This is a genomic window from Burkholderia sp. APQ4-4ca, from assembly GCF_057837105.1.
The window spans coordinates 51,157-107,697 of sequence record NZ_JBYQCG010000172.1; the positions used below are offsets into that span (position 1 = coordinate 51,157).

Annotated in this window: 51 protein-coding genes and 3 pseudogenes; 25 read left to right on the top strand and 29 right to left on the bottom strand. The window is 66.8% G+C overall.

Features of this window, described 5'->3' with window-relative positions; translation table 11 throughout:
- Positions 1–985: LysR family transcriptional regulator (locus tag AC3IFE_RS19910; RefSeq protein ID WP_489191680.1), on the top strand; the 985-nt coding region annotated here is incomplete at its 5' end.
- Positions 986–1,050: 65 nt separating this feature from the next.
- Here AC3IFE_RS19910 and AC3IFE_RS19915 read toward each other — a convergent pair.
- The 3 genes from AC3IFE_RS19915 to AC3IFE_RS19925 form a co-directional block, all read right to left on the bottom strand.
- Entirely contained in the window at positions 1,051–1,821 is a 771-nt protein-coding gene (locus tag AC3IFE_RS19915; RefSeq protein WP_089471595.1) for an SDR family NAD(P)-dependent oxidoreductase, read from the bottom strand.
- Positions 1,822–1,876: 55 nt separating this feature from the next.
- Positions 1,877–3,076: an arabinose transporter gene (locus AC3IFE_RS19920; protein ID WP_489191681.1), complete on the bottom strand. Its 1,200-nt coding sequence runs from the start codon at positions 3,074–3,076 to the stop codon at positions 1,877–1,879.
- A gap of 67 nt (positions 3,077–3,143) precedes the next feature.
- Entirely contained in the window at positions 3,144–4,466 is a 1,323-nt protein-coding gene (locus tag AC3IFE_RS19925; RefSeq protein WP_301737169.1) for an amidohydrolase family protein, read from the bottom strand.
- 176 nt (positions 4,467–4,642) lie between these two features.
- On the opposite strand from AC3IFE_RS19925, the gene AC3IFE_RS19930 reads away from it, so the two are divergent.
- The 9 genes from AC3IFE_RS19930 (at position 4,643) to AC3IFE_RS19970 (ending at position 14,777) form a co-directional block, all read left to right on the top strand.
- A complete protein-coding gene (locus AC3IFE_RS19930) occupies positions 4,643–5,557 on the top strand; it encodes a LysR family transcriptional regulator (RefSeq protein ID WP_089471598.1) in 915 nt (304 codons plus the stop codon).
- 458 nt (positions 5,558–6,015) lie between these two features.
- Positions 6,016–6,912, top strand: coding sequence for a 4-hydroxy-tetrahydrodipicolinate synthase (gene dapA, locus AC3IFE_RS19935; protein ID WP_489191682.1), 897 nt, complete (start codon positions 6,016–6,018; stop codon positions 6,910–6,912).
- 13 nt (positions 6,913–6,925) lie between these two features.
- Positions 6,926–8,092 carry an iron-containing alcohol dehydrogenase gene (locus tag AC3IFE_RS19940; protein WP_489191683.1) on the top strand — a complete coding sequence of 389 codons (1,167 nt, stop codon included), beginning with the start codon at positions 6,926–6,928 and terminating at the stop codon, positions 8,090–8,092.
- Positions 8,089–9,366 carry a four-carbon acid sugar kinase family protein gene (locus AC3IFE_RS19945; RefSeq protein WP_489191684.1) on the top strand — a complete coding sequence of 426 codons (1,278 nt, stop codon included), beginning with the start codon at positions 8,089–8,091 and terminating at the stop codon, positions 9,364–9,366. The genes AC3IFE_RS19940 and AC3IFE_RS19945 overlap by 4 nt, the downstream gene beginning before the upstream one ends.
- Before the next feature lie 11 nt (positions 9,367–9,377).
- Positions 9,378–10,403 (top strand): 4-hydroxythreonine-4-phosphate dehydrogenase PdxA, encoded by a 1,026-nt coding sequence (gene pdxA / locus AC3IFE_RS19950; protein ID WP_489191685.1) that lies wholly within the window; start codon positions 9,378–9,380, stop codon positions 10,401–10,403.
- Between the two features lie 110 nt (positions 10,404–10,513).
- On the top strand, positions 10,514–11,932 hold the full coding sequence (locus AC3IFE_RS19955) for a sodium:solute symporter family protein (RefSeq protein ID WP_489191686.1): 1,419 nt from the start codon (positions 10,514–10,516) through the stop codon (positions 11,930–11,932).
- Between the two features lie 23 nt (positions 11,933–11,955).
- Positions 11,956–13,143 (top strand): sialidase family protein, encoded by a 1,188-nt coding sequence (locus AC3IFE_RS19960; RefSeq protein ID WP_489191687.1) that lies wholly within the window; start codon positions 11,956–11,958, stop codon positions 13,141–13,143.
- A 104-nt stretch (positions 13,144–13,247) separates the two neighbouring features.
- Positions 13,248–14,054 carry a DeoR/GlpR family DNA-binding transcription regulator gene (locus AC3IFE_RS19965; RefSeq protein WP_089471605.1) on the top strand — a complete coding sequence of 269 codons (807 nt, stop codon included), beginning with the start codon at positions 13,248–13,250 and terminating at the stop codon, positions 14,052–14,054.
- A 12-nt stretch (positions 14,055–14,066) separates the two neighbouring features.
- Complete coding sequence (locus AC3IFE_RS19970) at positions 14,067–14,777, top strand: SDR family NAD(P)-dependent oxidoreductase (RefSeq protein ID WP_489191688.1); 711 nt, start codon at positions 14,067–14,069, stop codon at positions 14,775–14,777.
- Here the strand turns inward: AC3IFE_RS19970 and AC3IFE_RS19975 are convergent.
- From AC3IFE_RS19975 to rbsK, 7 genes and pseudogenes are all read right to left on the bottom strand, one after another.
- Positions 14,752–15,069: pseudogene (locus tag AC3IFE_RS19975) on the bottom strand (aldo/keto reductase); the annotation flags it as partial. The gene AC3IFE_RS19970 and the pseudogene AC3IFE_RS19975 sit on opposite strands and share 26 nt — an antisense overlap.
- A gap of 284 nt (positions 15,070–15,353) precedes the next feature.
- Entirely contained in the window at positions 15,354–16,196 is an 843-nt protein-coding gene (locus tag AC3IFE_RS19980; protein WP_034204814.1) for a formate/nitrite transporter family protein, read from the bottom strand.
- 328 nt (positions 16,197–16,524) lie between these two features.
- Positions 16,525–17,880 carry a nitrate- and nitrite sensing domain-containing protein gene (locus tag AC3IFE_RS19985; RefSeq protein ID WP_489191689.1) on the bottom strand — a complete coding sequence of 452 codons (1,356 nt, stop codon included), beginning with the start codon at positions 17,878–17,880 and terminating at the stop codon, positions 16,525–16,527.
- Positions 17,881–17,975: 95 nt separating this feature from the next.
- Positions 17,976–18,466, bottom strand: a pseudogene (locus AC3IFE_RS19990) (integrase core domain-containing protein); the annotation flags it as partial.
- A 125-nt stretch (positions 18,467–18,591) separates the two neighbouring features.
- A complete protein-coding gene (locus AC3IFE_RS19995) occupies positions 18,592–19,539 on the bottom strand; it encodes a dihydrodipicolinate synthase family protein (RefSeq protein WP_489191690.1) in 948 nt (315 codons plus the stop codon).
- Positions 19,540–19,582: 43 nt separating this feature from the next.
- The gene (locus AC3IFE_RS20000; RefSeq protein WP_089471609.1) at positions 19,583–20,902 is read right to left on the bottom strand and encodes an MFS transporter; all 1,320 of its coding nucleotides are present in this window, start codon (positions 20,900–20,902) and stop codon (positions 19,583–19,585) included.
- A 67-nt stretch (positions 20,903–20,969) separates the two neighbouring features.
- Complete coding sequence (gene rbsK, locus AC3IFE_RS20005; protein WP_489191691.1) at positions 20,970–21,887, bottom strand: ribokinase; 918 nt, start codon at positions 21,885–21,887, stop codon at positions 20,970–20,972.
- A 242-nt stretch (positions 21,888–22,129) separates the two neighbouring features.
- Between rbsK and AC3IFE_RS20010 the strand changes: the two genes are divergently transcribed.
- Entirely contained in the window at positions 22,130–23,194 is a 1,065-nt protein-coding gene (locus tag AC3IFE_RS20010) for a LacI family DNA-binding transcriptional regulator (protein WP_489191692.1), read from the top strand.
- A 15-nt stretch (positions 23,195–23,209) separates the two neighbouring features.
- Here AC3IFE_RS20010 and AC3IFE_RS20015 read toward each other — a convergent pair whose 3' ends face one another.
- The 4 genes from AC3IFE_RS20015 to AC3IFE_RS20030 form a co-directional block, all read right to left on the bottom strand.
- Complete coding sequence (locus AC3IFE_RS20015; protein WP_489191724.1) at positions 23,210–24,178, bottom strand: lysozyme inhibitor LprI family protein; 969 nt, start codon at positions 24,176–24,178, stop codon at positions 23,210–23,212.
- A gap of 304 nt (positions 24,179–24,482) precedes the next feature.
- Positions 24,483–24,641, bottom strand: a complete 159-nt coding sequence (locus AC3IFE_RS20020; RefSeq protein ID WP_179233578.1) for a hypothetical protein — start codon at positions 24,639–24,641, stop codon at positions 24,483–24,485.
- Between the two features lie 47 nt (positions 24,642–24,688).
- Positions 24,689–25,813, bottom strand: a complete 1,125-nt coding sequence (locus tag AC3IFE_RS20025) for a Fic family protein (RefSeq protein ID WP_489191693.1) — start codon at positions 25,811–25,813, stop codon at positions 24,689–24,691.
- Positions 25,814–25,902: 89 nt separating this feature from the next.
- Entirely contained in the window at positions 25,903–26,799 is an 897-nt protein-coding gene (locus tag AC3IFE_RS20030; protein WP_489191694.1) for a LysR family transcriptional regulator, read from the bottom strand.
- A 128-nt stretch (positions 26,800–26,927) separates the two neighbouring features.
- Here AC3IFE_RS20030 and AC3IFE_RS20035 point away from each other — a divergent pair, with 128 nt between their 5' ends.
- Positions 26,928–27,653, top strand: a complete 726-nt coding sequence (locus tag AC3IFE_RS20035) for a pirin family protein (RefSeq protein ID WP_089471614.1) — start codon at positions 26,928–26,930, stop codon at positions 27,651–27,653.
- A gap of 59 nt (positions 27,654–27,712) precedes the next feature.
- Positions 27,713–28,315, top strand: a complete 603-nt coding sequence (gene wrbA, locus AC3IFE_RS20040) for an NAD(P)H:quinone oxidoreductase (RefSeq protein WP_012337108.1) — start codon at positions 27,713–27,715, stop codon at positions 28,313–28,315.
- A 106-nt stretch (positions 28,316–28,421) separates the two neighbouring features.
- Here wrbA and AC3IFE_RS20045 read toward each other — a convergent pair whose 3' ends face one another.
- The 6 genes from AC3IFE_RS20045 to AC3IFE_RS20070 all read right to left on the bottom strand — a co-directional run bounded on the left by AC3IFE_RS20045 (position 28,422) and on the right by AC3IFE_RS20070 (position 32,638).
- Positions 28,422–28,730, bottom strand: coding sequence for a hypothetical protein (locus AC3IFE_RS20045; protein ID WP_089471616.1), 309 nt, complete (start codon positions 28,728–28,730; stop codon positions 28,422–28,424).
- A gap of 228 nt (positions 28,731–28,958) precedes the next feature.
- Positions 28,959–29,693, bottom strand: coding sequence for an LrgB family protein (locus AC3IFE_RS20050; RefSeq protein ID WP_089471617.1), 735 nt, complete (start codon positions 29,691–29,693; stop codon positions 28,959–28,961).
- The gene (locus tag AC3IFE_RS20055; RefSeq protein WP_489191695.1) at positions 29,690–30,061 is read right to left on the bottom strand and encodes a CidA/LrgA family protein; all 372 of its coding nucleotides are present in this window, start codon (positions 30,059–30,061) and stop codon (positions 29,690–29,692) included. Before AC3IFE_RS20055 ends, AC3IFE_RS20050 begins: the two co-directional genes overlap by 4 nt.
- 268 nt (positions 30,062–30,329) lie before the next feature.
- Positions 30,330–31,364 carry an alpha/beta hydrolase gene (locus AC3IFE_RS20060; protein ID WP_489191696.1) on the bottom strand — a complete coding sequence of 345 codons (1,035 nt, stop codon included), beginning with the start codon at positions 31,362–31,364 and terminating at the stop codon, positions 30,330–30,332.
- Positions 31,365–31,421: 57 nt separating this feature from the next.
- Positions 31,422–31,847, bottom strand: a complete 426-nt coding sequence (locus AC3IFE_RS20065) for an organic hydroperoxide resistance protein (RefSeq protein ID WP_089471620.1) — start codon at positions 31,845–31,847, stop codon at positions 31,422–31,424.
- A gap of 224 nt (positions 31,848–32,071) precedes the next feature.
- Complete coding sequence (locus AC3IFE_RS20070) at positions 32,072–32,638, bottom strand: TetR/AcrR family transcriptional regulator (RefSeq protein ID WP_089471621.1); 567 nt, start codon at positions 32,636–32,638, stop codon at positions 32,072–32,074.
- 289 nt (positions 32,639–32,927) lie between these two features.
- On the opposite strand from AC3IFE_RS20070, the gene AC3IFE_RS20075 reads away from it, so the two are divergent.
- From AC3IFE_RS20075 to AC3IFE_RS20085, 3 genes and pseudogenes are all read left to right on the top strand, one after another.
- The gene (locus tag AC3IFE_RS20075) at positions 32,928–34,781 is read left to right on the top strand and encodes an ABC transporter ATP-binding protein (protein WP_489191697.1); all 1,854 of its coding nucleotides are present in this window, start codon (positions 32,928–32,930) and stop codon (positions 34,779–34,781) included.
- A gap of 123 nt (positions 34,782–34,904) precedes the next feature.
- Positions 34,905–35,417, top strand: coding sequence for a DUF4262 domain-containing protein (locus AC3IFE_RS20080; RefSeq protein WP_089471622.1), 513 nt, complete (start codon positions 34,905–34,907; stop codon positions 35,415–35,417).
- A gap of 134 nt (positions 35,418–35,551) precedes the next feature.
- Positions 35,552–36,349: pseudogene (locus tag AC3IFE_RS20085) on the top strand (porin); the annotation flags it as partial.
- 62 nt (positions 36,350–36,411) lie between these two features.
- Here AC3IFE_RS20085 and AC3IFE_RS20090 read toward each other — a convergent pair.
- The 3 genes from AC3IFE_RS20090 to AC3IFE_RS20100 form a co-directional block, all read right to left on the bottom strand.
- A complete protein-coding gene (locus AC3IFE_RS20090) occupies positions 36,412–36,879 on the bottom strand; it encodes a sodium:proline symporter (protein ID WP_489191698.1) in 468 nt (155 codons plus the stop codon).
- A 60-nt stretch (positions 36,880–36,939) separates the two neighbouring features.
- Entirely contained in the window at positions 36,940–37,605 is a 666-nt protein-coding gene (locus tag AC3IFE_RS20095; protein WP_089471624.1) for a nitroreductase, read from the bottom strand.
- 221 nt (positions 37,606–37,826) lie between these two features.
- Complete coding sequence (locus tag AC3IFE_RS20100) at positions 37,827–38,789, bottom strand: LysR substrate-binding domain-containing protein (protein WP_489191699.1); 963 nt, start codon at positions 38,787–38,789, stop codon at positions 37,827–37,829.
- A gap of 57 nt (positions 38,790–38,846) precedes the next feature.
- Here AC3IFE_RS20100 and AC3IFE_RS20105 point away from each other — a divergent pair, with 57 nt between their 5' ends.
- The 3 genes from AC3IFE_RS20105 to AC3IFE_RS20115 all read left to right on the top strand — a co-directional run bounded on the left by AC3IFE_RS20105 (position 38,847) and on the right by AC3IFE_RS20115 (position 41,779).
- Positions 38,847–39,746 carry a DMT family transporter gene (locus AC3IFE_RS20105; protein WP_089471626.1) on the top strand — a complete coding sequence of 300 codons (900 nt, stop codon included), beginning with the start codon at positions 38,847–38,849 and terminating at the stop codon, positions 39,744–39,746.
- 488 nt (positions 39,747–40,234) lie between these two features.
- The gene (locus tag AC3IFE_RS20110; protein WP_489191700.1) at positions 40,235–41,389 is read left to right on the top strand and encodes a branched-chain amino acid ABC transporter substrate-binding protein; all 1,155 of its coding nucleotides are present in this window, start codon (positions 40,235–40,237) and stop codon (positions 41,387–41,389) included.
- A gap of 87 nt (positions 41,390–41,476) precedes the next feature.
- Positions 41,477–41,779, top strand: coding sequence for an XRE family transcriptional regulator (locus tag AC3IFE_RS20115; protein WP_489191701.1), 303 nt, complete (start codon positions 41,477–41,479; stop codon positions 41,777–41,779).
- A 95-nt stretch (positions 41,780–41,874) separates the two neighbouring features.
- Here AC3IFE_RS20115 and ydiJ read toward each other — a convergent pair whose 3' ends face one another.
- Complete coding sequence (gene ydiJ / locus AC3IFE_RS20120; RefSeq protein WP_489191702.1) at positions 41,875–44,922, bottom strand: D-2-hydroxyglutarate dehydrogenase YdiJ; 3,048 nt, start codon at positions 44,920–44,922, stop codon at positions 41,875–41,877.
- A 150-nt stretch (positions 44,923–45,072) separates the two neighbouring features.
- Here ydiJ and AC3IFE_RS20125 point away from each other — a divergent pair, with 150 nt between their 5' ends.
- A complete protein-coding gene (locus tag AC3IFE_RS20125) occupies positions 45,073–45,963 on the top strand; it encodes a LysR substrate-binding domain-containing protein (RefSeq protein ID WP_489191703.1) in 891 nt (296 codons plus the stop codon).
- A gap of 21 nt (positions 45,964–45,984) precedes the next feature.
- Here AC3IFE_RS20125 and AC3IFE_RS20130 read toward each other — a convergent pair whose 3' ends face one another.
- Positions 45,985–46,833 carry a LysR substrate-binding domain-containing protein gene (locus tag AC3IFE_RS20130; RefSeq protein WP_489191704.1) on the bottom strand — a complete coding sequence of 283 codons (849 nt, stop codon included), beginning with the start codon at positions 46,831–46,833 and terminating at the stop codon, positions 45,985–45,987.
- 111 nt (positions 46,834–46,944) lie between these two features.
- On the opposite strand from AC3IFE_RS20130, the gene AC3IFE_RS20135 reads away from it, so the two are divergent.
- Positions 46,945–47,592 (top strand): LysE family translocator, encoded by a 648-nt coding sequence (locus AC3IFE_RS20135; protein WP_089471745.1) that lies wholly within the window; start codon positions 46,945–46,947, stop codon positions 47,590–47,592.
- 60 nt (positions 47,593–47,652) lie between these two features.
- Here the strand turns inward: AC3IFE_RS20135 and sfnG are convergent, their stop codons facing one another.
- Entirely contained in the window at positions 47,653–48,756 is a 1,104-nt protein-coding gene (gene sfnG, locus AC3IFE_RS20140) for a dimethylsulfone monooxygenase SfnG (protein WP_489191705.1), read from the bottom strand.
- A gap of 37 nt (positions 48,757–48,793) precedes the next feature.
- Entirely contained in the window at positions 48,794–49,354 is a 561-nt protein-coding gene (msuE, locus tag AC3IFE_RS20145) for an FMN reductase (protein ID WP_489191706.1), read from the bottom strand.
- Between the two features lie 452 nt (positions 49,355–49,806).
- On the opposite strand from msuE, the gene AC3IFE_RS20150 reads away from it, so the two are divergent.
- Both AC3IFE_RS20150 and dhaL read left to right on the top strand, forming a co-directional pair.
- A complete protein-coding gene (locus AC3IFE_RS20150; RefSeq protein WP_489191707.1) occupies positions 49,807–50,934 on the top strand; it encodes a sigma-54 interaction domain-containing protein in 1,128 nt (375 codons plus the stop codon).
- Between the two features lie 251 nt (positions 50,935–51,185).
- The gene (dhaL, locus tag AC3IFE_RS20155) at positions 51,186–52,895 is read left to right on the top strand and encodes a dihydroxyacetone kinase subunit DhaL (RefSeq protein WP_489191708.1); all 1,710 of its coding nucleotides are present in this window, start codon (positions 51,186–51,188) and stop codon (positions 52,893–52,895) included.
- A 19-nt stretch (positions 52,896–52,914) separates the two neighbouring features.
- Here dhaL and AC3IFE_RS20160 read toward each other — a convergent pair whose 3' ends face one another.
- Positions 52,915–53,202, bottom strand: a complete 288-nt coding sequence (locus tag AC3IFE_RS20160; RefSeq protein WP_089438098.1) for a DUF1330 domain-containing protein — start codon at positions 53,200–53,202, stop codon at positions 52,915–52,917.
- A 188-nt stretch (positions 53,203–53,390) separates the two neighbouring features.
- Entirely contained in the window at positions 53,391–54,923 is a 1,533-nt protein-coding gene (pdxR, locus tag AC3IFE_RS20165; RefSeq protein WP_489191725.1) for a MocR-like pyridoxine biosynthesis transcription factor PdxR, read from the bottom strand.
- 131 nt (positions 54,924–55,054) lie between these two features.
- Between pdxR and AC3IFE_RS20170 the strand changes: the two genes are divergently transcribed.
- Complete coding sequence (locus tag AC3IFE_RS20170; RefSeq protein ID WP_489191709.1) at positions 55,055–55,792, top strand: NAD-dependent epimerase/dehydratase family protein; 738 nt, start codon at positions 55,055–55,057, stop codon at positions 55,790–55,792.
- Positions 55,789–56,325, top strand: a complete 537-nt coding sequence (locus AC3IFE_RS20175) for a cupin domain-containing protein (RefSeq protein ID WP_489191710.1) — start codon at positions 55,789–55,791, stop codon at positions 56,323–56,325. The genes AC3IFE_RS20170 and AC3IFE_RS20175 overlap by 4 nt, the downstream gene beginning before the upstream one ends.
- The last annotated feature ends 216 nt before the right edge of the window (positions 56,326–56,541 follow it).

Here is a 56,541-nt window from a genome sequence, read left to right on the forward strand (position 1 = left end):
ACCGTTCAATCATGGACAGAAAGATGAAGGAAAATGGACAATGGAAGATTTCGGGATACGCACGCTTGGCGTAGTGAGCGCCGTAGCGGCGCATGGGAGCTTCAGGGGAGCCGCACTTGACCTGGACATGTCCCCCTCATCCGTAAGTCACATGGTCGCCAGCCTTGAAGCCAGGCTGGGCATACGACTGTTCCTTCGGAACACGCGTAGCGTGTCTTTGACCGAGGCAGGCGAGACCTTTCTTGCGAAGGTGCGGCCGGCATTGAAGGAAATTACCGAGGCGGTGGAAGGCGTCCACCAGTTGCGCGATCATCCTGCCGGCTTGATTCGTCTCAATGCCTCGACGTGGGCAGCCGCCCGAATACTGCCCTTCGTTCTTGAGTTCATGGAGCAATACCCGGACGTGCGGATCGACCTCGTTACCGAGGGACGCCTGGTGGATATTGTCGGTGAGGGATTCGATGCCGGATTACGTCTTGCTTCGCTCGTGCCGGAAGACATGATCGCTCTGCCCCTCGAGATTGACGAGGCGTTGGTAATCGTTGGTTCCCCGGACTATCTCAAGAAATACGGCACGCCGAAAACGCCTGGAGATCTGGTTAACCACGCATGTATCCAGGCGCGCCTGCCGAGTGGATCGCTGATGCGCTGGGAGCTTGCCAAAGGCTCCGGGGAAACGTGGATAAAAACGACGGGAAGATTGACGATCGGCACCACGCAACTCGCCGCCAAGGCTGCGGCCGGTGGTGCGGGTCTGGCCTTCGTCGAGGCACGCGAGGCTGAATCATTTCTCGGCAACGGCAGCTTGGTCCGGGTTTTGGAGAAGTGGACGCCGCCATTCGAGGGGCACGCCCTGTACTATCCACGGCAGCGTCTTCCTTCAGCCGCGTTTCGAGCCTTTGCGGACTTCTGTAGGAATAAGGTTTCCGCATCGGCCGGTCATAAGTCACACCGCCATCGCGGCTCGCGTCCGGCCAGGACATGAGGCGTTGCTGGCACGTCGACGGTGCCACGATCGACCGATGCACGCGAGCATCGGTCGGTCGCTCATCATCGCGGAAGTGCGATGCCCGACAGCTCTTCGCATATTCGCAGGAGTGGGTCCTGCAAGGCAGCATCGCGCGCTTGAGGATTCGCTGCCATGCGTTTCATATGATAGAAGTATTCGCCGGTCACATTTGCGCGAGGATCGTCACCAGCGGCAAGCCAGACCTGCGTTCGATGCGCCTGATCCATGTCGTCCGGCGCGCCCGGACCGCCCATCTTCGTGGGAACCCAGCCGGGCTCCAAACTGTTGACGCGGACTTCCGGCCAGCGGCGCGCAACGGCGAACGCCAGCATCGCGTCGTGCAGCTTGCTCTCCGCATAGGCCTCTGAGCCGTTCCAACGACGCTTGCGCCAAAGAATATCGTCGAGATTGGCCTGCGCATGGTGATGCATGCCTGAACTCAAATAAACGAGACGCCGCGGAGGTTCGATCAGCGCAGTGAGTATGTAGGCTGACAGCGTGTTGATCGCGAAGACGTGCGGCAGGCCGTCGCTCGTGACGCGATGCCCTTCACGGTAACCGACCGCGGCGTTATGGATTACGGCGTCGAAGTGACCCAAGGCGTTGACCTGCTCCGCGACGTTTTTGGCGCCAGCAATCGTTTCCACATCACCGACAACGACCGCCTCCGCTTGGGGCAATGCGCGCCGTGTGTCTTCTGCGCGGTTGGCATTGCGCGCGTGCAGCACGACCGCGTGCCCTTGTTGTACCAGCAGTTCGGCGGCCATCAGGCCGAGGCCAGTGGACGAACCGGAAATGAAGACGCGAGACATGTTGTTTCTCCCGAAATGAGCCGCTGGGCGCTGCCCATGCGGCGCTGATTGAAGTTCAAGTTTGCTGGCCGCGAGCAGCGGCCACGAGCAGGACGCCCAGCAGCGCGCAGGCAGCGCCGAACAAATAGACGGCGGCATAACCGAATTGCCCGGCAATCAGGCCGGCGGCTGGCCCTGAAATGCCGTAGGCGATGTCGAGAAAGGCCACGAAGGCGCCCATCGCGCTGCCACGGTTGGCCGGCGGTACGCGCTTGAGCGCTTCGACACCCAAGGCCGGGAAAACCAGCGCGCAACCGAGGCCCGTCACCAGCGCGCCGGCAAGCGCGGTCCATTCATTCGGTCCAAGCCACAACATCGCTTGTCCGATTGCTTCGCCCGCCAGCGACCACGCCGCGACGCGATAGCCACCCATGCGGTCAGGCAGATGCCCCAGCACGACTCGAACAAAGATGAAGCCGATGCCGAATGCCGTCATCACCAGCCCTGCATTGCCCCAGTGGCGTGCCGCGAAGTACAACGAGGCGAACGCCGTGAGACCGGACAGTCCTACACCCTGCAACATCAGTCCAAGCCCTTCCCGCCAAATGCGATTGACCACGCGATAGAACGGCAGTCGCACACCGCCGGGGGACAGATACGCGGTTGAGCGCAATGTGATCAGCGCGGCAAGAACCGGGGCCACGATGCAGGCGATCATCGCGGCCGCCAAGCCATGCCTTTGATACAGCGCCATGCCCACGGGTGCACCGATGGACAGGGCGGCGAACATCGCGATACCGGTCCAGGACATCGACATGCCGGCGCGCTGAGGCCCAACCGACGCGATCGCCCAGGACACGCAACCCGTGACGAACTGGCTTTCACCGAAGCCGGCCATGAGACGGCCGGCCACCACGATGCCCAGGCTAGTGGTGGACGACAAGCCGGGCACGGACGCCACCAGATACAAGCCCCCCGCCAACGCGGAAATGACAGCGCCTTGTAGCGCGGAGCGCTTGCCGCCTTGATGGTCGACCACCCGTCCGGAGTAGCCGCGAGTGAGCACGGTCGCGAGAAACTGAATGCCGATCACCAGGCCCACAACCACGTTGTTGAAGCCAAGGTGGCCGTGAACGAACAGCGGAATCACCGGCAATGGCAGGCCGACTGCCAGGTAACCGCAAAACAGCGCGGCAATGATGCCCGTTGCCGGGCGCGACAGGAGTACAGGCGCGGTGTCGGCCTGCACCGCCCGCTTGTTGGCGAAAGCTTGCATGAAAGCCTCCAGTGAGATGCGCATGAAAATGCGGCAGAACGGCCCGGCGCGCCGGGCCCCTCCGTCGTCAGGCCGTGGTGAAGAGATCCGTGCGATAGCCGCTGGCTTCGATCAGGTAGTCGCGCGAGGCCGTGACATCTGCGTTGAGCTTGGCCAGGTCGACGCCGATCAGTTGGCCTGCACGCTTGCGCAGTTGGCCGGCCACCATCACGGTGTCCACGTCAGCCCGCTCGACAGCCTGCACAACCGTCCCGATTGCGTTGGTCACCGGGAAAACGGCCACCCCGTTGGTACGGACCATGATGATGTCGGCCTGCTTGCCCGGCGTCAGGGTGCCGATCTGGTCTTCGAGCCCGGCCGCGCGAGCGCCATTGACCGTTGCAGCCTTCAGCACCGCTTCGACGGAGATCGGAGCGGGCGCGGCGGCTTCGCCACGGAAACGCCGGTAGCGCATGGCCGAACGCTGTTGTCCGAACAGCGCGTGCATCTCTCCGAACATGTCGCTGCCGAACGCCGTATCGAGGTCGATTCCCAGCGCCGGGGTCAGGCCGTGGTCCACGGCCTGCTGATAGGCGAAGGTTTCGTCGTCGAAGCCGAACAGCGCGTCCGAGCGCGGGTTGACCGTAACGTTCACGCCTGCATCGGCCAGCAGCTTCCATGTCTCCTGCGGCACGCGCGTGCAGTGATTGAAGATGTTGTGCGTGCCCAGCACGCCCGGCTTGGCGAATTCCGGGCCAAGCTTCGCCAGATCACCGATGAACTCGGTCAGGATGCGCATATCCAGCTCGCGTGCGACCTTCCACCAGTCGAGATTGAGCTGGCCGAACAGGCCCACGCGCACGAGGCTGCCTGCGTTGTTCCAATTGTGCGCGAGCCGCTGCAGGTCGCCCGGCAAGTGCGCGGCGGAGGCTTTCTTGTCCATCGCCGCGCCGACCATGTGCAATGCACGGATGCCGGTCGTTTCGAGGGCATCGAGCGCGGCGTCGGTGTGCTCCGGGCTGCGCGAATTGTGGCTGGCATCGATGATCGTGGTGATGCCGGCATCCAGCGAGGCGGCGGCCGTGAGCTTCGTGCTCAGGTACATGTCCCGCGGGCGATAGTGGGCGCCCAGCTGCTCGGCGACCACATCGATGTAGGCGAACAGATCGTCCACGTTCGGCATCATGCGGCGCATCACGCCGAGCCACATGTGATGATGGGCATCGACCAGGCCCGGCATGACGATATGACCCGCGGCGTCGATGACCTGGGCGTCGTCCGCCTGCAAGGCAGCGCCGACCGCGGCGATGCGACCGTCCTGGACCAGGACGTCGCCCACGGCGAGATTGGGAACCTTGGCATCCAGCGTCAGGATGGTGCCGCCTTTGAAAAGAGTGCGCTGCGTCGTCATGGAATGCTCCTTGGAAGTTGCGGTGGACCGGTCGCCACGAGGTCCGCTCGGTGGGTGTCGCCCCAAGGAAAACCGCGGTTCGTAACGTCACGGTTCACACGATAGGTTGCGCGCCATCTTTGATAAAGGTAGATTCGTTCACATTATCTTTGCTAAAAATCAAAGATGGAGGCGTGATGAATTTCGACGGACGATTGCTGTCGGGAATGAGTGTGCTGGCCGCGGTAGTCGAGGCCGGCAGTTTCAGCCGCGCAGGCGAAGTGTTGGGGCTGTCGGCCTCTGGCGTGAGCCGATCGATAGACCGGCTGGAGGAAAGGCTCGGCGTGCGTTTGCTGAACCGCACGACGCGCACGCTGCACCTCACGAGCGAGGGCAAGAGCCTGTATGAACGCGCTGTGCCGCACCTCGAGGGCATCGAGGAGGCGGCCAGCTATGTTTCCGGTGCCGCCATCTCGGTGCGCGGAGCATTGCGGGTCGGCTTGAACCCGATCTTTGCCCGCTATGTCCTGGCGCCGAAACTCCCCCTCCTGCGCGAACGCCATCCGAGTCTCGAGCTGACGATCGTGCAGCAACCGGACGTGGGCGATTTGGTGACCGAGGGCATCGATGTCGCAGTGCGGTTCGGACCGCAGCCGCCGTCAACCATGACGTCACGACTGCTGCTCCAGACGCGCGTACTGACGGTGGCGTCGCCGGAATATCTGGCGCGGCGTGGCCGGCCCAAGCGACCGGAAAAGCTCCTCGATCACGAGTGCATCCAATACATCGATCCGCGTCGTGGCAAACCGTTCTCGTGGGAATTCCATCGCGGTCGGGAAGTACTACCGGTGGATACCCGCGGCCATTTGACTACGACCGATGTGGATTTCATGGTCCAAGCCTGTGTGAACGGCGCCGGCATTGCTCAGGTGCTCGCCCTCAATGTCGCGCATCTGATCGCCGACGGGGCGTTGATCGAATTGTTCCCGGAGTGGCCAGGCGAAACTTACCCGTTGTATGTCACCCGCCCCTCGCGCCGGCTGGCGCCTGCAGCGGTCGAGGCCTTCCTGGATTTCTGCTCAGAAATCTGCGCGAACATGGAGGCAGCTTAAGTCGGTTCGGGCAAGCAGTATTTGCGTAACCGGCTGCGCACTGGCACGTCGACACTCCCCCCACCGTAACCCGCCGTCATGCGGGCCGTCCGCCGGGCCACCGCCGCACCGGCGCTTGCGCGCACTAGATAGCACCCGGCGGCCGAAACTGAACCGTTCGCGCATTTCGGGGCGCCGCGGCGACCAAAAATGATTGAAGTAGTCATATCAGGGTTTTCATTGACTGTTTCGATCATGATATCGGCTAAAATGCACACACAGAGCAATCTAATTGATCGAATCGAGCATTTTAGCCGGCGAACGTACCGGCCGCCCCTATTCGTCATACGAGTTGCGTCGGCTGGAGTACGGAGTGGCGCGGTCGCGACCGCAAGCGCGCGCTCCGAGCCGCTATCGACACGAGACACAACCCACGAGACGGCGATTCCGTCCGCCGTCCCTTCCGCGATGGAGCCTGCATGTCAATTTCGTTCAGGGGAATCGTTCCCGCGCTGATCACGCCGATGACGGCGGACGAGAACGTCGATGAAGACGGTCTGCGTGCGCTGGTCGAGCGGCTGATCGAGGCCGGCGTGCACGGGCTCTTCGTGCTCGGCACCAATGGCGAATTCATCGCGCTGAATGAAGAAGAGAAGCTGCGCATCGCGCGGATCGCGGTCAGCCAGGCGCGTTCGCGCGTCCCGGTCATCGCGGGCACCGGCGCGTATGCAACGCGTGACGTGATCGACCTGAACCGGAAGATGGCCGATACCGGCGTCGGCGCGGTGTCGGTAATCACGCCGTATTTCAACGGTGCGACGCAGCCGGAGCTCTACGCGCACTACAAGAAGATCGCCGACGCGACGCCGCTGCCGGTCATGCTGTACACGATTCCGGCGAAAGCCGGCATCACGCTGACCGTCGATACGGTGCACCGTCTTGCGGAGATTCCGAACATCCGCGGCATCAAGGACAGCGGCGGCGATTTCGACCGCTTGCTGCAACTGATCAACCTGCGGCGCGACGACTTCTCGGTCTTCACGGGCACCGATTCGATGATCCTCTGGACGCTGATCGCCGGCGGCGACGGCGCGGTCGCCGCGACGACCAACGCCGTCCCGGATGTCGTGATGTCGATCTGGAACAAGTTCCACGCCGGCGATATCGCCGGCGCGCGCGCCGCGCAGGAATCGCTGCGCGCGCTGCGCGACGCGTTCGCACTGGGCACGATGCCCGTCGTGCTGAAAACCGCCGCGCAGATGCTCGGGATGCCGGCCGGCCCCGCGCGCGCGCCCGCGCAGCCGCTCGACGACCACGCCCGCGAGCGCCTCGCGCAAGCGCTCTCCGTCTACCGCGACACCGCGCGCGGCCACTGAAACAGGTCCCAGCATGACGACTCACCACTTCCAGACAGTCAAGCACATCGTTCACGGCGCCGGCAGCCTCGCGACGCTTCCCGACAAGCTCGCGCTGCTCGATACGCCGGTCGAGCGTATCGCGCTGATCACGCAACCGTCGATGGAAGCGCTCGGCATCGTCGATCGCGTGATCGAATCGCTCAACGCGAAGGACGTCGACGTGCGCGTCATTCGCGGCGTCGAGCCGGAGCCGACGATCGGCAACGTCGAGACCGTGTTCAACGAGCAGATCGAGCCGTTCGCGCCGCAGGCGATCCTGTCGATCGGCGGCGGCAGCGTGCTCGATGCGGCGAAACTGTTCGCAGTCCGTCTGACCAACGACGAGCCGCTGCGGAACTGGCTCGGCATCGACCTGATCAAGCGCCCCGGCGTGCCGATGATCCTGGTGCCGACGACAGCCGGTACCGGCTCCGAGGTCACGCCGAACGCGATCGTGACGCTGCCGGACGAATCGTTGAAGGTCGGGATCGTCAGCCGTCACCTGCTGCCGCAAATCGTCATTCTCGATGCGGAGCTGACGCTCGGCCTGCCGAAGCCGATCACGGCCGCGACCGGCATGGATGCGTTCGTGCACGCGCTCGAATCGTACATCTCGACGAAGGCGAACCCGATCAGCGACATGTACGCGATGGAGTCGATGCGGCTGATCGGCGCGAACATCGTCGAAGCCTATGAAAACGGCCAGTCGCTGAAGGCGCGCGAAGCGATGATGCTCGGGTCGATGTATGGCGGCCTCGCGCTCACCGCGGCCGGCACCGCGGCCGTGCACGCGCTCGCGTACCCGCTCGGCGGAATGTTCAACGTCACGCACGGCGTCGCGAACGCGATGCTGCTGCCGCACGTGATGGCGTTCAATCTCGACGCGATCGAAGGCCGCTTGTCGAACGTCGCGCGCGCACTCGATCTCGCACCGAACGCCGACACGGACGCGGTCGCGGCCCGCACGCTGATCGACAAGATGGAGGAATGGACCGCCGCCGTCGACATTCCTCAGGATCTGCGCAAGTTCGGCGTGTCCGACGAGCATCTCGATGCGCTCGCGGTCGCCGCGTCGAAGGTCAAGCGCCTGCTCGGCAACAATCCGAAGGCGCTGACGCTCGACGACATGAAGTCCATCTACCGGCGCCTGCTGCCGTGAACGCCCCCGCACAGCCCGCGGCACGGCTCCTGATCGTCGCCGACGACATGTCGGGCGCGGCCGACTGCGCGGTCGCCGGGTTGCGTCACGGCCTGACGGCAATGGTCGTGCTCGACGCCACGCACGCGGCGGCGCCGTCGCACGGCGTCGACATCCTGTCGATCGACGTGGACTCGCGCCGCGCGCCGAAGGACGTGGCCGCCCGGCGCACCGTCGATGCCGTCGCGTCGCTGTCGGGCACCGGCACGCGGGTCTACAAGAAGATGGACTCGACGCTGCGCGGCAACTTCGCGGCGGAAGTCGCCGCGCTGGCCTCACGCGTCGGCATGGCGATCGTGTGCCCAGCCTACCCGGCCTCGGGACGCACGACCATGGACGGCCGCCAATGGGTACGCGGCGTGCCCGTGGAAGCGAGCGAATACTGGCGCAACGAACACATCACGGGCAAGGCCGACCTCGTTGCATTGCTGTCTGCCGAGGATCTGCGTGTCGCCTGCGCGGCAATCGGCACGGTGCGCGGCAACACAGATGCACTCGCCGCGCATCTGCACAACCTGCAATCCGACCGCGTGCAAGCCGTCGTGTGCGACGCGGAATCCGACGGCGACCTGCAGCGCATCGCCCGCGCGTCCGCGGCGCTCGACGATGTGTTCTGGGTCGGCTCGGCCGGGCTGGCGCCCGCCGTCATCGAAGCCCTGGATCTGCCGCGCAGGACGAGCGGCACGGCGATCTGCCGTCCGCCTACGCAACGGCCCGTGCTGACGGTCGTCGGCAGCATGTCGAGCATTTCGCACGCGCAACTGGACTGCCTCAAGTCGAACGCGGGGCCCAATCTCGTTGCACTCGAAGTCGCCGTGTCGGCGCTGGATGACTCGCAAGGCGACGTCACGACCGTGGTAAGCGACGCGCTGCGTCGCGGCCGCCATGTTGTCGTCTCGTTGAGCCAGGCGCAACGCGGCGACGTCGACGACGGGCTGCTGTTCTGCACGCGGCTCGCCGCGCTGCTCGCGCCTGCCGTGCGCCACGCCGGCGCAATCTTCGCGACCGGCGGCGAAACGGCGCGCGCATTGCTCACCGCGGCCGGCGCGAGCGCGCTGCGCGTGGTCGACGAAATCGAAGACGGCATGCCGCTGCTCGAATGCCGGCTGCACGATAGCGCACTGCCCGTCGTGACCAAGGCGGGCGGCTTCGGCCGACCCGAATCGATTTATCACGCCTGGCGCCGGCTTGCGAACACAGGCAACCCGGCCGATACGGCTCAAACCAATTTGTGAAGGGAATCGCCATGGACAACCGTCCCATCATCGGCATCACCATGGGTGACGCGGCCGGCGTCGGACCGGAAATCATCATGAAAAGCCTCGCGCATGCGTCCGTGTACGAGCAGTGCCGGCCCGTGGTCGTCGGCGACGCCGCGCGCCTGCGCGATGCAGGCCGCAGAGCCGGTGTCGACCTCCAGGTGCGCGCGGTCGGCCGTCCGTCCGAAGGCGCGTTCCGTGTGGGCGTCGTCGATTGCATCGACCTCGCGCTGATTCCAGCCGACCTGCCGTATGGAAAGCTGTCGGCGATCGCGGGGGACGCCGCGTACCAATACATCGCGCGCACCGTCGAGCTGACCTCGAAAGGCGAGCTCGACGCGATCTGCACCGCGCCGCTGAACAAGGAAGCGCTGCATGCCGGCGGCCATATCTTCCCCGGCCACACGGAAATGCTCGCGCATCTGACCGGCATCGACGAAGTGTCGATGATGCTGGTCGCACCCAATCTTCGCGTGATCCACGTGACGACGCACATCGGCCTGCTCGACGCGATTCGCAAGATCGAACCGGGCCTCGTGCAACGCACGATCGAACGCGCACACGACACGCTGGTGCGCGCCGGCATCGTGAATCCGCGCATCGGCGTGTGCGGGATCAACCCGCATGCCGGCGAGAACGGCCTGTTCGGCTACGGCGAAGAGGAAGAGAAGATCGTACCGGCGGTCGAAGTCCTGCAGGCGCGCGGCTGGGACGTGGAGGGTCCGCTGCCGGCCGATACGCTGTTCTTCCGCGCGGGCCGCGGCGACTTCGACGTGGTCGTCGCGATGTATCACGACCAGGGACACGGGCCGGTCAAGGTGATGGGCCTCGAAGCCGGCGTGAACGTGACGGTCGGCCTGCCCGTGATCCGCACGTCCGTCGACCACGGCACCGCGTTCGACATCGCGGGCAAGGGCATCGCCGACGAACGCAGCCTGCTCGAAGCGTTCCGCCAGGCCGTGGATCTCGCGACGCGGCGCAACGAGCCGTCGCCGGTCGCCCGCGTCGCGTAAGCGGTCCGCACGCAACGACACGCAGCACCGTCGAGCGATACCGGCCGGCACAGGCCGGATTGCCCGACGCATCGAACGCACATCAACCGAAGGTAACGTGGAGACAAGCGATGGCCACCTTCAGTTATTGGGATACCGCCACCATCATCGGGATGGTGATCGCCTACATCGTCATTACGAGCGTGGTCAGCATCAGGCTGCGCAGCCGCAATTCCGAACAATTCATGGTGGCGGGGCGTTCGATGCCCGCGCTGGTGGTCGCGATCCTGCTGATGTCGGAATTCATCGGCGCGAAATCGACCGTCGGCACGTCGCAGGAGGCATTCTCGGCCGGCATCGCCGCATCGTGGTCGGTGCTCGCGGCCGCCATCGGCTTTCTCCTCTTCGGTCTCTTCATGGCAAAGCGCCTGTATGCATCCGGTGAATTCACCATCTCCGGGTTCATCGCGCAGCGTTACGGGCACGGCGCGAAGCTCGCGGTCTCCGCGATCATGATCTACGCGCTGTTCGTCGTGAACGTCGGCAACTACGTGAGCGGCGCGGCGGCGATTTCGACGGTGATGCGCATCAACCTGCCGACGGCCGCCGTCATCACCGCGATCGTCAGCACCATCTATTTCGTATGGGGCGGCCTCAAGAGCGTCGCATACCTGACGGTCGTGCACAGCGCCGTGAAGCTGCTCGGCATCGCCATTCTGGTCGGCGTCGCGTGGAAGCTGTCGGGCGGCATCGCGCCGATGGCTCGGAGCATGCCCGCACACTACTTCACGTGGACCGGCGCGTTGTCGGGCGGCACGATCGGCGCATGGATCATCGGCACGGCGGGTGCGATCTTCTCGACGCAGTTCATCATCCAGGCGATTTCGGCCACTCGCAGCCCCGAGGGCGCGCGCGCGTCGTCGCTGATCGCCGCGTTCCTGTGCGTGCCCATCGCGCTCGCGCTGGGCTTCATCGGCGTGGCGGCCAAGTATCTGTATCCCGGCGTCAAGAGCCTGTACGCGCTGCCGGTGTTCCTGCAGCACATGAACCCGATCCTGGCCGGCGTCGTCACGACGTCGCTCGTTGCATCGATCTTCGTCAGCGTGTGTACCGTCGCGCTGGCCATCGCATCGCTGATCGTGAAGGATTTCTATGTGCCGCGCTTCAATCCGACGCCCGACGTCGAACTCAGAATGACGCGCTGGATCTCGCTGGTCGTCGGCTTCCTGCCGCTGATCTTCGTGTTGTTCGTCCCGCAGATCCTCGCGCTGTCGTTCTTCAGCCGCGCGCTGCGGCTGTCCGTGTCGATCGTCGCGCTGATCGGGATCTACCTCCCGTTCTTCAGCGGCAAGCGCGGCGCCGTGTGGGCCCTGATCGTCGCCACGATCGCCACCACGCTTTGGTACTTGCTCGGCAACCCGTTCGGCATCGACAACATGTACGTCGCACTCGTGACGCCGGCCATCGTGCTGGTGCTCGGCAAGCTGCTGTTTCATGGCGAGGGCACCGACCTCCACGACAAGCGGCTCGCGCATCGCGAATCGCACTGACGTCGCCCACCCAGAGAGATTTCATGAGCACGAATTTCGTTGAAGCGGCGCGCGCCGCGCCGGATCATTGCGTTCGCACGGCCTATGCCGACGCGGAGCGTCAAGAGGCGTTTCTGCCCACAGCGTGCGTGCAGAACCATGCGGCCAACCTGCACTGCCTCGACAACGGCGACCTGCTGTGCGTATGGTTCGGCGGTACGCAGGAAGGCATTCCCGACGTGTCGATCTACCTGTCGCGGCTTGCGGCCGGAACGAACGAATGGTCGGCGCCGCGCAAGCTGTCGGACGACCCGACCCGCTCCGAACAGAACCCGGTGTTGTTCACCGCACCCGACGGCCGCCTGTGGCTGATCTACACCGCACAGCTGTCCGGCCATCAGAACACCGCGATCGTGCGCCGCCGCGTGTCGACGGACGGCGGCGTCACGTGGGGCCCCGTCGAAACGCTGTTCGACCGGCCGGGGACGTTCGTGCGCCAGCCGATCGTCGCCCTCGACAGCGGCACGTGGATCTGCCCGATCTTCCTGTGCCGCACGGAACCCGGCGAGCGCTGGGTCGGCAACGACGACGTCAGCGCGGTCATGGTGTCCGACGACCAGGGTCGCACGTGGACGCTGCACGAGGTGCCGGACAGCGTCGGGTGCGTGCACATGAACGTTCACGTGCTGCACGACGGGACGCTGCTGGCGCTCTACCGCAGCCGCTGGGCCGACTTCGTCTACGCGAGCCGCTCGACGGACGGCCGCACGTGGAGCGCGCCCGAGCGCACCGACGTGCCGAACAACAATTCGTCGATCCAGTTCACGGTGCTGCAGAACGGCCACCTCGCGCTCGTGTTCAACGAAAGCGACGCGTCGCACAGCAAGGCCCGCCGTGCGTCGCTGTACGACGACATCGAGGATTCCGAGGACAGCGGCGAGCTGCGCGACCAGAAGGCATCCGTGCGCGGCACCGCGTTCTGGGGCGCGCCGCGCGCGCCGATGTCGCTGGCCATCTCGGAGGACGGCGGCAGGACGTGGCGGCGCCGCCGCAACCTCGAAATCGGCGACGGGTACTGCATGACGAACAACTCGGCGGACCAGCGCAACCGCGAATACTCGTATCCGTCGATCGTGCAGTCGCGGAACGGCGCATTGCACATCGCGTTCACGTGGTTCCGCCAGAAGATCAAGTACGTGCGCGTCGACGAAGCGTGGGTTCGCGGCCGATGACGCTCGCCGCGACAACTGGCCGGTCAGTGCGGCAATTCGATAAACTTGTCGATCGAGATGCGCGCGATCGCGCGCCGATGCGATCAGACCAGGAAATCACGCACATGAAAGTGACCAGGCGCCGGGAGGCGATGCTGCAGGCCGTGCTCGGCGGCATGACGGACGTTGCGACGTTGTGCGAGCACTTCGGGATGTCCGAGGCGACGGTGCGCCGCGACCTGCGTGCGCTGGCGAGCGACCGCCGCATCCTGCGCACGTACGGCGGCGCCGCCGCGGTCGGCGGCCATGAGCCGGAACCGTCGCTCGAGGAGCGGCGCGTCAGTTCGCAGGAACAGAAGGAAGCGATCGCGCACGCGGCGAGTTCGTTCGTCGAGGACGGCGACACCGTGTTTCTCGACGGCGGCACCACGACGGCGGCACTCGCGCGTCTTCTCGCCGGCCGGACCGACATACACGTGGTCACCAACAACCTGCTGGTCGTGAGCCCGCTCGTGTCGTCGGGCGTGCCCGTGACGGTGATCGGCGGCGACGTGCGGTCGTCCAGCATGAGCACGCTCGGGCCGCTCGCGCAGATCGCGCTGAGCCGGCTCAGCGTCGACAAGGCATTTCTCGGCGCCGACGGCGTGGTCGCCGAGCTGGGATTGTGCGAGGCGAGCAGCGAGCAGTCGTATCTGAAGGAATGCGTGATGCGGCAGGCCGCCGAGGTGTTCGTGCTCGTGACCGCCGACAAGCTCGGGCGCGCGAGCCAGCAGCACTGGACGCCGCTCGAACGCGACTGGACGCTCGTGACGGATGACGGCGCGCTGCACGAGCAGCTCGAACCGTTTCATGCGCAGGCGCGGATCACGGTTCATGCAGTCAGCACGAACGCGACGACCGCATCCGGCGGTTCACCGCAGGTTCACACGTAACAGGGAGAAATCGTGGCGCAACGGGAGCAATCGGGTTCGGGTTCGGGTTCACGTCATGCCGTCGTCACCGGTGCGTCGTCGGGGATCGGCCGCGCGATCGTCGCGCGTCTTCTCGCCGACGGCTGGCGCGTCACCGGACTGTGCCGGTCGCACGTCGAAACGGCGCACGATTCGCTGACGATCGTGCCGGTCGACGTCACCGACTTTGCGGCGCTCGCGCCCGTGTGCGACGCGCTGGGCGCGGCCGACGCGCTCGTGCATGCGGCCGGCTTCATGCGTACCGCGCCGCTCGGTCAGCTGTCGCACGACGACGGCGCGGCGATGTGGCGGCTGCACGTCGAAGCCGCGACGTTTCTCGCCGATCGCCTGGTGCCGCGGATGCCGGTCGGCGGACGCATCGTGCTGCTGGGCAGCCGCACCGCGAACGGCGCGGCCACGCGCAGCCAGTATGCGGCGACCAAATCCGCGCTCGTCGGTCTCGCGCGATCGTGGGCCGCGGAACTCGCGCCGCACGGCATTACCGTGAATGTCGTCGCACCGGGCGCGACCGACACGCCGTTCCTGCGCGATCCGGCGCGTGCGGCCACACCGCCGAAGCTGCCGCCGATTGGGCGATTCATCACGCCCGACGAAGTCGCCGCGCTGACCGCGTTCCTGCTGAGCGCGGATGCAAGCGCGATCACCGGGCAGCAGATCGTCATGTGCGGCGGCGCATCGCTTTGACGCTTCGCGCTGCCGCGTATCGAATCGCGAGCGCGCGGGGCCCGACATCACCGCTGCTGGATCGACGCGGCGCCCGTAAAAGGCTGCGGCCGCCCGCCTCCTGACCAGCGATCATCCAGCCGGGATAGCTCGGCGGCAACGCACTCACGGCATCCAGACGCGCAAGCTCGTCGCCGGTCGGCACGACGTCCGCCGCGCCGAGATTGTCGTCCAGCTGTTCGACCCGTTTGGCGCCGATGATGACGCTCGTGACATACGGCTTCGCGAGCAACCACGCGAACGCGATCCGGGCATGAGCAAGGTAAGCGCTTACGCCGGCATGCCACGCTCTCGTGCTTGGATCGCAAGCTCTCGAAGGCGTATTAGCCGAATCTTCGCAGCGCCCCTATCACTGCTGCACCGGCGCAACGCGTGCGGACACGAACAGAACGTGGCTCTCGGACTTTGCAGCCGGCGCTTTCACGAGTTTTCCCATGAGCAGTATCTGTGGTCACTGTTAGCAGAAACTTCGAACGCCAACACCCGGTGCGCGTTTCAGCGCCTCGCCGGCGTTCGGTTGCGGCTTGCGCAGCGCGATCAGGCCTTACGCGCGACGACACCCACCGGCGAAGCGGGCGCGCGTTTCGGCGCGGTCTTGTAGTGCGTGCTGTACAGCGCCGCGCCGACGAACACCAGCCCGCCGACCAGGTTGCCGAGTACCGTCGGGATCTCGTTCCACAGCAGATAGTCGACGATCGTGAAATGGGCGCCGAGCATCAGGCCGGACGGGAACAGGAACATGTTCACGACCGAGTGCTCGAAGCCCATGTAGAAGAACACGAGGATCGGCATCCACATCGCGATCACCTTGCCGGGTACGGACGTCGACATCATCGCGGCGACCACGCCGGTCGACACCATCCAGTTGCACATCACGCCGCGCACGAACAGCGTGAGCATGCCGGCGGCGCCGTGCGCCGCATAACCGAGCGTGCGTGCTTCGCCGATGCCGCCGATCTTCTGTCCGATTGCGTTCGGCGCTTCCGAAAAGCCGAATGTGAAGATGATCGCCATGAACAGCGCGACCGTCAGCGCGCCCGCGAAATTGCCGAAGAACACCAGCGTCCAGTTGCGGAACACGCCGCCCCAGGTCGCGCCGGGCCGGCGATCGATCACCGCGAGCGGCGCGAGCGTGAAGACGCCGGTGAGCAGGTCGAAGCCGAGCAGGTACAGCATGCAGAATCCCACCGGAAACAGCAGCGAACCGGCCAGTGCGTTGCCGGTGTTGATCGTGATGCTGACCGCGAAGGCGGCTGCGAGCGCGAGGATCGCGCCCGCCATGTACGCGCGAATCAGCGTATCGCGGGTCGACATCGACAGCTTCGATTCACCGGCGTCGACCATCCTGGTGACGAATTCGTTGGGCGTGAGGTAGGCCATGGTATGCGCTCGTAAAGTTGGACGGGCAAAAAAAACGCGCCAGGCACTCGCTCGACATGCGAGTGCCTGGCGCGGACGCTGTTATCCACGTGATCGGCCGCCACGGTTCGACATGGCGTGATCGTCAGGCCGCCATTAGCCCGACGAGCGAGATGTTCGCAATTTTTATACCAGTGACGGGAATATCGCGATGCAGGCCGGCCGGACGCGAAATGCCGGCAGAGAAGGCCGTAGCCGATCGCAGCAAATCGCACTCGCGCGGTGCAAACTGCACTTCGTGCATGCGCTTCGGGCGCCGCCGCGGTGCGTGAAGCGCGGTGCGTTCCGGTCAGGTCGTGCCGTCGTCGTGCGGTGGTTCCTGCGCGCTTCGCTGCGTACGGCGTCGCGCGGAAGGCTGCGCGTGCTCGTCGACGAATCGCTCGGGCGACGTCAGCGCGTCTTCCGCGATATCGGCAAGCGGCCGGTTGCCGTCCATCGACGCCTTCTGCAGCATCCGATACGCTTCGTCCTCCCGCAGGCCGAAGCGCGTCATCAACGTATTTTTCGCGCGCTGCACGAGCTTTCGTTCGTAGAGCGCGCGACGTGCCGCGTCGAGCTCGACCTCCGCGCCGGCCAGTCGCGCCGATTGCGACTCCAGCAGGGATTTCAGGCTGGCAAGCGTCCCCAGGTCGGAGCCGGAGAGGCGTCCCGGCAGTTCGTGAACCGCCGCGCGCGCCGACAACGGACCGTCGGCGAAGAAGCGGGCGAGCGCCTGGGTATGCGGGGGCGGATTGTTCCGCAACTGCGCCATCAGGCGCTCGGAGTCGCGCAGCGTTCGGTGCGCGTCGTCGATTCGTGCGTTGCACATTTCCTGCACCTGCAGCGTCAGCGCAATCTGAAGGTGCCAGAGATCATCGATGCGGGCACTCGCGGCGTCGAACCATGCTTCGCTCAGGACGGCATCGAGCGCATCGCCGGCGTGCGCCGTGCACAGTACGCGGCGCAGCTTCTCGAGCGCCGCCATGTGCGGCTCCGTCATGCGGGTCTCCCACCATGCGCTTTGCGCCGTGCTTGCGAAGCTCGCGAAGACTTCGAGACTGCGCTCCTGCGCCGCTATCAGATACAGCAGGCGCTGCTGCTGGTCCGCCGAAAACGTGCCCGCCGCGAACATGTGCGCGCCGACGGCGCGCTCCTGCCCCGCTTCCTCCTTGCCCTCGACGACGTGGACGAGGGCAATCAGCATCCGCGACACCGACGGATCCGCCCCACTGTCGGCAAACTGGAAAATCAGTTCCACCAGGCCGCCGATCACGGTACTGAACGCCTGGACGGAATCCGGCGCCGACAGCGCAAGATGGTCGATCTGTTCGCGCAGCACATCCAGCGATTCCAGGTCGAGCAGCACCCAGGCGATCAGCGACAGCAGGCGCGACGTCGAGCCGCGCGCGGGCGTCAACTCCAGATCCAGGCGTTCGCGCAACTGCGCGACGAGCGGCGCCGATTCGCCGCGCGAAGCCGCGCGTTCGGCGACAAAGCGCTTGCCGCTCGACGCCAGATAGATGCTGGCGGCGCCTCGCTCGCGCTGCAACGCATGGATCAGGCGGCCGAGCAGGTCAACCAATTCGATCTGCTCGGCCAAGTGGCGCAGAGCCGCGATTTCCTGATGCTTGGCGAGAAGCGCGAATTGCAGGGCGGTGGCAGGCATGGTGGATACTGACCGTCGACAGGGACTCGGTGCAGTGTAGTGCGGACAATAATCGTTATCTTTTTGACTGACCCGCGGCGGAATTCTGTGACCAATCAGGCAGTGAGCCTCGCGTCGATATTATCGGAATCCAGCCAGACTCGACGGACCGTGGCCGGAGGTTGGTAGTGGTGAGCGCCGTGGGGCCGGCGCCGGTTATAGAAATGACGCCAGCGTTCGATGAGCACCTTGGCCTCGGCGCGGCTGCGGAACCATTCGCGGTTTAGCAATTCGTCTCGCAGTTCGCCGTTGAAGCTTTCGACGAATCCGTTTTGCCAGGGACTGCCAGACGCAATGAAGGCCGGACCGATTGCAGCGTCTCGCAGCCAACGCATGACCTTGGCGGCGGTAAATTCTGCGCCGTAGTCCGACCGAACGAACGCGGGCTTGCCGTACAGCCGCATGAGTCGCGATAGCGTCAAGCTCACGTCTTGCGACCGCAGGCTGGCGCCAACCTCGATCGCCAAGCATTCGCGGGTGTATTCATCGATCGCGCATAGCATCTTCAACCCCGACCCTCCACCAGTTGATCGTGCACGAAGTCATAGCCGCCGAGTCAGGACTTCCAGCGCCTCGCGGGCCCGTCGGGATGGTCATTTTTTTCGGCTGAGCTCCCTCAGGCCGTCGATTACCAGCATCTGCTCGGCGATCAGGCGCGGCGCGCGTGCCCCGTTATAACGCGGCGATCCGCCGACGGAAATGTTCGGTGCCGGCCACGATCTTGTCGAGCACCGCGTCGAGCGCCCAGAAGCGTTCGCGCACGTCGTAGTCGATCGCACGGCATTTGATCGATCCGAACGTGCCGATCCGCTGGTGATACAGCTTCACGAGCGCCGGGTAGCCCAGCGCCTCCGATACTGCCGAGACGACGAGGAACGTCGACAGTTCGTCGGCGAGCGCCGGATTCGACTCGCCTTGCGTGCGCAGCCACCGGTAGAGATCGGGATGGAAGTTCGTGAACACGCCGTTGAAGCCGGCGGACCCGGCCTTCATCGCGTCCCACGCGATCGCGGCGTTTGCGTTCAGGATCTTCAGCGGCGACCCCTCGGCAAGCGCGACGCGCCGCTTCACCGTCTCGAGATCGCAGCTCACGTCCTTGAGCATCACGAACCGGCCCGTGTCGATACACGCTCGCAGTTCGTCATCCGACAGAAGCCGTCGGTAAGGCGCCGGACATTCGTACAGGCCGAGCGGAAGATCCGATGGCAGCCGCGCCAGCAGCCGGTGCAGATGGTCGAGCAACGCGGCGCTGCCCTTGCGTTGCGGATCGAGCCGGTTGGTCACGAGCACGACGCCCTGCGCGCCCGATTCGGCCGCCGCGCACAGTTCGGCAGCCTGCGCGTCGAGATCGTCGCTGATGTGGCCCGACGCGACGACCGGCACGCGCCCCGCCACGCGCTCGACCACGAAACGCGCGAGCGCCGCGCGTTCGGCCAGGCTCAGGAACTGCATCTCGCTCGATTGCGCGACCGCGAACAACGCATCCGAGCCGTGCGCCAGATACCATTCGATGAGCCGCTCGAGCCCGGCGTAGTCGATCGCGCCGGCGTCGTCGAACGGCGTCAGCATCACCGGCACGATCCCCTCGATGGTCACGTTCGATTGCTGCGGATGTTGCATCGGTTTCTCCTTCCTTCAGTGAATGCGAATGCAGGCTGCACGATCACGCCGGCAACGGTCCGGGCGCGGCGTTCGCGGCCTGTTCGGGAATCGGCTTGCGCACGAGCAGCAGATAGGCCATCGCCCCGGCGAACGCGATCGCCGCCGCCGTGAGCAGCGCGGGCACGAACGACCACTTCTGCGCAATGATGCCGGTCAGGATCGGGGCAAGCGCGCCGCCGATGAAGCCGCCGAAATTCTGGATCGCGCCGAGCGACGCGATGCGGCTCGGCGGTGCGGCCGCCGTCGCGAGCGCCCACGAGCACGCCGACGCCGCGTTGGCGAGAAAGATCACGACCGAAATGCATGCGAGCGCAACCGTATTGCTCTGCACGAGCGCGGCCGGAATCGTGAACGCGACCATCCCGAGCATCGCGGCCACCACCGCGTTGCGCCGGCTCACGACCGGCGACCGGCTGCGGCGCGTGACGAAATCCGACAGCCAGCCGGCGACCAGCGAACCGACGAATCCGCACAGGAACGGCACCGAGGCGGCGAACCCGGTGCGGATAAGGCTCATGTGTCGCTCCATCGTCAGGTAGCCCGGCAGCCAGGTGAGATACACCCAGTTCAGGTACACGGAGCCGAAGAAGCCGATCAACATCCCCCACGTCGTGCCGTGCGAGAACAGGCTGCGCCATTCGGCGAAGGTCAGCTTCGGCGCCGCGGCGACGCTTTGCGCATCGGCATCGAGATAATTGCGTTCGGCGGCGGATAGTTGCGCGCGCACCGGATCGCGATACAGCGCGAACCACACGACGGCGACGACGAGGCCGAGCGCCCCGGTCACGACGAACGCCCAGCGCCAGTTGAACGACGCCACGAGAACCGACAGCAGCAGCGGCGCAAGCGCGGTACCGAGCGGCGACGCGGCATTGAAAATGCCGGTCGGCGTGCCGCGCGCACGCAGCGGAAACCAGTTGCTCACCACGCGCGCGGCCGACGGGAATTGCGGCGCCTCGCCGATGCCGAGCACGATGCGTGCGACGATGAACCAGCCGAACGTGGACACGAGGCCGCCCGACGCCTGCGCGAACGACCAGACGATCAGCCCGATGCCGAGCAGCCGGCGCGGGCCGATGCGGTCGACCAGCCCGCCGACCGGAAACTGGCACAGCGCATAGCTCCACGAGAAGGCCGACAGCAGCAGCCCCATCTGCGCGAGCGACAAGCCGAGATCGCCGCGGATCGCCGAACTCGCGACGGCCAGCGTGCCGCGATCGAGATAGTTGACGATCCCGCTCGCCATCAACAGCGCGAGCGCGATGCGTTGACCGCGCCGAATCCGGGGCGGCGCGTGCGGAACAGGTTGGTTGTCGTTCATGTCGATTGTCTCCATGTCACTGATAGGGGCCGGGTTCGGCCGTTCCGTCGCATGCGGAATTCAGGTGTCACCGTCCGACCTCGTCGCGCGTCGGGATCGACGTCTGCGCGCCGTGGCGCGTGACGCTGATCGCGGCCGCACGCTGGCCGAAACCGATTGCATCGTCCATCGACGCGCCGCCGGCCCGCGCGGCTGCAAACCCGCCGACGAACGTGTCGCCCGCCGCCGTCGTATCGACGGCCGCCACCGCGATCGCCCGATGGCGGCCGCTCCCCGCGCTGCCGCGCCAGCAGACGCCGCGCGCGCCGAGCGTGACCAGCACGTTGCCGGCGCCCTTCGCGCACAGCGCATCGGCGGCGCGCACGGCCGACGCGTCGTCGCCGACGGCGATGCCGGTCAGCGACTCGGCCTCGGTTTCGTTGACGACGAGATAGTCGACCCGCGCCAGCAACGCATCGAAGAGCGGTTGCGCGGGTGCGGGATTGAGCAGCACCGGCGTGCGGTGCGCGCTGGCACAGGCAATCGCGCGCGCCACGGTGGCGACCGGCACTTCGAGCTGGCACACGAGCAGCGCGGCCCCGGCGATCGCGTCGCACGCCGCGTCGATCCGGTCGGCATCGACGCATGCATTCGCGCCCGGCACGACGACGATGCTGTTCGCACCGGCGTCGTCGACCGTGATCGTCGCGACCCCGGTCGCCGTGCCGCCGATCCGGTGCAGGTGCGTCACGTCGATGCGCTCCGCCGCGAGCGCCGCGTGCAGGCGCGCACCGAACGCGTCGTCGCCGACGCAGCCGATCATCGCGACCGACGCGCCCAAGCGCGCGGCCGCCACCGCCTGGTTCGCGCCCTTGCCGCCGTGAACGGTCTCGAACGTCGTGCCGAGCAGCGTTTCGCCCGGCACCGGCAGGCGCGGCGCACGCGTGACGAGATCGATGTTGACGCTGCCGACGACGGCGATACGCGGTGACATAAGGCCGCTCATTGCTTTATGTAACCGCTTACATTTTCGGTCGAAAAAATAACCGGACTGGTCATCATCTCGGAAAATTTCACCATACGGATCGCACAAGTGTCTGACATAATAGGGAAGTAGCAACAAGATAGCGCTTACATTTTCGCAGGCTTGGAGGAGAATGCAAGCGGGGACATCACGAATCGAGGGTAAACAATGACGCTTTTGACGGCACACGGCAGCGGCATGGCCGCCCTGCCCGGAGACGGCCGATGAGCACCCCGCGGACCCGCCGCGGCAGCGGCCGCTCGGTGCTCGGCGACGTCGCGAAACTGGCCGGCGTGTCGACCGCGACCGTCTCGCGCGTCTACAACGATCCGGGCAAGGTGTCGGCCGACGTGCAGCAACGCGTACGCGACGCGGCGCGCGCACTGAACTGGATCCCGAATGCGGCCGGCCGCGCGCTGGCGTCCACCCGCACCCATATCACCGGCGCGATCATCCCGACCCTCGACGATCAGGTGTTTGCATCACAGGTCGCCGGCATGCAGACGGTCATGGCCGAGCACGGCATCACGCTGTTCCTCGGCTGCTCGAACTACGACCCCGCGCAGGCGCTCGCGCAGGTGCGCGCGATGCTGTCGCGCGGCGTGGAAGCCGTGTCGCTGGTCGGCGAAGCGTATCCGCCGGAACTGTTCGAACTCCTTGCGATGCATCGCGTGCCGTACGTCGTCACGTATGCGTACCGCGACGACAGCCCGCACTGCTGCATCGGCTTCGACAACCGCGCGGCGTTCGCGCGGCTCACCACGCACCTGCTCGATCTCGGTCATCGCGATTTCGCGATCATCATGCAGCCGTCGACGGACAACGACCGCGTGCAGGCCCGCCTGCGCGGCATTCACGACACGCTTGCCGCGCACGGGCTCGCGGTGCGACCCGTGCATCAGCACGAAGGCGCGGCCACGATCGCGTTCGGGCGGGCGAGCCTGCGCGCGATCGCCGACGGCGACGCGGCGACGCGGCCGACCGCCGTGATCTGCGGCAACGACGCGCTCGCGCTCGGCGCGTTGCTCGAGGCGCAGGCGCTCGGCATCGACGTGCCCGCGCAGCTGTCGATCACCGGCTTCGACGACGTCGCGCTCGCGCGCGAGATCCAGCCGCCGCTGACGACGATGTGGGTCGACACCGACGCAATCGGGCGTCAGGCCGCGCATGCGTTGCTCGACGCGCTCGAGAACGGCGCCACGGGGCCCGGCCATGCGGTCCAGCCCGAGTTGCGCATACGGGAATCGGCGGCGGCGCCGGCGCGCCCGGCGCGCAAGAGCAAGACATAGCGGGGCAGCACCTGCTTACTGCATCACGTCGATCGGCAGCGTCTTGTCGAGATTGTCGTGCCACGCGTTGATCGTCTTCGGCACCGTTTTCTTCCACGCCGGCACGTTCGAGTAGTAACGCATCCGGACGTTGTTCTTCGCATCGAACACGAGTAGCCCGATCCACAGATCGGTGCCGCGACGCATCACGATCGCCGCGTTCGTCGGCGCGATGCCGAGCACCCAGTACGACGTCACGTGTGCGTTGAGGCCGTCGAGATCCTTTTCGTCGGCGCTGGAGTTGACCATGTCGACGAGCGTCTGATAGTCGGCGCCGAGCAGCTTGTGCGCGACCGCGTTCTGCTGCGCGTCGGTGACGACCCGGAGGCTCAGCAGATCGGCCGGCGGTTTGGCCTGGAACTGCGCGGCGGTCACGTAGTCGCCTTCGTACATGACACCCATACCTGCGACGCAATCGAAATCCGCGCCATGTTGCGTGACATGGATGCGGCCGCCCTTGCGATCGAAATCGAGCCGGCACGTGTCCTTGCGATAGGTTCCGCCGTCGCCGTGCAGCACGATGTTGCCGTCGAGCCCACCGTCATGCGCGCCGTTGTTGGCGCTCAGCTCGAAATGCAGGCGCGGCACCGTGCCGGTGAACCTCAGCACACCGCCGAACGACGGGTTGTCGCTGTCGAGATACCACGTCTGCTGCCAGCGATCGGCGGCCAGCGGCGCGCCGTTCAGGCTCGCGAGCCGTTCGCGGTAGCGGTTGCCCAGGCACGACGCATCGCTGCCGCACTGGTCGCGCTGCTTGAGCCACTTCAATTGCGCCGCCTTCAGCGCGGCCGTATCGCCGCCCTTCGCAAGCGCCCGCTTCCACGCCGCCGACAGATCGCCGTCGAGCTTCGACAGCGCGGTGTCCGCACAGATCGTTTTCTCGGTCGGCGACGCGGCCTTCGCGCAGTCGAAGCCGGCCGCATGCGCGACGGGCGGCACCCACATCAGCAGCACGGCCGCCGTGACGGATGACAGGTACGTACTCCGCTTGCCACTTATGCAACGTGCGGCGTGCTCGCGCGCATTCGATCGGTTCTGGGTTTTCGTTGTCATCGGCTTGATCGTCGCTGGGTCGCGCACCCGTAGAAGCTACCTGCACGCGACATTCGAGGTAAAAACGCCCGGCCTGGCATGCGACGCATGGCGCCGCCCGCCGAAGCGTAACCCGATTGCGCGACGCCGATCAATCGACGTTCGATGTCATCGCAACCATCTCGGCGGCCGCGCCACAGCGCACGATACCGTCACGTCAGGCAGCGTTCGTCGCGCGACCGATGGTCCCGATGAACACGATCGCGCGAGCGCCGTCAAACCCGATCGACCCGTCGTCTTCCATCGACGAGAACCCGATGCGCTGCGCGCCGCCCTGCCACACGCGCGTGGCAATCGCGCCCGCTGCATCGGCCATGCACACGACGCGTTTCGCGCGCAGGACGAGCCGAGCCGGCGATGACGTCAGCCGTCGAACGGCACCAGTTCGTAACTCGTGCTCCGGCCGCCGGACGCCGAGCGGCGCAGCATGCCCCGCTCGACGAGCTCGGTGATGTCGCGCAGCGCCGTGTCTTGCGAGCATTTCGCGAGGGCGGCCCACTTGGTGGTCGTCAGCTTCCCTTCGAAGCCGTCGAGCAGGCGATTCATGACCTTGACCTGGCGTGCGTTCATCGCGACGCCCGCGCATCGCTGCCAGAAGCGCGCCTTGATCAGCACCGCATCGAGCGTCGTGTGCGCATGATCGATGGCCCGGCCCAGCGTGTTCAGAAACCACGCGAGCCACTCGGTGACGTCGAGCGAGCCGCGCTGGGTGCGCTCCAGCACGTCGTAATACGCGTTGCGCTCGCGCTGGATCTGCGCGGACAGGCTGTAGAAACGCTGCGGGCTTCGATCGGCGCGCGCCAGGACCAGATCCCCGAGCGCGCGCGCGATACGACCGTTGCCGTCGTCGAATGGGTGGAGCGTGACGAACCACAGATGGGCGAGGCCGGCCCGGATCAGCAACGGCTCGGCCGACGGCGCATTGAGCCACGCGAGAAAGCGCCCGATCTCGTGGGTCAGGCGGAGGGCCGGCGGCGCCTCGAAGTGCACGCGCTGCCGGCCGATCGGGCCGGAGACCACCTGCATCGGCCCGCTCGCATCCGTGCGCCATCCGCCGACCGTGATCCGCGACAGCCCCGAATAGCCGGTCGGGAACAGCGCGGCATGCCACCCAAACAGCCGCGCTTCGGTGACCGGTGCGCCCGAATGGGTCGTCGCATCCAGCACCATGTCGACGACGCCTTCGACGTGGCGATCGACCGGCGCGAGCGCGCCGATGTCGACCCCGAGCCGGCGCGCGATCGACGACCGTACCGATGCGACATTCAGGCTCTCGCCCTCGATCGCGCTGGTCTTGACGACGTCCTCCGTCAGCGCGGCCAGGCTCGCCTCGTCGCGCAACGTCAGGCCGACATCCGCCAGCCGGCCGACCAGCATGCCTTGCGCACGGCTGACGTCGGCGAGCGGCGCGGCGAGGGCCGGAAGGTCGAAGCGCCATGCCGGCCAGTCGGCCGATTCCCAGATAAAGGTGCAATCTCCGCTCATCATGCGGAGATTATCCGCCCGTTCTCCGCATGACTCAACAATTTCCGCAAATTATGCGGAGATTAATCGCCTCATTCACCGCAAACAGCCGGCTACCGCACCCGGCCCGCCGGCTCCCCGAGCCGTTCCGCGAGAAACCCGATGAACGTGCGCAGCGTGACGAAGCCTTCCCGGTGCTGCGGAAACACCGCGTTGAGCGTGATCGGCGGCGGCACGTACGCGTCGAGCACCGGCACGAGCGCACCGCTGTCGAGCGCCGCGCCGACGATGAAGTGCGGCAGCAGCGCGATGCCGAGCCCCGCGATCGCCGCGTCACGCACCACTTCGCCGTTGTTCGCGACGAGCGGCCCCTGCACGTCGAACGTGCGCGCCGCGCCGTCCACGCGGAATTCCCAGCCAACCCGCCGCTCGCGCCCGTACAGCAGGCACGTATGGCCGGCGAGATCGGCCGGCGTCTGCGGCGTGCCGTGCCGCTTCAGGTAGGCGGGGCTCGCGCACGCGATCATCCGCCACGCGCCGAGCGGACGCGCGATCAGCGTCGAATCCTCGAGCGAGCCGATCCGCAGCACGAGATCGAAGCCCTCGCCGATCAGGTCGACGCGCCGATCGGTCAGGTCGAGGTTCAGCCGCACGGCGGGGTGCGCGGACAGGAATTCGGCGATCAGCGGCGACACGTGCGTGATCCCGAACGACAGCGGCGCGCTGATCTTCAGCGAACCATGCAGCTCGGTGCTGCGCACCGACATCGCCTGTTCTGCGTCGGCGATCTCCGCGAGGATCCGCTGTGCACGCGCATAAAACTCCTGCCCCGATTCGGTCACCGCGAGATTGCGGGTATTGCGGTGCAGCAGCCGCACGCCGAGCGATGCCTCCAGCGCCATCGTGCGCCGGCTGACGAACTGCTTGGACAGCATCAGCTGATCGGCCGCCGCCGTGAAACTGCCTGCGTCGACGGTCGCGACGAAGATCCTCAGGTCGTTGAGTTCCATATTGTCCACTCCAGAGCGACAGTCATTATCTCCACAGCGATTTATTTGTCAAATCGATTGACCTAAGATTCATCTCAACGAACGGCCGAGCCCACTTCCGAGGCCCGGCGACTTCAAGGACAAAAATCATGATCGATATCCGTGCAGCAAACCAACGTGGCCGTGCGGAGCATGGCTGGCTCAGCTCCCGTCATACGTTTTCGTTCGCGAATTACTACGATCCGAAGCAAGTCGGCTTCTCCGACCTGCTCGTGATCAACGACGACCGCGTCGCCCCGGGCCGTGGCTTCGGCACGCACCCGCACCGCGACATGGAAATCCTGTCGTACGTGCTCGACGGGGCGCTCGAACACAAGGACTCGATGGGCACCGGTTCGGTGATCGTGCCGGGCGACGTGCAGCTGATGAGCGCGGGTACGGGGGTGCGCCACAGCGAGTTCAACCACTCGCCGGACACGCCGGTCCACTTCCTGCAGATCTGGGTCGGGCCGGCCGAAAAAGGGGCCGAGCCGCGTTATCAGCAGACGAACGTCGCGGCCGAAGACAAGCGCGGCAAGCTCGCCCTCGTCGTGTCGCCGAACGGCGATGCCGGTTCGCTGAAGATCCGGCAGGACACCCGGATTTACGCGGGCCTGTTCGACGGCGACGAAAGCGCGACGCTGGAACTTGATCCGAACCGCTTTGCCTATGTGCACGTGGCGCGCGGCAGCGTGACGGTCAACGGCGTGACGCTCGGCGAAGGCGACGGCGCACGCATCCGCGGCGAACACGCGCTGACGATCGCCGCCGGCAAGGATGCCGAGGTGCTGGTGTTCGATCTGCGTCCGGTCGAAGTGACGGCCGAATGGGCGTGACGCCCGTTCGGGAAACCGGGCCCCGCCGAGCGGGGCCCTTTTAATCGGAGATTCGCAACATGGCCAAGGTTCTGGTTCTTTACTACTCGTCCTACGGGCACGTCGAAACGATGGCGCAGCATATCGTGGAGGGCGCGAAATCGGTGCCCGGCGTCGAGGTCACGCTCAAGCGCGTGCCGGAAACGATCCCCGTCGACCAGGCCCGCGCGATCGGCGTGAAGGTCGACCAGGCCGCGCCGGTCGCCACGGTGGACGAACTCGCCGACTACGATGCGATCATCTTCGGCACGCCGACCCGCTTCGGCAACATGGCCGGCCAGATGCGCACGTTCCTCGACCAGACCGGCGGCCTGTGGATGAAAGGCGCGCTCGTCGGCAAGATCGGCAGCGTGTTCGCGTCGACCGGCACGCAGCACGGCGGCCAGGAAACGACGATCACGTCGTTCCACACGACGCTGCTGCATCACGGGATGGTGATCGTGGGCGTGCCGTATGCGTGCAGCGGGCTCGTCAACATGAACGAAATCACCGGCGGCACGCCGTACGGCGCGACCACGCTCGCGGGCGCGGACGGCAGCCGCCAGCCGAGCGCGAACGAGCTCGACATCGCGCGCTACCAGGGCAAGCACGTGGCGGAACTCGCGAGCAAGCTCGCGTCGTAACGCGGCGGCTTCGCGGGCCTGCGGGCCCGCTGTCCCGCCGTTGCGCGGATAAACGAACGGCGCCGGGTCGACCGGCGCCGTTCGTCCTGTGCCACACGTTAGACCGTTACTGGCCCGACGCCGGCGCGGCCGGCGCCGCCTTCGTCGCGGGCGCCTTCTGCACGGCGTTCTGCGGATAGTTGCTCTGGTCGTTGGTCAACCGGTAGCCGCTGCCGGTGCCGATCGCCTTCAGGTCCGACGCGTGCCGCGCGCGGGCCGCCTTGCGCGCCGCCTTCTTCTGCGCCTTGTCGAGCGGCTTCTGCGTCGGCGCGGACGACGCCGCGTCCTGCGCGTATGCCGCCGGCGCGGCGGTCAACAACAGACCGAACGACGCCGCTACTGCTACTGCCACCGAAACCACGCGAGACTGCTTCATGGCCGATCTCCTTGTCGATTGTTGAGTGTGGGTCGGACACCGGCGTGCACGCGACGGCTTGCGACAACGGCGCCGATGCAACGTTAGCCGATCGGCGCGCAAATGTCCGTGTGCGTTCCTGAATTGTCCTGATAACGTCAACGATACATGTGCGCCGGGGGCGCGGTCGTTTCGGCCTGCCGTGCGCGCCATCAGGGAAACCGCTACCCGGGGCGCGCGGGCCGGCGCTCAGATCCAGCGCGACAGCACCGGCAGCAGGACCGGCACGACGAACGCCGTCAGCACGCCGTTCAACCCCATCCCGAGCCCGGCGAACGCGCCGGCTTCCTCGCTCACCTGGAACGCGCGCGCGGTGCCGATCCCGTGCGACGCGACGCCGAGCGCGAAACCGCGCACGGCCGCCTCGTCGACCCGCAACAGATTGAGGATGCCGCGCGCGCACACCGCGCCGAAGACCCCGGTCGAGATCACGAGCACGGCGGTGAGCGACGGAATGCCGCCGATCTCGGCGGCGACGGCCATCGCGATCGGCGTCGTCGCCGATTTCGGCGCGAGCGATGCGATCGTCTGGTGCGACGCGCCGAACAGCGCGGCGATGCCGACCGCCGACCCGATCGCGGTCAGCGAACCCGCGAGCAGGCCGGCGAGCAGCGGCAGCGCGCTGCGCCGCAGCTTCGACCACTGGCGGTACAGCGGCAGCGCGAGCGCGACCGTCGCGGGGCCGAGCAGGAAGTGGACGAACTGCGCGCCCTCGAAATACGTCGGATACGGCGTATGCGTGAGCGTCAGCAGCACGACGATCATCGCGACCGCGATCAGCACCGGATTCGCGAGCGGGTTGAAACGCGCCCGTGCATAGACGGCTTGCGCGAACAGATACGCGACCAGCGTGATGGTCAGGCCGAGCAGCGGGCTCGCGGCGAGATAGACCCAGATCGCGCCGAGCTTCGGGAAGGCCGTCATCGCGCGCCCTCCGCGGTGCCGCCCGCGCGGCGCTGGCGCCGCAGCAGCGCGCGCGTGACGAGCGCCGTCACCGCGATCGCGAGCGTGGTGCTGACGGCCAGCGCGACGACGACCGCGACCGCGTCGCCGCGCACGCGGTCGGCCGACACCATGATGCCGACGCCGGCCGGCACGAACAGCAGCGACAGGTGACGCAGCAGGTCGAGTGCGGTCGGCTCGATCGCATCGGCCGCCTGCGGACGCAGCATCACGAAGCCGAACAGCAGCAGCATGCCGATCACGGGGCCCGGCACCGGCAGGCCGAACAGATAGGACACGCCTTCCCCGAGACACTGAAAGATCAGCAAGACCGCGAACGCCTGCAACATGAACCGCTTCTCCCGAACGTGGCCGCGCGACCGTGCAACCGCGCGGCCGATGAGCCGGCTGTTTGCGACGCCGGCGTGAACGATACGGCCGATCGTACCAACAATGCCGCCGGCGCGGGCGCGATCGTGCGACGGCGCGAGGGCCGTTCAACCGTTTCAACCGTTTTGCGCGGCACGCTGCCGGGACATGAACGAAATGCCCGCATGCGAAAACGGCGGGCAGATGCCCGCCGTCCTGTCGTTCCGGTTCGAACGACCACCGATCGCGTTACTTCAGCCGCGTCGCGATTTCATTGGCCATCGCCTTCGTCGCGGCCTTCGTCGGCGCATCGTCGGCCAGCGCGTTCAGCAGCCCGAAATCATGGATCGTGCCGTCGTAGCGCGTGGTCGTCGCGTCCACACCGGCCGCGTCGAGCTTGCGGCCGTACGCTTCGCCTTCGTCACGCAGCACGTCGAACTGCGCGACCTGGATCAGCGCGGGCGGCAGCCCCTTCAACTCCGCGACGCTCGCGCGCAGCGGCGATGCGTAGATCTCGTTGCGTTGCGCTTCGTTCTTCGTATAGGCGTCCCAGAACCACTTCATCATCGGCCGCGTCAGGAAATGGCCTTGCTGATACGCGTTGTACGAACCCGTGTTGAAGTTGTGGTCCGTGACCGGCCACATCAGCCCCTGGAAGCGGATCGCGGGACCGCCCTTGTCCTTCGCCATCAGCGCGACGACAGCCGACATGTTCCCGCCGACGCTGTTGCCGACCACCGCGAGGCGGCTGCCGTCGACGCCGATCTCCGCGCCGTGCGCGGCGATCCACTTCGTCGCCGCATACGCCTGGTTGATCGCGACCGGGTAACGCGCTTCCGGCGACGGCGTGTAGTTCACGAACACCGCGACGGCGCCCGACTGCACGACGAGATCGCGCACGAGGCGCTCGTGCGTCGGGAAATCGCCGAGCACCCAGCCGCCGCCGTGGATGAACACGAATACCGGCGGCGTGCCCGTCACGCCTTGCGGGCGCACGATCGTGACCGGCACCGACAGGCCGTCCTGTTCGATCGTGCGGTTCGACACGTCGATGCCGGACAGATCGACCTTCACGCCGTTCTGCGCGTCGACCAGCACCTGGCGCGCTTTGGCGGGGCTCAGCGTTTCGAGGCCCGGGCCCTTCTGGCCGTTCAGCGCGGCGAGGAACGCGCTCGTCTTCGCGTCGGGACCGACGGCGTCGGCGCCCGCGGCAAACGCGGCAGGTGCGGTGGACAGTGCGGCTGCAACGGCGGCGACGAGCAGCAGCGGCTTGACGATCTTCATGGTGCGACTCCTTGGTCGAATCTTCGAATGGCGATGAATGGTTTGCAGTGCGACCGATCAGACGAGCGTGAGCGTGACGTCGATGTTGCCGCGCGTCGCGTTGGAGTACGGGCAGACGACGTGCGCACGGTCGATCAGCGTTTGCGCGACGTCGCGATCGAGGCCCGGCAACGAGATCTTCAGTTCGACTTCGATGCCGAAGCCGTTCGGGATCGCGCCGATGCCGACGCTGCCGTCGATCGCGGCGTCCGCGGGGATCGCGATCTTGTCGCGTGCCGCGACGAACTTCATCGCGCCGATGAAACACGCGCTGTAGCCGGCGGCGAACAGTTGCTCGGGGTTCGCGCCCGCGCCGCCCGCGCCGCCGAGCTCGCGCGGCGTGGTCAGCTTCAGGTCGAGGCCGCTCTCAGGCACCGTCGCACGGCCGTCGCGGCCGCCGGTGGCTTTTGCATGGGCGCGGTACAGCACTTTTTCGATCGACATGACAAACTCCTTTTCAATAAATGAATGAAACGACCTTCGAACCGGGGACTGCGGGCCGGCGGATTCCGCATCGGCGCCGCATCGATTTATCTACTCATAGATAGATAAACATTTCCAAAAAATGCAACAGATGATCCGTCTGCGCCAAAACATCTATCTACTACATGATAGATGAGGAGATTCAATAAAAAGGCGGCGAACCGCCTCACTGCTTGCGCCGGCCGTCAGGACCGTGTTTTCCAGACGGCCTCGACGTCCTCGAGACGCGCTCGAGTGTGAAACAACCGGCTGGCGAGCACGCTGCCCTGGAACGCCGCGTACAACGTGCGCGCCGCGGTTTCGGGCGCGCCGCTGAACTGCAGCGTGCCTTCCTTCGCGCCTTGCGCGAGCAATTCCGCAAGCCAGCTTTCGTTGGCCTTGAAGAACGCCTGCACCGCCTGCCGCACGTTCTCCGGCAGCGTTTCGATGTCGGCCGCGAGCATCCCGCACAGGCAGATCAGGTTGCCGTCGCCGAGCGTGCGGCCGAACATCTTCGTGTACAGGCTCAGCTTCACGTCGGCCGGCAACGCCGGATCGATCGCCCGCACGGCCGCGAGGACTTCGTCGCTGTAGCCCGCCACCGCTTCCAGCACGAGATCGTCCTTCGACGGGAAGTAGTAGTGGATGCTCGACGTCTTCACGCCCACCAGGTCGGACAGGTCTCGATAGCTGAAGCCGTTGTAACCGCGCTGCATCATCAGCGTGATCGCGTGGTCGAGAATCTGTTCGCGGACGGTCGGTTTCGTTTCCATGGACTGAACTTTATCTACTCATAGATAGATAGTCAAGCGGTTTTTTAAGGGCGTGATGATCTTGTCTGCAAGCCCGCTGCGCAAACGCGGCGCCATTCGCCCGGCCAGCGCGACTTACAACCGGCCTGCAGCCCGATCGAATCGATGCGACACTTGACGCCGGCCCAAGCTCATCGCGGCGCAACGTCCAGCGGCTGGACGGATGGGCCGGCACACGATGACCGTATCGCGTCCGGCCCGGCATCATCGGCCCGCCCGCCGCGTCGGGCCGCACAAGGAGAACAAGTCGATGTATTCGTGGTTTGAACGGCGCCTGCCGACTTTCCCGCTCGAAGATCCCGTCACGCCGCCGAAGGGATTCTTCTCGTTCGTCTGGGCGTGCACGAAAGGCGCGCGCGGCTGGATCCTGATGATCGCGCTGACGTCGGCCGCGCTGGCCGCGTACGAAGCCGCGCTGTTCGCGATGATGGGGCACGTGGTCGACTGGCTGTCGTCGTCGACGCCGGCCGGATTCGGCGGCCGCCACTTCGGCACGCTCGCCGGTTTCGCGGCGATCCTCGTCGGCAGTGCGCTGCTGATCGTGCTGCATACGATGGTCAAGCACCAGGTGCTCGCGATCAACTTCCCGATGCGGTTGCGCTGGGTATTCCACCGGCTGATGCTCGACCAGAGCCTGTCGTTCTACGCGAACGAATTCGCGGGCCGCGTGACGACCAAGATCATGCAGACCGCGCTGGCGGTGCGCGACGCGCTGTTCATGTCGGTCGACGTCGTGATCGGCGTCACCGCCTACCTGATCGGCATCCTCGCGCTCGCCGCCAGCTTCGACTGGCGGTTGATGATTCCGCTCGTGCTGTGGGCACTCGGCTACGGCGCGGCGTGTGCGTATTTCGTGCCGCGCCTGGGCGCCGTCGGCAGTCGGCAGGCCGACGCGCGCGCGCTGATGACGGGCCGCATCACCGACGCGTATTCGAACATCACGACCGTCAAGCTGTTCTCGCATACGCGGCGCGAAGCCGACCACGCGCGGCGCGCGATGGAAGCGTTCAAGGCGACCGGCGACGCGCAGATGCGGCTCGTCAGCGCGTTCGAGATCGTCAACCACCTGCTGTCGACGCTGCTGCTGGTCGGCTCGGCGGGGCTCGCGCTCTATCTGTGGATGCACGGCGAGGCGAGCGCGGGCGTCGTCGCGGCCGTGATCGCGATGGCGCTGCGCCTGTCGAGCTACTCGCACTGGATCATGTGGGAAATGACCGAGCTGTTCGAGAACGTCGGCACGATCCAGGACGGCATCAACACGCTGACGAAGGTGCGCAGCGTGGTCGACGCGCCCGATGCGAAACCGCTTGCGGTGCAGCGCGGCGAAATCGTGTTCGACAACGTGCAGTTCGCGCACGAGGACAACGATCGCGCGGTATTCGACGGGCTGAACCTGACGATCCGGCCGGGCGAGCGGATCGGCCTGATCGGCCGCTCGGGCGCCGGCAAGTCGACGCTCGTGAACTTGCTGCTGCGCTTCTACGACGTGGGCGGCGGCGCGATCCGGATCGACGGGCAGGACATCGCGCACGTGACGCAGGACAGCCTGCGCGCCGCGATCGGGATGGTGACGCAGGATACGTCGCTGCTGCACCGGACGATGCGCGAGAACCTGCTGTACGGCCGCCCCGACGCGACCGAGCGCGACATGCAGGACGCGGCCGTGCGCGCGGAAGCGGCCGAGTTCATCGACCGGCTGCGCGACCGCCACGGCCGCAGCGGCTACGACGTCGAAGTCGGCGAGCGCGGCGTGAAGCTGTCGGGCGGCCAGCGGCAGCGCGTCGCGATTGCCCGCGTGATGCTCAAGGACGCGCCGATCCTCGTGCTGGATGAGGCGACCAGCGCGCTCGATTCCGAGGTCGAAGTCGCGATCCAGCGCAGCCTCGACAGCCTGATGACCGGCAAGACGGTAATCGCGATCGCGCACCGGCTGTCGACGATCGCCGCGATGGACCGGCTGATCGTGCTCGACGAAGGGCGCATCGTCGAGGAGGGCACCCACCAGGAGTTGCTGCAGGCGGGCGGCATCTACGCGGCGCTGTGGGCGCACCAGAGCGGCGGGTTCCTCGGCGAAACGGCGGACGCGGAAAGCATCGCGCAGTAAGCGGGACCGTCGTGGCAACATGGCGGACGGCGATCGCACGCGCGTTGCACGGTGATCGCTTTCCCGCCGGCAGGACGCCATCGCCCTGCTCCCTGCCGCCCGACACGGAATCAAGGAACCCGCATGACAACACGGCCGGATATCGCCACCGCACTCGACGCGCCCGATTCGGTGCTCGAGGAAGACGAGCAGCGCTTCGTGCATCAGATTCGCCAGCACGGATGGTTCCGCACGGAGATATTCGCGGAAGGCGACGAACCGGGCTTCTCGTTCACGACCGGGTTGTGGGTCAATCACGGTTTTCCGGAAATCATCGTGTTCTCGTTGCCGGCGCGCATCGTCCATGACGTGCTGTGGGATGTGTACCGGAAAGTTGCGGCCGGCACGCCGCCGCCGCTGGGGGAAGTCACGGCCGCGGTCTACGGCAACGCGAACGCACTGTTGATGCCGGTCGAGAAGGAACACTACGAAGCCCATCTCGGCTGGAACCGCTGGTTCTACGGCAACGACGACTTCCCGTGCGTGCAGTTGCTGTGGCCCGACCGCAACGGAATTTTTCCGTGGCAGCCGGAAGCGGACGACGCATTGAACGCCGCGCAGCCGCGCCTGTTCGCATCGCGCGACGGCCGCCGCTGACCGGCATACCGCAAGCGCACGGCACGCCGGCCACGATGCAGGAGCGAGCCGCGCAGCGACCGTCGATTCGTTGCGTACGCATCCATCACCGCGCCGCCACATAACGATCCGACAATTTATTGGTTTCCTTGACGGGCCAGCGCGAATTCGGCCGCAACGCCGTCGTCGGCCTCGCGAGCAGCACCTACGGCACCGTGACGCTCGGCCGCCAGTACGATCCGGTCGTCGATCTCGTACAGGGCCTCACGCAGAACAACTACTTCGGCGGCGTGTTCGCGACACCGGGCGATCTCGAAAACTACGACAACAGCCTGCGCGTGAGCAACTCGGTGAAGTACACGAGCCCGCTGATCGCGGGCTTCCAGTTCGCGGCGCTGTACGGCTTCGGCGGCGTCGCGGGCGCGGCCGGCAGCGGCCGCGCGTACAGCTTTGGCGCGAGCTACGCGAACGGCGTGCACACGTGGTCGAGCAGCTCCGACACGCTGTTCAACACCGTGATCAACCAGGGCTTCTCGAGCGCGAAGTCGATCCAGATCGTGCGCGTGGCCGGTCAGTACGTGGCCGGGCCGGCGACCTTCGGCCTCGCGTATTCGAACACGCAATACGGCGCGGACACGCTGTCGGCGTTCAACCGGAACGCGAAGTTCAACAACGGCTCCGCGTTCTTCGACTGGCAGTTCTCGCCGCCACTACGCGCGGGTGTCGGCTACAACTACACGTCGCTGACCGGCCCGGCTTCCGTGCACTACAACCAGGTCAACCTCGGCGCGGATTACGCGCTGTCGAAGCGCACCGACCTGTATGCGCTGTTCGGCTATCAGAAGGCGAGCGGGGCGACCGTGAAAGCGGCCGCGTCGGTCGGCTCGTACGGCGTGAACTCGGGCACCGATACGCAGGAACTCGCGATCGTCGGCATTCGCCACAAGTTCTGATCGTCACGCCGCACGACGATCGTCATGGCAGGCGCGCATCGCGTGCGTGCCTGTACAGGGTGTTAGCGGTCAGCGTCGCGCCGGGCGACGCAATAGACAGCCGCTGCCGTAATCCCGAAGATCAGATGAGCAACCAGCGTGATCGCGCCGCGAACGGGGATGAACCAGGGAAAGATCGCCGTGAACCCGTACAGGTTCACGCCGTACAGCAGGAGCCCGAACGCGCCGCCGGCGAACAGCGCGGCCGCGCCCGACAGACTGCGGACCAGCCGTGCCAGCACGGCCGCATAGACGAGCGAAAGCATCGCATGCACGAGCGTCGCCACGCCCATCACCAGCGGATCGAAGCCGCCGGACGCACCGAGCACGCTTCGCCCCATCACGATCGCGGCCGTGAGGCGCGCGTCGCGGAACAGATTCTGGGTGGCGTCATCGCCGGCGATTGCCCAGAGCAGCAACTCGACGACGGTCGACGCGACTGCCGCGCCAAACGCAGCCCAGAGAATCGACACCACATGCGCTCGTTTCAATGCTCGTCCTCATGGCGGGCCGATCGATGCATCAAGCGAACCGCCGTGCAAACCGGCGTACTACGCCCCTTCGCAGTCCGACCAGTACGCAAACGGGTCGCGATGTTTCGGATAGTGCTCGTCCAGCCATTTCAGCAGCGTCGCGCGGGCGTTGTCCATGTCGGCCTTCAACGACGACGTCGTCAGTTCGTGCACTTCGACGGACTTTTCCCGATCGATCACGAAGCAGTTCCAGTCGGGGCCGTCGAGATCCGGGTCGTCGGACGCCTTCGACGACTTGCTCCACCCGAAACGCTTGCGCGCGTCGATGTAGTAGCGCGGGTGCACCTTCAGATACGACATCTCGCCGCCCTGCAGACTGCTCTCGGCGCGCAGCACGTCGCGTTCGTCGACGATCTGCGTGACTTCCGGAAGCCGGCGCGAGCGCCATCCGGCAGGCAGCGTCGCTACCGCGCGGACGCTGTCGTAGGTGCCCCACTCGAGGCCCCACGCTTGCGCCATGCGCTTCATGAACGCGTCGGCGCTCGGATAACCGCGCAGCTGGATGCGGGTCGACAGCGTGACTTCCACCCCGCCGCGACCGCCGGATGCGCTCGACACCTCGTCGTCCGTTGCGAACGGATTGCCCGGACGCGGCGATTCGCGCTTCGCATCCGTGGGCGCCAGGCCGGAAAAAAGCTGATCCAGCGCCGCACGCGCTTTCGACGATTTGTCTGGTCTGTTCATCGGTTCCCTTTTCTGCAAATTTGAACCCGTACTGTCATGATTGGAGAGTGGCCCATCCGCGGGCCAAAGGCGCGATTCTGCCTCACTTCGGCGATCTCGCCGTATTCCGCGGCTGCATTGTAACGATTCGGCGGCTCAGGCCGGACGAACGGGACGGGCGGCCCGTCGCCTGCATGACCCGCGTGCCGACGGGCTCGCCTGCGCGAACCGCGGGATGCGCGCTACCCCAGCGCCTTCACCATCCGCTCCATCAACGCGAGGACCTCCGGCCGATTCTCGCCCTTCGCATGCACGAAGTGATAGCTGAGCAGCGAATCGACCTCGTGACGGCTCACGCGTACGAGCGCGCTGCGCTGCAGATACGCATCCGCAAGCGGCGTTCGCGCAAGCGCCACGCCCAGCCCCGCTTCGGCCGCCGCTAGCACGAGGTTGTAATCCTCGAACCGGCGATCCTGCGCACGCGGCTTGAACGGAATGCCGAGCGCATCGAACCACGTGCGCCAGCCGGTCACGTCGGAATCGTGCAGCAACGGCAGGTCGAGCAGCGCGGCATCGCCCGTTGCGCGGCGCATCCTGGCCAGTTGCGCGGCGAGCCGCGGATGGGCGACCGGATACAGCCGTTCCGGCATGAACGGCCGGGTTTCGAGCTGGCGCCAGTTGCCGCGCCCGTACCGGATCGACAGATCGGCTTCGCCGCCGGCGATATCCACGTTGCGCAGTTCGATGCCGAGCTCGATGCGCAACGCGGGCGCTTCGCTCTCCAGCGCCTGCTGCCGCTCCAGCAGCCACAGCTGCGCGAACGCGGGCACCACGCTCATCCGGACCAGCCGCGGCGTGCGCGGCGAGCGCCACTGATCGGCCGCGCCGTCGATGATCGCGAACGCCTGCTCGATCCGGCCGACGAAGCGCTGCCCGTCCGGCGTCAGGCGCACGCCGCGCGCATGCCGTTCGAACAGCGCCATCCCCAGCCAGTTTTCCACGGCGGCCACCCGTCGGCTGATCGCGCCGTGCGTGACGCCGGAGACGTCGGCGGCCGCGAGAAACGAACCCTCGCGCGCCACCGTGCAGACCGTCTCCAGGCTCGCGAGCGGCGGCCGCGGGGCCGGCATTGGCGCGGTGGCTACCGGGCGCACATGCGCCGGACCGTCGGCCTGTCGCGCCCCCGAGCTGTGAGCCATTTTCATATCCGGTTGTTGATCTGTGCGCTAGCTTAGCATCTTGCGACACCGCACCATGGCTGCATGAATACACTTTCGTCATCGACGTCGCGCCGCGCGCGACAACCGCTCGTCGCGGCAGCGGCGGTCGCGTTCACGATCGTCTCGTGGGCGTCCGCGTTCCCGTTCATCCGGATCGGCCTGCACGGCCTCGCGCCGCTGCAGCTCGCGGCCGCACGCTTCGCGACCGCCGCGTTGCTCGTGATCGCGTGGCTCGCATGGCGGCGACCGCCGCTGCCGACGAAAGCCGACGCGTGGCGCTTTCTCGCATGCGGCCTGCTCGGCATCGCGCTCTACAACGCGCTGCTCAATACCGGCGAACAGACCGTGTCGGCCGGCGCGGCGAGCTTCATCGTGAACACGCTGCCGATCTTCACCGCGTTGCTGGCCGCCGTATTTCTGCGCGAGCGCTTCAATCGCTGGGGCTGGCTCGGGTCGCTGGTCAGCCTGGCCGGCATCGCGGTGATCGCACGAGGTCAGCCCGGCGGCCTCGTCCTCGGCTCGGGGAGCACGCTGATCCTCGGCGCGGCGCTGTGTTCGGCCAGCTATTTCGTGTTGCAGCGGCGGCTGATTCCCGTGTACGGCGCGCTGCCGTGCACCGCGTACACGCTGCTGGCCGGCGCGGTGCTGCTCTCGCCGTGGCTGCCCGGCGCGCTCGTGTCGCTCGGCGGCGGGTCGCGCGACACGACGTTGGCCGTCGTGGTGCTCGGCGTCTTTCCGGCCGCGCTCGGGTACGCGACCTGGACCTTCGCGCTCGGCTACTTCGGCGCGGCGCGTGCGGCCAGCTTTCTCTACCTGACACCGGCAGTCGCGACGCTGCTGTCGGTGATGCTGACGGGCGAGCGGCCCGGCATCGCGACGGCGTGCGGCGGCCTGCTGGCGATTGCAGGGGTGATCGTCGTCGCGTTGCGCGGACGATCATAGGTCGAGACGGCGGCGAATTGCGTGGCCGACGCGACGATCCGAAAGCAGAACCGACGCCGGTCCCGCAACGCCGCCGGTCTTTGCCGATCCGGATGCGCGATCCGGCCCGTGCGATCGGCACCCCTTCATTGGCGCTGCTGAACTTGACCGTTAGTTGCATAACAACCTCAATCACGCTCGATGAAGCGCGGCCATGAAACCGGATACACGATGCGCAATCGACCAAACTGTGCAGACAAATCGACCAAACACTTCCGGATTGACCGCCAGTCAGTGTCCATGGCTTCGCCGTGTCGACCGGCCGAATAATGGATGCGGCCGTAAGGCCGACGACAGCGAACCGCAATCCGCGGGCCGCCGCCGCGCACGATTTCCTGTATCCGGACGCCCTGCAAGCGACGCCCATGGCGGGTAGTAAAAATCGTCCGACCGCCCGGCCCCGGCCGGCTGAGACGCCAATAGAAAGACATTCAATTCGGAGATGGCAGATGGAACGAAGCACTGTCGGCATGCGCTGCAAACCCCTGATCATCGTTGCACTGGCTGCCGCCGCGTTCGCGGCCGCGTCGAGCGCAATGGCCGACCAGGTCGTGAAGATCGGCAGCGTCGAACCGACGACGGGTGGCATCTCGCACCTCGGCAAGGACAATGAAAACGGCGCGCGCCTCGCGGTCGAGGAAATCAACGCGAAGGGCCTGACGATCGGCGGCAAGAAGATCACGCTGCAACTCGACGCGCAGGATGACGCGGCCGACCCGCGCCAGGCGACGCAGGTTGCGCAGAAGCTGGTCGACGACAAGGTCGTCGCGGTCATCGGCCACCTGAACTCCGGCACGTCGATTCCGGCGTCGAAGATCTACAGCGACGCGGGCATCGTGCAGATCTCGCCGTCGGCGACCAACCCGACCTACACGCAGCAAGGCTTCAAGACGACCTACCGCGTGGTCGCGACCGACGCGCAGCAGGGCCCGGCGCTCGCGAGCTATGCGCAGTCGAAGGGCGTGAAAAGCGTCGCGGTGATCGACGATTCGACCGCGTACGGCCAGGGCCTCGCGAACGAGTTCGAGAAGAAGGCGAAGGCGCTCGGCCTGAAGGTGCTGTCGCATGACGCGACCAACGACAAGGCGGTCGACTTCCGCGCGATCCTGACGAAGATCAAGGGCGAGAACCCCGACGCGATCATGTACGGCGGCATGGACGCCACCGGCGGCCCGCTCGCGAAGCAGGCGAAGCAGCTCGGCCTGCGCGCGAGGATCCTGTCCGGCGACGGCGTGTGCACCGACTCGCTGGCCCAACTGGCCGGCCCGGCGGCCGACAACGTGCTGTGCTCGCAGGCAGGCGCTGCGCTCGAGAAGATGCCGGGCGGTGCGGACTTCCTCGCGAAGTACCAGAAGCGTTTCAACCAGGGCATCAAGTTCGACGCGCCGTTCGCGTATGACGCGGTCTACATCGCGGTCGACGCGATGAAGCGCGCGAACTCCACCGACCCGGCGAAGATCCTCGCGGCGATGCCCGCGACGAAGTACGACGGCGTGATCGGCACGACGACGTTCGACGCGAAGGGCGACCTGACGCACGGGATCATCTCGATCTACGGCTACAAGAGCGGCAAGAAGACCTTCCTCGACCAGGTGAAGATGTAACCCGACGCGGCGCCGGCACGACGGGAACGCCACTCGTCGGCGCCGGCGCCGCGCGGGCCGATTTCAGATTCACGGAGACGAAGCATCATGTGTGCAATGGCGTATGCGGAATTCCAACAGGAGTTGAAGAAGGCGCAGTTGACGGCGCGCGAGTTCGCCCGCCTGATCCGGATGAACGAGAATTCGATCACCAACTATTCGAGCAAGGGCACCGTCCCTTCCCATCTCGCGGTCATCGCGAAACTGATCGGCACGCTGGCCGCGCACGAGATCGACTTCCGGCGCGTGATCCGGCAAATGCGGATCGAGCCGAAACGGCCGCGCGGTGTCGGCGCGTTTCCCGCGGCCGAAAAACCGCGCGCGCGGAAAGCGGCGAAAGCCGACGCCTGACCCGCGCCGGCGAAGGTCGACAGCGGCACGGGGATGGCCGCCCGACACGCGATCGACGCCCCGTTGCCGGCCGTGCGCTCCGCACCGCCCTGTTCTTACCCCACCGCCCGCACATGATCGAGCAGCGCCTGCAACGGATGGCGCACCTGCTTCGCCGACAGGCGCTTCACCTGGCTGCGACACGAATACCCGGTCGCCAGTGCCTCGCCTTCCGCGTCCGCCCCGTCGACGTGTGCGGCCCACGACTGCGCATAGATCGTCTTCGACGTCGCGAGATTGCGCGCCTCGTGCCCGTACGTGCCCGACATCCCGCAGCACCCGGTCGCCTGAACCTGCAAGCGCAGGCCGCGACGCGCGAACACCTGCGCCCATTGCCTGCCGCTGTCCGGCGCGTTGGTTTTCTCGGTGCAGTGCGGCAGCAGCCGATACGAAACCGTCGGCCCGCCCGCGCCGGCTTCCGGCAGCGCATCCAGCAGCCATTCCTGCGGCAGCGCGACTTTCGGCACGTCGGCGAGCCCCGTCACCTTCAGGTATTCCTGCCGATACGTGAGCGTCATCGCCGGATCGAGGCCGACCAGCGCGACACCCGAGCGCGCCAGCGCGGCCAGTTGCGTCGCGTTGCGGATCGCGGCCTGTTCGAATGCGCGAAGAAACCCCTGCACGTGCAGCGCCTTGCCGTTGGGCGCAAGCGGCGCAAGCCACACCTGAAAGCCCAGCCGCGCCGCCAGCTCGATCAGCGTCGCGAGCTGCTCGGTATCGAAATAGCGCGTGAACGTGTCCTGCACGATGACGACGCTGCGCGCGCGGCGCGCATCGCTCAGCGCGGCAAGCGCGTGCGGGTCGGCCGGCTTCACGCGCCACGCGCGGATCACGGCCGCGAGATCGAAGCGGCTCAGCAGCGGGCTGTCGACCATGCCGACCCGGCGCTCGAGCAGCGTCCGCACCCAGCGGGCACCCATCAGCCCGTTGTACAGCGCGGGTACGCGCGCCATCCACGGCATCGTGAATTCGAGCGAACCGATCAGGTAGTCGCGCAGCGGCCGCATATAACGCTGGTGATACAGATCGAGAAAGCGCGAGCGGAACTCGGGCACGTTCACCTTGACCGGGCACTGTCCGGCGCATGACTTGCATGCGAGGCAGCCGGCCATCGCGTCGTACACCTCGTGCGAGAAATCCGCGTCGCCACGACGCGCGTTGCGGCTGTTGCGCCAGCGCTCGACCAGCCCGCGCAGCAACGGTTGCCGCGCACGCGCCGCCGCGACGACGTCGACGCCGGCCAGCCCTTGCAGACGCAACCATTCGCGCAGCAGCGACGCGCGCCCCTTCGGCGACTGCACGCGTTCGCGCGTCGCCTTCCACGACGGGCACATCGCGTCGTCCGGATCGAAGTTGTAGCACGCGCCGTTGCCGTTGCAATGCATCGCGGTGCCGTAGCTTTGCCACACGCGCTCGTCGATCTGACGGTCGTGGTCGCCGCGCGTGGGCACCTCGTCGATCTTCAGCAGCCGCAGCGTCGAGTCTGGCGGCGTCGCGATCTTGCCCGGGTTGAACTGGTTGTGCGGATCGAACGCGGCCTTCAGTTGCTGCAGCGACGGATACAGCTCGCCGAAAAACGCCGGCGCATATTCGGAGCGCACGCCCTTGCCGTGCTCGCCCCATAAAAGGCCACCATGCCGCCGCGTGAGTTCGGCCACCGCGTCCGACACGGGCCGCACCAGCGCCGCCTGCTTCGGGTCCTTCATGTCGAGCGCCGGGCGCACGTGCAGCACGCCCGCGTCGACGTGGCCGAACATCCCGTACTGCAGCCCGTGGCCGTCGAGCAGTGCGCGGAATTCGGCGATGTACGCGGCGAGGTTCTCGGGCGGCACCGCGGTGTCCTCGACGAACGGCTGCGGACGCGCCTCGCCCCGCACGTTGCCGAGTAGTCCGACCGCCCGCTTGCGCATCGCATACACGCGCTTCACCGCCTCGTCGCCGGCGGCAAGCGTGTGGCCGAGGCGCTCCACGCTCGTATCGGTGCGCAGATGCTCGACGAATGCGCGCACGCGCGCATCGACGTCGCGTTCGTCGTCGCCGCTGAATTCGATCAGGTTGATGCCGAGTGTCGGACGCGCGTCGTCCTGCGGGAAATACTCGGCCACGCTGCTCCACACGAAGTCCTTCATCGCGAGCATCAGCACCTTCGAGTCGACCGTCTCGATCGACAGCGGCTTGAGTTCGAGCAGCGCGCGCGCGTCGCGCAGCGCGTCCATGAAGCCCGCGTAACGCACGTTGACCAGCACCGAAAACGTCGGGATCGGCAGCACGTTGAGCGTCGCCTCGACGACGAAGCCGAGCGAGCCTTCCGCGCCGCACAGCACGCTGTTCAGGTTGAAGCGGCCGTCGGGTTCGCGCAGGTGCGCGAGGTCGTAGCCGGTCAGGCAGCGGTTGAGCTTCGGAAACTTCGCGTCGATCAGCGCGGCCTTGTCGTCGCTGATGCGCCGCGCGGTGCGATAGACCTTGCCGACGCGGCCCTGTCGCGCGCAGCGGCGTTCCAGTTCTTCATCGTCGAGCGCGTCGCTGTGCAGCCGCTCGCCGCCCATCAGCACGACATCGAGTTCGAGCACGTGGTCGCGCGTCTTGCCGTAGGTACAGCTGCCCTGCCCGCTCGCATCGGTGTTGATCATGCCGCCGATGGTCGCCCGGTTCGACGTGGACAGCTCCGGCGCGAAGAACAGCCCGTGCGGCTTCAGCGCCGCATTGAGCTGATCCTTGACGACACCCGCCTCGACACGCACCCGGCGCTGCGCGACGTCGATGTCGAGGATCCGGTTCATGTTCCGCGACAGGTCGACGACGATGCCGTCGGTCAGCGACTGCCCGTTGGTGCCGGTGCCGCCGCCGCGCGCGGCGACCGCGACGTCGCGATGCGCGGGCTCGGCGAGCAGCCGGGCCAGCAGTTGGACGTCTTCCGCACGCGCGGGGCAGACCACCGCCTGCGGCAGGCGCTGGTAGATCGAGTTGTCGGTGGCCTGCACGGTCCGGTTCGCATGATCCGCATGGATTTCCCCGGCAAAGCCGGCCGCCTGCAGCGCGGCGAGAAAATCGCGATAAACACTCGCGGACGGGCTGGCGGGACGAGGCAACGGGACGATCGACATGGGGCAAAAACGCAATGGGGTGGAGCCGGCCAGCTCGCGCGCCAAAACATGATTTTTTGGCAAGTTTCCGCGCAACCGGGATTTCCAGTATCTTTCGATATTCCGCCAGAAACAAACGAATTCTCGACCGGCGAAACTTGCATAAAACTCATGAATTACCGCCGCCTCACCCCGTCGATGTCGCTGCTGCTCGTATTCGAGGCCGCCGCGCGGCATGAAAGCTACACACGCGCGGCCGACGAGCTGTCGCTGAGCCAGAGTGCGATCAGCCGGCAGGTGCAGACGCTCGAGGATCAGCTCGGCGTGCCGCTGTTCCGGCGCGAGGGCCGCTCGGTCAAGCTGACCGAAGTCGGCCGTCGTTACTTCGCCGAGCTGAGCGGCGCGCTGGGGCGCATTCGCGGCGCGACGCTGCAGGCGATGTCGCATCAGGCGGGCGCCGGCTCGCTGCGGCTGGCGACCCTGCCGACCTTCGGCTCGAAATGGCTGCTGCCGCACCTGCACGGGTTCTACGTCGCGCATCCGGGCATGACCGTCCACCTGCATTCACGGATCGGCGCGATCGATTTCCTCAACGACGATCTCGACGCGGCGATCACCGTCGGCGCGGGCGACTGGCCGGGCCTGCACGCGCATCGGCTGTACAACGAGTTCCTGGTCGCGATCGCCCCGCCCAATACCGGCCGTGGCCGCAAGGCCGACGCGCGCAGGCCGGCCTGGGCCGCGAAGCAGACGCTGCTGGGCGTGACGAGCAATCAGCAGGCCTGGGCCGAGTGGTTCTCGCACTATCGGCTCGACCATCGCCAGATGCGCGTCGGCCCGAGCTTCGAATTGACGTCGCACCTGATCCAGGCCGTGCGCGCGGGAATGGGAATCGGGCTGGTGCCGAAGATGCTCGTGGAGGACGAATTGAGCCGCGGCGAGCTCGTGTCGATCGGCGAAGCGATTACCAGCCAGCGCAGCTATTACCTCGTCTACCCGCCGGGCAACGACACGCTGCCATCGCTGGTCGCCTTCCGCGAATGGCTGCTGGCGTCGTGCTGACGCGCTGCGAGCAGGCGGGCTTCACGCACGCCATTCGCCGAGAATCTGCTCGGCGAGGTAGTCGCACGGCGGCCGCGCCGACTGCGCGCTGCGCGCGAGCACGACTTCGAGTTCACCGAGCGACGGCAACCCGTGGCTCTCCGACAACTGCTGCAGGTGATCGGGCACGCAGCAGCGCGCGAGCGGCGCGATGGCGAGGCCGGCCTCGACCATGCTGAGCAGCCCGAGAAAGCTCGGGCTTTCGTATGACATCCGGTACGGAATCTTCCGCCGGTTCAGCGCCTTGATCGCATGATCGCGCGCCGTGCTGCCGGGCGAGAACAGCGCAACCGGCAGCGGCCGCTCCTCCCACACGTTCCGTTTCGGCGATCCCGTCCAGACGATCGGCTCGAGCCGGATCAGCTCGCCGGACACGCCCTTGACGCGGGTCAGGCATGCGAGGTCGACCGTGTTGTCCTTGAGCATCGGCACGAGCGCGTTGCTCGGCTGGCCGATCACGCGCACTTCCACGCGCGGATGCATCGCGGCGAACTTGCCGAGCACCTGCGGCAGCAGCGACGAGATGTAATCGTCGGGCACGCCGATCGTCACGCGGCCGCGGATCTCAGGACGCACGACGGACGCCCACGCCTCGTCGCGCATCGCGAGCATCCGGCGGCCGTAGTCGGCCAGCCTCCTGCCGTCGTCGGTCGCCGTCACGTTGCGCGTGTCGCGAATGAACAGCGGCTTGCCGAGCGCGTCTTCCAGCGTCTTGATCTGCATGCTCACCGCCGACGGCGACCGGTGCACGATCTGCGCGCCCTGCGCGAACGATCCGGATTCCGCGACGGCCACCACCATCGCGAGCACATCGAGGTCGAGCTTCTTCATTTCTGTTCAGAAAAACTGATCAATCGATTCAGTTTATCCCGTTTTACTGTTCCCCTCCAGCATCGGACAATGAACGCCGTCAGCACTCATTCGACGCAGGAAGCGGAAAACATGCACACGTCCGGATCGCTCTACGGGTTTCTCGTCATCGGCGGCATGCTCGCGGTCACGCCGGGGCCGAACATGGTCTACGTGATGTCGCGCTCGATCGCGCAAGGGCGGGCGGCCGGGCTCGTTTCGCTCGCCGGCGTGATGCTCGGCTACCTGTTCTACATGTTCGCCGCGGCGTTCGGCATCACGACGCTGTTCATGAGCGTGCCCTACGCGGGCAGCGTGCTGGGCGCGGTCGGCGCGACCTATCTGCTGTACCTCGCCTGGCAGGCGGTGCGGCCGGGCGGCCGCTCGCCGTTCGAGGTGAAGACGCTGCCGAACGAGCAGCCGCTGCGGCTGCTCGCGATGGGCGCGACGACCAGCGTGCTGAACCCGAAGCTCGCGATGTTGTTCGTGTCGCTGCTGCCGCAGTTCATCGACTACGGGCAAGGCAGCGTGTTCGGCCAGTCGCTGTTTCTCGGCTCGCTGCTGATTGCCGCGTTCGCGTCGGCCAACGGGATGGTGGCGATCTGTTCGAGTAGCCTCGCGACGTTCCTGCACGGTCGTCCGACGCTGCTGCTCGCGCAGCGCTGGGCCATGGGCGCGGTGCTCGGCGGCCTCGGCGTGGAGATGATGATCGACGCATCGAAAATGGCGGGCATCGCGTAAGCGTCGTGCCGCCGCGCGGGCCCGCACGATCGCGGGCCGCGCGCGGGCGGCGGGTCGACGTCACGCGGCAATGGCCTGCCGCTGCGCCTCGAGTTCGCGCACGAGCGGCAGCACGCGCTTGCCGAAGTACTCGACTTCCTCGATGAAATGCAGGAATCCGGCCAGCACGAGCTCGACGCCGATCGCCTTCAGCGCGACGATCCGCTCGGCGATCTGCTGCGGCGTGCCGATCAGGTTCGTGCGGAAGCCGTCGTTGTACTGCACGAGATCCTCGAACGTCGATTTCGCCCAATTGCCCTCGCCTTCGGGCGACGCGCTGCCGGCCTGCTTCACCGCATCGCCGAACGCGTGCACGGCCTCGACGTGCGCGTGCCGGATGATGTCGTCGAGCACGGCCTTCGCTTCTTCCTCGGTGTCGCGCGCGATCACGAACGCATTGACGCCGATCCGCACGCGATGGTCGTTCGCGGCCGCCTTCGCGCGGATGTCGTCGATCTGCGCCTTCAGGTTCTCCGGCGTGTTGCCGTTCGTGAAATACCAGTCCGACACGCTCGCCGCGTTGTCGCGCGCCGCCCGCGAACTGCCGCCCTGGAAGATTTCCGGATGCGGCTTCTGCACCGGCTTCGGGCTCAGCGTGTAATCGTTGAAGCGGTAGAAGTCGCCCTTGAACGTGAAGTTGTCCTGCGTCCAGATGCCCTTGAGCGCCTGGATGAATTCCTTCGAGCGCCGATAGCGTTCGTCGTGCTCGAGCCACGGCTCGCCGATCGCGGTGAATTCGCCCTTGAACCAGCCGCTCACGACGTTGATCGCGATGCGCCCGTTCGAGATGTGGTCGATCGTCGCGAGCTGCTTCGCGACCACGGCCGGATGCCACGGCCCCGGCAGGATCGCGGCAAGCACCTTGAGCTTCGTCGTCGCATGCAGCAGCGCCTGGCTGAACGACACCGACTCGTGCTGGTATTCGGCGCCATAGCCGGCCGTGAAGCGAATCTGGCTCAGCGCGTAGTCGAAGCCGGCCGCCTCGGCCGTGCGCGCGAGCTTCTGGTTGTATTCGAGGCTCCAGTCGGTGCGTTGCTCGATCGTGCTGACGACGAGGCCGCCGCTGACGTTCGGCACCCAGTACGCGAATTTGACGCCGTCGGCGGAAGGGTCGGGAAGGCTCATGAAGGTGTCCTGGTCGAAGGGGAAATGAAAAAGCGGCTTAGGCGGCCGCGGCGGAAAGCGCGTGCGGGCGCAGTTGCGGCACCGCACGCTCCACGGCGCGCGCGATGCGCTCGCGCAACGCCGGGTTCGCGATCCGGTACCGATCGAAATCGCTTTCGGACGCATACACGCCGATCGGCAGCGTGCGCGCCTGGAAGAAGCTGAACAGCGGGCGCAGCTGATGATCGATCACGAGCGCATGACGCTCACTGCCGCCGGTGGCCGCGAGCAGCACGGGCACGTCGACGAGCGCGTCGTGGCGCACGAGGTCGAACAGGTGCTTGAAGAGGCCCGTGTACGACGCGCGATACACCGGGCTCGCGACGACGAGCGCGTCTGCCGTCTCGATCGCACGGATCAGCGCATCGAGATCGGCCGGCACCTGTGCGCGCGTGAGTGCGCCGGCCAGCCGGCTGCCGATCTCGCCGAGTTCGATCAGCCGCGTATCGATCGGCAGCGCGGCGCCGAGCGCCGTGACGATCGCTTCGGTCAGCGCCAGCGTGCGCGACGGCCGCTGCAGGCTGCCCGATATCGCGACGACGTTGAGGGTGTGGCTCATGCAATGCGTTCCCGTGGTGGAGCCGCGTGCGGCGCGGCGATACCGGTTCGGGTCAGCAAGGAGCGTGCCATTGGTGCGGGTGCGTGTCGGAACAGTCTTCTGCATCACGAATCTTTTCGCCATCGCCCGCCGGAAAGGGCGCTCGGCCTAATGCGCGACAACGACAAGCGTTCCCGTTCGCGCGTCACATCGATATTCCGTCACGCGATGAATCCGGGGCAGCGGGTCTGCTGATACGCTGCTGGTCAGGCAGCAGCGTATCGCACGCGATAGCGCTGAATTTGACGCCGCGACATCACTGCCCGCCCCTCTTCCGCGCCATTGCGGGTTCCGCAGCAATCGCGCTTTGGTTATCAGAAATCGATGCTTTTCGCGCGCGGCGAAACGTTCAACACTTTGCTGATCACGCAGCCGCCGGCCCGCATTGCCCGGCCATCCAACGGTTCATCGCCATGACTTCCCTTTCCGCATCGCCGCGCCCGCTCAATCTTCGTGTCGTCACCGCTTCCCGCGACCCGGCCGGGCTTCAGGCCGCGGCGCCCGTGCTCACGCAGCCCGAACGTCACGCGCCGTCCCGCGCGCATGCGCAGGTGTTCGCCGATCCGCGTTCGCTCGCGCTGCTCGAACAGGTTCGCCGCGTCGCGCCAAGCGACGCGAACGTGCTGATCGTCGGCGAGACGGGCACCGGCAAGGAGCTGATCGCACGCCACGTTCACGAGCTCGGCGCCCGCCGCGACGGACCGTTCGTCGCGGTGAACTGCGGCGCGCTCTCCGAAACGCTCGTCGACAGCGAGCTGTTCGGCCACGAGAAAGGCGCGTTTACCGGCGCATTCAGCGCGAAGCCCGGCTGGTTCGAAGCCGCGCACGGCGGCACGCTGTTTCTCGACGAAATCGGCGACCTGCCGCTCGCGATGCAAGTCAAGCTGCTGCGCGTGCTGCAGGAGCGCGAGGTCGTGCGGCTCGGTTCGCGCACGGGCATTCCGGTCGACGTGCGCGTGGTCGCGGCGACCAACGTCGACTTGCAGCAGGCCGTCGCGGCCGGGCAATTTCGCGGCGACCTGTTCTACCGGCTCAACGTCGTGCAGCTCGCGGTCCCGCCGCTGCGCGACCGCCCGGGCGACATCCTGCCGCTCGCGCATCACTTCTTCGACATGTACCGAGACCGGCTCGGCGGCGGGCCGAGCCGCATCGATCCGCGCGCCGAGCGCCGGCTCGAGGCGCACGGCTGGCCCGGCAATATCCGCGAACTGGAAAACGTGATCCATCACGCGCTGCTCGTGAGCCGCCACGACGCGCTGCAGGACACCGACCTGCCCATGGCGCCGCCGTGTCTGCCGGCCGTTTCCGCACCCGTGGCCGATTCGTCCGCCGATGCACAGGCGGCGCTCGAACACGCGCTGCGCGACCTGTTCGACGGCGGGCACGGCAATCTCTTCGAACACATCGAGGACACCGTGATGCGCGTCGCGTTCGAATTCAGCCATCGCAACCAGATCCGGGCCGCGCAGTTGCTCGGCATCAGCCGCAACGTGCTGCGCGCGCGGCTGATTCGCGCGAAGGCCATCACCGCGCTGAAATAGCCGCCTCCGGCGCACGCCGCCGTTCCGCCCCGGCGCCATCGCGCCATCGCGCCGCGATCCGTGTCGCGACGTCCGAACCTGATGTATCGTGGCGCGAAGCGTACGCTTCGTTGCCCGCCCCGCATCCGGTCGCCGTGATGCGACCGGCCGCGACCGACAACAGGCCACGCACGATCCTCCGCAACACGAAAGCCGTCCGGCGCCCGTGCGCGTCCGGCCAAGCCCCGTTCACCCGTCCGGAACCCGTCGCCATGAAAAAGCTTGTGAACCGCCCGTCCGACGTCGTGCGAGAAATGCTGGAAGGCATCGCGCGGCAATCGCCGCATCTCGCGATCCTCGGCGACGAGCACGTGCTCGTCCGCCAGCCGCTGCCCGAGCCGTCGCAGCGGCCGGTCGCGATCCTGTCAGGCGGCGGCAGCGGCCACGAGCCCGCGCACGGCGGCTATGTCGGCGAAGGGATGCTGAGCGCGGCCGTGTGCGGCGAAGTGTTCACGTCGCCGTCGACCGATGCCGTGCTCGCCGCGATCCGCGCAAGCGCCGGCCCGAACGGCGCGCTGCTGATCGTGAAGAACTACACGGGCGACCGGCTCAATTTCGGGCTCGCCGCCGAGCTTGCGCGCGCGGAAGGCATTCCGGTCGAAACCGTCATCGTCGCCGACGACGTGTCGTTGCGCGGCCGCGTCGAGCGCGGCCAGCGACGCGGGATCGCGGGCACCGTGCTGATCCACAAGCTCGCGGGCGCGGCTGCCGCGCACGGGCTGCCGCTTGCCCGCGTCGCGAGCATCGCGCGCGACGCGGCGGCCGAACTCGGCACGATGGGCGTCGCGCTCGACGGCTGCACGATCCCCGGCACCGACAAGTCGGGCTTCAGCCTCGCCGATCACGAAATCGAGCTCGGCCTCGGGATCCACGGCGAGAAAGGCGTCGAGCGCCGCGCGCCGCTGCCGGCCGACGCGCTGGCCGACACACTGCTGTCGAGCATCGTCGCCGATCTCGTGCTCGACCGCGACGAACGCGTCGCGCTGTTCGTCAACGGCCTCGGCGCGACGCCGGACATGGAGCTCGCGATCGTGCTGCGCGCCGCGTTCGACAACCTGAGCCGGCGCGGCATCGTCGTCGCGCGCGCGTGGGCCGGCACGTTCCTGTCCGCGCTGAACATGCCGGGCTGCTCGATTTCGGTGCTGCGGCTGAACGACGAGCGCGCGGCGCTGCTCGACGCGCCGACGCAGGCGCGCGCATGGCCGGGCGGCGGCATCGTGAACACGCGGATTCGCGTGGCGGCGAACGCGTCGCAGGATGCGCCGATGCCACCGCTCGATGCGGCCGGGCGCGCGTGGGCCGCGCGCCTGCAACCGGCGCTGCACGCGGTCGCGCAGACGCTGATCGATCACGAGCAGACGCTGACGGATCTCGATGCGGCAGCCGGCGACGGCGATCTCGGCGCGAGCATGCGGCGCGCCGCGCAGGCGATCCTCGAATTGCCCGACACCGCGTACGGCACGCCGTCCGGTGCGCTCGCGGCGCTCGGCGCCGCGTTGCGCCGCGCGATCGCCGGCAGTTCCGGGCCGTTCTATGCGACCGCGCTGCTGCGCGCGTCGCGCCGGCTGGCCGATGTCGCCGATCGCGCCGAGCCGTCGCCGCGCGACTGGGCCGCGGCGTTCCGCGCGGCAGTGGATGCCATCAGCGAACTCGGCGGCGCCCAGGCGGGCGACCGGACGATGCTCGATGCGCTCGTGCCGGCCGCCGACGCATTCGGCCGCGCGCTCGACGACGATCGCGAGCCCGCGAGCGCCTGGGCGGCGGCCGTCGACGCGGCCGAGCAAGGCGCGGAAGAAACGGCGCGCATGACGCCGCGCGCGGGACGGGCCAGCTATCTCGGCGAGCGCGCGATCGGCACGCCGGATGGCGGTGCGGTGGCCGTGTCGTACTGGCTGCGCGCGCTGCTCCCGCACGTGCGGTAACGGGCGCGCGCCGCCGCGTTCAGACGCCCTCGACCAGCACCGCGCGATAGCGTGCGCCCTTGAAGCGGTGCTGGACGACCGCCTGGTATTCGGGGCCGTGGTACCACGCGTGCGCGGCCTCCTTCGACGGGAACTCGACGATCACGACGCCTTCCGGGCCTTCACCCTCGAGGATTTCCTGCGGCCCATAGGCGGCGAGCACCTTCACCGGATGGCCGGCGAGGGTCGCACCGACCTGGCTCGAGTAGAGGTCGAGTTCATGCTGGTCCTGCGTGCTTTCCCGTGTAAAAACGATGTAGGTCGCCACGATATGCGCTCCTGAGGATGGGTGAAAAAAGGGACGCCACGCGCGGCAAGGTCCGGGGATTCCGGCGTGGCAGCGCGCAGCTTACCGCCGTTCGCCGGTCGGCGCTGCGGCGAGTCGGCTGCGGCCTGCGCGGGCCGTCAACACGTCGCACACGTGCCCGCGTTGACGACGGCTACGATTCAGCCCCGTCAACGCGCCAGCACACGCGCAAGTGTGATCACTCCCGATTGGATCGCGTCACTGCCGACGGCTGCAAAACCCAACACCAGCCCCGAGGGCCCCGGACGATCGATCGTATAGAGCGACAGCGGTCGTGTCTCGATGCCCTCGCGCGCCAGACGGCGCGCGACGTCGGCGTCGTCGACGTTGGATGGCAAGAAGGCCGCCGCATCGAGCCCCGCGACGATTCGCGGAACCTCCAGCAGCCCGGAAAGATGCCGGGCGGCGGCCATCTTCAGCGCTTCGGCGCGCTCTCCGTACAGCATGCGCATGCGCCGGATGTGCCTGCCAAAATGACCCTCCGCGATGAATTCATGCAGCACCGACTGCTGATCCAGTGGCACATGCCGAGCCGTCAACGACAACGCGGCCACGAAGGGATCGACCAACCGGTCGGGCAAGATCGCGTACGCGGTACGCAACGCCGGAAACATCAATTTGCTGAACGTGCCGCAGTAAATCACGTGTCCGTCGTGGTCGAGGCTCTTCATTGCGGCCAGCGGATGGCCCTCGAAGCGGAATTCGCTGTCATAGTCGTCCTCGATGATCACGGCGCCTCGATCCCGTGCCCATTCGAGCAGCGACAACCGCCTTTCCAGCGCGAGCGGAGGCCCCAGCGGCGCTTGCCGCCCGGCCGTGACATACGCGAGACGCGCGTCGGGGACGTGCCGCCGCGCCCAGTCCACGTCGACGCCGCCAGCATCGACAGGCACACCGACGACCCGGGCGCCCGCGGCTTCGAGCACGAAGCGCGCGCCAGGGTAGCCCGGATCTTCGATCCATGCCGCGTCTCCCGGATCGAGGAATAGACGCGCGCCGAGATCGATAGCCTGCTGGACACTGCCGAGCACCACGACGTTATCCGCCGTGCAGGTAATGCCACGCGACATTCCGACATACCCGGCGATAGCCTCGCGCAGTGGACGATAACCTTGCGCCTCGCCGTCGCCGAGCAGATCTCGACGTGTGCGACGCACACGCTTCGCCGCCAGCCGGCCCCACAGTTCAAACGGAAACGCATCGAGGTCAGGTTGACTGGCACGAAAGGCCCGCGCCGGACTCGCACGGCCGTTCACCTGAAAAGGGGTTTGCGCAAGCAGACGGCCCCGGCTCGAGAGCGCGATGCCACGCGCTCGCGCAGCGCCATCGTGATCGCCGTCCCGCGCCTGCGCGCGTGATCGTCCATCGTGCTTTTTGGCCGATACCCGATCGTTGCTGTCGATACGTCGGTCCGGCAGTTCGGGCGCGACGAAGCTCCCTCGGCCGGTGGCGGCCGTCAAATAGCCTTCGGCATCGAGTTGCGAGAACACGCTCAGGACTGTTCCGCGCGACAACGCAAATCGTGCCGCGAGATCACGCGACGAAGGCAGGCGCGCGCCGGGCGACAACCGGCCCGTCAAGATCGCCGAGCGCAGTTCGTCATAGAGCCAGCGTTGCAGCGACGTACCGGGCGGTCGCGGCGCCAGTGCAAGTTCGATCTGCTCGGCTCGACGCATCGTCACCTTTTTCAAATTGGCTCAGTCAATATCGCAATAATGGACCTTTTTCGCGACCATTAACAGCCTTACCCTGCTCCTCGACGCAAGCGCGCCATACCGTTGCAAGCGCTCGCCATCGCAGAGAGGAGAAAGAAATGACACACAGGGTTTTTGTAGCCGGCGCGAGCGGCGCCATCGGCACCGCGCTCGTGCCGTTGCTGATCGCCGCGGGCTACACGGTGTTCGGTAGCACCCGGCGCGCCGATCGCGTGAGAAAGCTTGAAGACGCAAGGGTCACGCCGGTCGTCGTCGATGTATTCGATGCGGCCGCGCTCCGCGACGCGCTGGTTCGCATTGCCCCGCACAGCGTGATTCATCAATTGACCGACCTGCCCTCCGGACTCGACCCCGCCCTCATGGCTCGGGCGGTGGCGGCGAACGCCCGCATACGCGACGAGGGAACACGCAACCTGGTCGCAGCGGCCATTTCAGCCGGCAGCAAACGGATGATCGCGCAAAGCATTGCGTGGGCGTATCGGCCAGGCGTGACGCCCTACGACGAAAACTGCCCGCTCGACCTCGATGCGCAAGGCACGCGCGGGACAAGCGTACGGGGTGTCGCCGCGCTGGAGCGGCACGTGCTGACGACGGCGCCGCTGATGGGTACGGCACTCAGGTACGGACGGATTTACGGGCCGGGCACGGGTGCCGATGCCCCGACTGGCTCAAGCCCGCTGCACGTCGAAGCCGCTGCGTATGCGGCGTTGCTTGCGCTTCAACGAGACGCGGCAGGCGTATTCAACATCGCGCAGGACGACGCCGAGGTGAGCAGCGCCAAGGCGAAGCGTGAGCTCGGTTGGTCGCCGGACATGCGATCGGCGACGCACGCATGAACCCGCGTGCATGGCCGTTTCCGGCGCGCCGGCGTCGCCTGGCCGGCACGCCCACGATGCTTGCCGCGCTGGCGGCGGCGGCGCTGACGCTCGGCCCGGCGACGCCCCGTTCAGCCGTCGACTGGCTGACGGACATCTGCGGTAGCGGCGGCGAGCGGCTGCTATCCGCCGCATCGTCGAATGCCGGCGCCACAAACCGGCCCGCTTCCACCGTCAAGGTTCTGTCGTGCGAATCCCTGCCTAACGCTCCAGGCAAGTCGGTGACGACGGCCGTCGTCGACTTTCCGCCACTCGGCTTTACGCCCGCGCATCGTCACCCGGGTTCGGTCGTGGCGGTCGTGCTGGAAGGGACCATCCGCTCTCAACTGGAGGGCGGAGCGCCAGTCGACTATGCGAGTGGACAAACGTGGTTCGAGCCACCGCGCGCACTGCACCTGTTCGCCGAGAACCCCGATCCGACGCGCCCGGCACGATTGCTTGCGACATTCGTTGCAGATACCGGGTGCGGGGCATTGGTGCTACCACCGGACTAAGGGTTCCCGGCCGGACCGCACTGCGAATGTCCGCTTCGAACACAATCGACGCCCTTACGCTTCTTCGTCCCGCTCGAACCGGGTCCGTTGGCCCCGCTCAAGCGTTTCCCAAATTCCGATAACCCGTGCGTCTAGTGAATATCCAGCCGACGAACCGGCATGGAGACTGGACACGCACATGGGTCTCCGTCACGGCTTGCGCACGGTCGAGCGGAA

Excerpts from the sequence above, each read along its gene's own strand:
- AC3IFE_RS19915 (WP_089471595.1), bottom strand. The coding sequence starts at position 1,821 with ATGTCTCGCGTCTTCATTTCCGGTTCGTCCACTGGCCTCGGCCTGATG.
- AC3IFE_RS19920 (WP_489191681.1), bottom strand. The coding sequence starts at position 3,076 with ATGCAAGCTTTCGCCAACAAGCGGGCGGTGCAGGCCGACACCGCGCCT.
- AC3IFE_RS19925 (WP_301737169.1), bottom strand. The coding sequence starts at position 4,466 with ATGACGACGCAGCGCACTCTTTTCAAAGGCGGCACCATCCTGACGCTG.
- AC3IFE_RS19930 (WP_089471598.1), top strand. The coding sequence starts at position 4,643 with ATGAATTTCGACGGACGATTGCTGTCGGGAATGAGTGTGCTGGCCGCG.
- dapA (WP_489191682.1), top strand. The coding sequence starts at position 6,016 with ATGTCAATTTCGTTCAGGGGAATCGTTCCCGCGCTGATCACGCCGATG.
- AC3IFE_RS19940 (WP_489191683.1), top strand. The coding sequence starts at position 6,926 with ATGACGACTCACCACTTCCAGACAGTCAAGCACATCGTTCACGGCGCC.
- pdxA (WP_489191685.1), top strand. The coding sequence starts at position 9,378 with ATGGACAACCGTCCCATCATCGGCATCACCATGGGTGACGCGGCCGGC.
- AC3IFE_RS19955 (WP_489191686.1), top strand. The coding sequence starts at position 10,514 with ATGGCCACCTTCAGTTATTGGGATACCGCCACCATCATCGGGATGGTG.
- AC3IFE_RS19960 (WP_489191687.1), top strand. The coding sequence starts at position 11,956 with ATGAGCACGAATTTCGTTGAAGCGGCGCGCGCCGCGCCGGATCATTGC.
- AC3IFE_RS19965 (WP_089471605.1), top strand. The coding sequence starts at position 13,248 with ATGAAAGTGACCAGGCGCCGGGAGGCGATGCTGCAGGCCGTGCTCGGC.
- AC3IFE_RS19980 (WP_034204814.1), bottom strand. The coding sequence starts at position 16,196 with ATGGCCTACCTCACGCCCAACGAATTCGTCACCAGGATGGTCGACGCC.
- AC3IFE_RS19985 (WP_489191689.1), bottom strand. The coding sequence starts at position 17,880 with ATGCCTGCCACCGCCCTGCAATTCGCGCTTCTCGCCAAGCATCAGGAA.
- AC3IFE_RS19995 (WP_489191690.1), bottom strand. The coding sequence starts at position 19,539 with ATGCAACATCCGCAGCAATCGAACGTGACCATCGAGGGGATCGTGCCG.
- AC3IFE_RS20000 (WP_089471609.1), bottom strand. The coding sequence starts at position 20,902 with ATGAACGACAACCAACCTGTTCCGCACGCGCCGCCCCGGATTCGGCGC.
- rbsK (WP_489191691.1), bottom strand. The coding sequence starts at position 21,887 with ATGAGCGGCCTTATGTCACCGCGTATCGCCGTCGTCGGCAGCGTCAAC.
- AC3IFE_RS20010 (WP_489191692.1), top strand. The coding sequence starts at position 22,130 with ATGAGCACCCCGCGGACCCGCCGCGGCAGCGGCCGCTCGGTGCTCGGC.
- AC3IFE_RS20015 (WP_489191724.1), bottom strand. The coding sequence starts at position 24,178 with ATGTGGGTGCCGCCCGTCGCGCATGCGGCCGGCTTCGACTGCGCGAAG.
- AC3IFE_RS20020 (WP_179233578.1), bottom strand. The coding sequence starts at position 24,641 with ATGGCCGATGCAGCGGGCGCGATTGCCACGCGCGTGTGGCAGGGCGGC.
- AC3IFE_RS20025 (WP_489191693.1), bottom strand. The coding sequence starts at position 25,813 with ATGATGAGCGGAGATTGCACCTTTATCTGGGAATCGGCCGACTGGCCG.
- AC3IFE_RS20030 (WP_489191694.1), bottom strand. The coding sequence starts at position 26,799 with ATGGAACTCAACGACCTGAGGATCTTCGTCGCGACCGTCGACGCAGGC.
- AC3IFE_RS20035 (WP_089471614.1), top strand. The coding sequence starts at position 26,928 with ATGATCGATATCCGTGCAGCAAACCAACGTGGCCGTGCGGAGCATGGC.
- wrbA (WP_012337108.1), top strand. The coding sequence starts at position 27,713 with ATGGCCAAGGTTCTGGTTCTTTACTACTCGTCCTACGGGCACGTCGAA.
- AC3IFE_RS20045 (WP_089471616.1), bottom strand. The coding sequence starts at position 28,730 with ATGAAGCAGTCTCGCGTGGTTTCGGTGGCAGTAGCAGTAGCGGCGTCG.
- AC3IFE_RS20050 (WP_089471617.1), bottom strand. The coding sequence starts at position 29,693 with ATGACGGCCTTCCCGAAGCTCGGCGCGATCTGGGTCTATCTCGCCGCG.
- AC3IFE_RS20055 (WP_489191695.1), bottom strand. The coding sequence starts at position 30,061 with ATGTTGCAGGCGTTCGCGGTCTTGCTGATCTTTCAGTGTCTCGGGGAA.
- AC3IFE_RS20060 (WP_489191696.1), bottom strand. The coding sequence starts at position 31,364 with ATGAAGATCGTCAAGCCGCTGCTGCTCGTCGCCGCCGTTGCAGCCGCA.
- AC3IFE_RS20065 (WP_089471620.1), bottom strand. The coding sequence starts at position 31,847 with ATGTCGATCGAAAAAGTGCTGTACCGCGCCCATGCAAAAGCCACCGGC.
- AC3IFE_RS20070 (WP_089471621.1), bottom strand. The coding sequence starts at position 32,638 with ATGGAAACGAAACCGACCGTCCGCGAACAGATTCTCGACCACGCGATC.
- AC3IFE_RS20075 (WP_489191697.1), top strand. The coding sequence starts at position 32,928 with ATGTATTCGTGGTTTGAACGGCGCCTGCCGACTTTCCCGCTCGAAGAT.
- AC3IFE_RS20080 (WP_089471622.1), top strand. The coding sequence starts at position 34,905 with ATGACAACACGGCCGGATATCGCCACCGCACTCGACGCGCCCGATTCG.
- AC3IFE_RS20095 (WP_089471624.1), bottom strand. The coding sequence starts at position 37,605 with ATGAACAGACCAGACAAATCGTCGAAAGCGCGTGCGGCGCTGGATCAG.
- AC3IFE_RS20100 (WP_489191699.1), bottom strand. The coding sequence starts at position 38,789 with ATGAAAATGGCTCACAGCTCGGGGGCGCGACAGGCCGACGGTCCGGCG.
- AC3IFE_RS20105 (WP_089471626.1), top strand. The coding sequence starts at position 38,847 with ATGAATACACTTTCGTCATCGACGTCGCGCCGCGCGCGACAACCGCTC.
- AC3IFE_RS20110 (WP_489191700.1), top strand. The coding sequence starts at position 40,235 with ATGGAACGAAGCACTGTCGGCATGCGCTGCAAACCCCTGATCATCGTT.
- AC3IFE_RS20115 (WP_489191701.1), top strand. The coding sequence starts at position 41,477 with ATGTGTGCAATGGCGTATGCGGAATTCCAACAGGAGTTGAAGAAGGCG.
- ydiJ (WP_489191702.1), bottom strand. The coding sequence starts at position 44,922 with ATGTCGATCGTCCCGTTGCCTCGTCCCGCCAGCCCGTCCGCGAGTGTT.
- AC3IFE_RS20125 (WP_489191703.1), top strand. The coding sequence starts at position 45,073 with ATGAATTACCGCCGCCTCACCCCGTCGATGTCGCTGCTGCTCGTATTC.
- AC3IFE_RS20130 (WP_489191704.1), bottom strand. The coding sequence starts at position 46,833 with ATGAAGAAGCTCGACCTCGATGTGCTCGCGATGGTGGTGGCCGTCGCG.
- AC3IFE_RS20135 (WP_089471745.1), top strand. The coding sequence starts at position 46,945 with ATGCACACGTCCGGATCGCTCTACGGGTTTCTCGTCATCGGCGGCATG.
- sfnG (WP_489191705.1), bottom strand. The coding sequence starts at position 48,756 with ATGAGCCTTCCCGACCCTTCCGCCGACGGCGTCAAATTCGCGTACTGG.
- msuE (WP_489191706.1), bottom strand. The coding sequence starts at position 49,354 with ATGAGCCACACCCTCAACGTCGTCGCGATATCGGGCAGCCTGCAGCGG.
- AC3IFE_RS20150 (WP_489191707.1), top strand. The coding sequence starts at position 49,807 with ATGACTTCCCTTTCCGCATCGCCGCGCCCGCTCAATCTTCGTGTCGTC.
- dhaL (WP_489191708.1), top strand. The coding sequence starts at position 51,186 with ATGAAAAAGCTTGTGAACCGCCCGTCCGACGTCGTGCGAGAAATGCTG.
- AC3IFE_RS20170 (WP_489191709.1), top strand. The coding sequence starts at position 55,055 with ATGACACACAGGGTTTTTGTAGCCGGCGCGAGCGGCGCCATCGGCACC.
- AC3IFE_RS20175 (WP_489191710.1), top strand. The coding sequence starts at position 55,789 with ATGAACCCGCGTGCATGGCCGTTTCCGGCGCGCCGGCGTCGCCTGGCC.